Annotated in this window: 61 protein-coding genes, 1 tRNA gene, 1 pseudogene and 3 CRISPR repeat arrays (2 of these 66 running past the window's edge); of the genes and pseudogenes, 36 read left to right on the forward strand and 27 right to left on the reverse strand. The window is 68.8% G+C overall.

The window, feature by feature from the left end; all coding sequences use genetic code 11:
• Positions 1-488 carry the 3' portion of an NAD(P)H-binding protein gene (locus LX83_RS30545; protein WP_308204078.1) on the forward strand. Its footprint begins 319 nt before the window's first position, so 488 of the gene's 807 nt are visible here — the last part of the coding sequence; the start codon falls outside the window, past its left edge; its stop codon occupies positions 486-488.
• Between the two features lie 241 nt (positions 489-729).
• On the opposite strand, the gene LX83_RS30550 is transcribed toward LX83_RS30545, so the two are convergent.
• The 8 genes from LX83_RS30550 to LX83_RS30585 all read right to left on the reverse strand — a co-directional run bounded on the left by LX83_RS30550 (position 730) and on the right by LX83_RS30585 (position 10,760).
• Entirely contained in the window at positions 730-1,341 is a 612-nt protein-coding gene (locus LX83_RS30550) for a hypothetical protein (RefSeq protein WP_253777665.1), read from the reverse strand.
• Positions 1,342-1,355: 14 nt separating this feature from the next.
• The gene (locus LX83_RS30555; RefSeq protein WP_308204079.1) at positions 1,356-1,868 is read right to left on the reverse strand and encodes a very short patch repair endonuclease; all 513 of its coding nucleotides are present in this window, start codon (positions 1,866-1,868) and stop codon (positions 1,356-1,358) included.
• Between the two features lie 227 nt (positions 1,869-2,095).
• Entirely contained in the window at positions 2,096-3,376 is a 1,281-nt protein-coding gene (locus LX83_RS30560; protein WP_308204080.1) for a DNA cytosine methyltransferase, read from the reverse strand.
• Positions 3,377-3,492: 116 nt separating this feature from the next.
• Positions 3,493-6,351 (reverse strand): Z1 domain-containing protein, encoded by a 2,859-nt coding sequence (locus LX83_RS30565; RefSeq protein ID WP_253777667.1) that lies wholly within the window; start codon positions 6,349-6,351, stop codon positions 3,493-3,495.
• Positions 6,348-7,391, reverse strand: a complete 1,044-nt coding sequence (locus tag LX83_RS30570; RefSeq protein ID WP_253777669.1) for a PD-(D/E)XK motif protein — start codon at positions 7,389-7,391, stop codon at positions 6,348-6,350. Before LX83_RS30570 ends, LX83_RS30565 begins: the two co-directional genes overlap by 4 nt.
• Positions 7,346-8,851, reverse strand: a complete 1,506-nt coding sequence (locus LX83_RS30575) for an ATP-binding protein (protein WP_253777670.1) — start codon at positions 8,849-8,851, stop codon at positions 7,346-7,348. The genes LX83_RS30570 and LX83_RS30575 overlap by 46 nt, the downstream gene beginning before the upstream one ends.
• 714 nt (positions 8,852-9,565) lie before the next feature.
• Positions 9,566-9,913, reverse strand: a complete 348-nt coding sequence (locus LX83_RS30580) for a type 1 glutamine amidotransferase family protein (RefSeq protein ID WP_253777672.1) — start codon at positions 9,911-9,913, stop codon at positions 9,566-9,568.
• A 7-nt stretch (positions 9,914-9,920) separates the two neighbouring features.
• Positions 9,921-10,760: an SDR family NAD(P)-dependent oxidoreductase gene (locus tag LX83_RS30585; protein ID WP_253777674.1), complete on the reverse strand. Its 840-nt coding sequence runs from the start codon at positions 10,758-10,760 to the stop codon at positions 9,921-9,923.
• Between the two features lie 187 nt (positions 10,761-10,947).
• Between LX83_RS30585 and LX83_RS30590 the strand changes: the two genes are divergently transcribed.
• The 3 genes from LX83_RS30590 to LX83_RS30600 all read left to right on the forward strand — a co-directional run bounded on the left by LX83_RS30590 (position 10,948) and on the right by LX83_RS30600 (position 13,264).
• Positions 10,948-11,652 (forward strand): MmyB family transcriptional regulator, encoded by a 705-nt coding sequence (locus LX83_RS30590; protein ID WP_253777675.1) that lies wholly within the window; start codon positions 10,948-10,950, stop codon positions 11,650-11,652.
• A gap of 9 nt (positions 11,653-11,661) precedes the next feature.
• Positions 11,662-12,279, forward strand: a complete 618-nt coding sequence (locus tag LX83_RS30595; protein ID WP_253777676.1) for a TetR/AcrR family transcriptional regulator — start codon at positions 11,662-11,664, stop codon at positions 12,277-12,279.
• 502 nt (positions 12,280-12,781) lie between these two features.
• Entirely contained in the window at positions 12,782-13,264 is a 483-nt protein-coding gene (locus tag LX83_RS30600) for a methyltransferase family protein (protein WP_253777677.1), read from the forward strand.
• A gap of 76 nt (positions 13,265-13,340) precedes the next feature.
• Here LX83_RS30600 and LX83_RS30605 read toward each other — a convergent pair whose 3' ends face one another.
• A complete protein-coding gene (locus LX83_RS30605; RefSeq protein WP_253777678.1) occupies positions 13,341-13,919 on the reverse strand; it encodes a TetR/AcrR family transcriptional regulator in 579 nt (192 codons plus the stop codon).
• A gap of 83 nt (positions 13,920-14,002) precedes the next feature.
• Between LX83_RS30605 and LX83_RS30610 the strand changes: the two genes are divergently transcribed.
• The 4 genes from LX83_RS30610 to LX83_RS30625 all read left to right on the forward strand — a co-directional run bounded on the left by LX83_RS30610 (position 14,003) and on the right by LX83_RS30625 (position 17,451).
• Entirely contained in the window at positions 14,003-14,884 is an 882-nt protein-coding gene (locus tag LX83_RS30610; protein ID WP_253777679.1) for an SDR family oxidoreductase, read from the forward strand.
• Positions 14,885-14,987: 103 nt separating this feature from the next.
• Positions 14,988-15,500: an ArsR/SmtB family transcription factor gene (locus LX83_RS30615; RefSeq protein WP_253777680.1), complete on the forward strand. Its 513-nt coding sequence runs from the start codon at positions 14,988-14,990 to the stop codon at positions 15,498-15,500.
• A complete protein-coding gene (locus LX83_RS30620; protein WP_253777681.1) occupies positions 15,501-16,121 on the forward strand; it encodes a pyridoxamine 5'-phosphate oxidase family protein in 621 nt (206 codons plus the stop codon).
• 82 nt (positions 16,122-16,203) lie between these two features.
• The gene (locus tag LX83_RS30625) at positions 16,204-17,451 is read left to right on the forward strand and encodes an MFS transporter (protein WP_253777683.1); all 1,248 of its coding nucleotides are present in this window, start codon (positions 16,204-16,206) and stop codon (positions 17,449-17,451) included.
• Between the two features lie 225 nt (positions 17,452-17,676).
• Here LX83_RS30625 and LX83_RS30630 read toward each other — a convergent pair whose 3' ends face one another.
• Positions 17,677-18,852 carry an MFS transporter gene (locus tag LX83_RS30630; RefSeq protein ID WP_253777685.1) on the reverse strand — a complete coding sequence of 392 codons (1,176 nt, stop codon included), beginning with the start codon at positions 18,850-18,852 and terminating at the stop codon, positions 17,677-17,679.
• Between the two features lie 169 nt (positions 18,853-19,021).
• On the opposite strand from LX83_RS30630, the gene LX83_RS30635 reads away from it, so the two are divergent.
• The 4 genes from LX83_RS30635 to LX83_RS30650 all read left to right on the forward strand — a co-directional run bounded on the left by LX83_RS30635 (position 19,022) and on the right by LX83_RS30650 (position 24,707).
• On the forward strand, positions 19,022-19,474 hold the full coding sequence (locus LX83_RS30635; RefSeq protein WP_253777687.1) for a MarR family winged helix-turn-helix transcriptional regulator: 453 nt from the start codon (positions 19,022-19,024) through the stop codon (positions 19,472-19,474).
• Positions 19,475-19,955: 481 nt separating this feature from the next.
• Complete coding sequence (locus LX83_RS30640) at positions 19,956-21,920, forward strand: prenyltransferase/squalene oxidase repeat-containing protein (RefSeq protein WP_253777689.1); 1,965 nt, start codon at positions 19,956-19,958, stop codon at positions 21,918-21,920.
• A gap of 368 nt (positions 21,921-22,288) precedes the next feature.
• Positions 22,289-24,034 (forward strand): glycosyltransferase, encoded by a 1,746-nt coding sequence (locus LX83_RS30645; RefSeq protein ID WP_253777691.1) that lies wholly within the window; start codon positions 22,289-22,291, stop codon positions 24,032-24,034.
• A 427-nt stretch (positions 24,035-24,461) separates the two neighbouring features.
• The gene (locus LX83_RS30650) at positions 24,462-24,707 is read left to right on the forward strand and encodes a hypothetical protein (protein ID WP_253777693.1); all 246 of its coding nucleotides are present in this window, start codon (positions 24,462-24,464) and stop codon (positions 24,705-24,707) included.
• A 281-nt stretch (positions 24,708-24,988) separates the two neighbouring features.
• Here the strand turns inward: LX83_RS30650 and LX83_RS30655 are convergent.
• Positions 24,989-25,064 (reverse strand) — tRNA-Arg (locus tag LX83_RS30655).
• 402 nt (positions 25,065-25,466) lie between these two features.
• On the opposite strand from LX83_RS30655, the gene LX83_RS30660 reads away from it, so the two are divergent.
• The 4 genes from LX83_RS30660 to LX83_RS30675 all read left to right on the forward strand — a co-directional run bounded on the left by LX83_RS30660 (position 25,467) and on the right by LX83_RS30675 (position 29,809).
• The gene (locus LX83_RS30660) at positions 25,467-26,468 is read left to right on the forward strand and encodes a LysR family transcriptional regulator (protein WP_253777695.1); all 1,002 of its coding nucleotides are present in this window, start codon (positions 25,467-25,469) and stop codon (positions 26,466-26,468) included.
• Between the two features lie 87 nt (positions 26,469-26,555).
• Positions 26,556-27,872, forward strand: coding sequence for a peptidase C39 family protein (locus LX83_RS30665; protein ID WP_253777697.1), 1,317 nt, complete (start codon positions 26,556-26,558; stop codon positions 27,870-27,872).
• Positions 27,873-28,239: 367 nt separating this feature from the next.
• Entirely contained in the window at positions 28,240-28,935 is a 696-nt protein-coding gene (locus tag LX83_RS30670; protein ID WP_253777987.1) for a DUF4232 domain-containing protein, read from the forward strand.
• Positions 28,936-29,008: 73 nt separating this feature from the next.
• On the forward strand, positions 29,009-29,809 hold the full coding sequence (locus LX83_RS30675) for an alpha/beta fold hydrolase (protein WP_253777699.1): 801 nt from the start codon (positions 29,009-29,011) through the stop codon (positions 29,807-29,809).
• Between the two features lie 54 nt (positions 29,810-29,863).
• Here LX83_RS30675 and LX83_RS30680 read toward each other — a convergent pair whose 3' ends face one another.
• Positions 29,864-30,610, reverse strand: a complete 747-nt coding sequence (locus LX83_RS30680; RefSeq protein WP_253777702.1) for an SDR family NAD(P)-dependent oxidoreductase — start codon at positions 30,608-30,610, stop codon at positions 29,864-29,866.
• A 231-nt stretch (positions 30,611-30,841) separates the two neighbouring features.
• Here LX83_RS30680 and LX83_RS30685 point away from each other — a divergent pair, with 231 nt between their 5' ends.
• From LX83_RS30685 to LX83_RS30715, 7 genes are all read left to right on the forward strand, one after another.
• Positions 30,842-31,717 carry a hypothetical protein gene (locus LX83_RS30685; protein WP_253777704.1) on the forward strand — a complete coding sequence of 292 codons (876 nt, stop codon included), beginning with the start codon at positions 30,842-30,844 and terminating at the stop codon, positions 31,715-31,717.
• Between the two features lie 181 nt (positions 31,718-31,898).
• Positions 31,899-32,159 (forward strand): hypothetical protein, encoded by a 261-nt coding sequence (locus tag LX83_RS30690; protein ID WP_253777706.1) that lies wholly within the window; start codon positions 31,899-31,901, stop codon positions 32,157-32,159.
• A 1-nt stretch (position 32,160) separates the two neighbouring features.
• Positions 32,161-32,412 (forward strand): hypothetical protein, encoded by a 252-nt coding sequence (locus LX83_RS30695; RefSeq protein WP_253777708.1) that lies wholly within the window; start codon positions 32,161-32,163, stop codon positions 32,410-32,412.
• A 196-nt stretch (positions 32,413-32,608) separates the two neighbouring features.
• Entirely contained in the window at positions 32,609-35,398 is a 2,790-nt protein-coding gene (locus LX83_RS38560; RefSeq protein WP_253777710.1) for an FtsK/SpoIIIE domain-containing protein, read from the forward strand.
• 76 nt (positions 35,399-35,474) lie between these two features.
• Positions 35,475-35,936: a hypothetical protein gene (locus LX83_RS30705; RefSeq protein WP_253777712.1), complete on the forward strand. Its 462-nt coding sequence runs from the start codon at positions 35,475-35,477 to the stop codon at positions 35,934-35,936.
• 151 nt (positions 35,937-36,087) lie between these two features.
• A complete protein-coding gene (locus tag LX83_RS30710) occupies positions 36,088-37,098 on the forward strand; it encodes an NADP-dependent oxidoreductase (RefSeq protein WP_253777714.1) in 1,011 nt (336 codons plus the stop codon).
• A gap of 144 nt (positions 37,099-37,242) precedes the next feature.
• Positions 37,243-38,925, forward strand: a complete 1,683-nt coding sequence (locus LX83_RS30715) for a glycerol-3-phosphate dehydrogenase/oxidase (RefSeq protein ID WP_253777716.1) — start codon at positions 37,243-37,245, stop codon at positions 38,923-38,925.
• Between the two features lie 78 nt (positions 38,926-39,003).
• Here LX83_RS30715 and LX83_RS30720 read toward each other — a convergent pair whose 3' ends face one another.
• Positions 39,004-40,032 (reverse strand): NAD-dependent epimerase/dehydratase family protein, encoded by a 1,029-nt coding sequence (locus tag LX83_RS30720; protein WP_253777718.1) that lies wholly within the window; start codon positions 40,030-40,032, stop codon positions 39,004-39,006.
• Between the two features lie 56 nt (positions 40,033-40,088).
• Here LX83_RS30720 and LX83_RS30725 point away from each other — a divergent pair, with 56 nt between their 5' ends.
• A complete protein-coding gene (locus tag LX83_RS30725) occupies positions 40,089-40,565 on the forward strand; it encodes a MarR family winged helix-turn-helix transcriptional regulator (protein WP_253777720.1) in 477 nt (158 codons plus the stop codon).
• 74 nt (positions 40,566-40,639) lie between these two features.
• On the opposite strand, the gene LX83_RS30730 is transcribed toward LX83_RS30725, so the two are convergent.
• The 6 genes from LX83_RS30730 to LX83_RS30750 form a co-directional block, all read right to left on the reverse strand.
• A complete protein-coding gene (locus LX83_RS30730) occupies positions 40,640-40,840 on the reverse strand; it encodes a hypothetical protein (RefSeq protein ID WP_253777722.1) in 201 nt (66 codons plus the stop codon).
• A complete protein-coding gene (locus LX83_RS30735; protein ID WP_253777724.1) occupies positions 40,828-41,055 on the reverse strand; it encodes a hypothetical protein in 228 nt (75 codons plus the stop codon). The genes LX83_RS30730 and LX83_RS30735 overlap by 13 nt, the downstream gene beginning before the upstream one ends.
• Positions 41,052-41,324: a zinc finger protein gene (locus LX83_RS38805; RefSeq protein WP_407649698.1), complete on the reverse strand. Its 273-nt coding sequence runs from the start codon at positions 41,322-41,324 to the stop codon at positions 41,052-41,054. The genes LX83_RS30735 and LX83_RS38805 overlap by 4 nt, the downstream gene beginning before the upstream one ends.
• A gap of 212 nt (positions 41,325-41,536) precedes the next feature.
• Positions 41,537-41,986, reverse strand: a complete 450-nt coding sequence (locus tag LX83_RS30740) for a hypothetical protein (RefSeq protein WP_253777726.1) — start codon at positions 41,984-41,986, stop codon at positions 41,537-41,539.
• Positions 41,983-42,231, reverse strand: coding sequence for a hypothetical protein (locus LX83_RS30745; protein WP_253777728.1), 249 nt, complete (start codon positions 42,229-42,231; stop codon positions 41,983-41,985). The genes LX83_RS30740 and LX83_RS30745 overlap by 4 nt, the downstream gene beginning before the upstream one ends.
• Complete coding sequence (locus LX83_RS30750) at positions 42,228-42,572, reverse strand: hypothetical protein (protein ID WP_253777730.1); 345 nt, start codon at positions 42,570-42,572, stop codon at positions 42,228-42,230. Before LX83_RS30750 ends, LX83_RS30745 begins: the two co-directional genes overlap by 4 nt.
• A 265-nt stretch (positions 42,573-42,837) precedes the next feature.
• Between LX83_RS30750 and LX83_RS30755 the strand changes: the two genes are divergently transcribed.
• From LX83_RS30755 to LX83_RS30765, 3 genes are all read left to right on the forward strand, one after another.
• Positions 42,838-43,683 (forward strand): DUF5753 domain-containing protein, encoded by an 846-nt coding sequence (locus LX83_RS30755; RefSeq protein WP_253777732.1) that lies wholly within the window; start codon positions 42,838-42,840, stop codon positions 43,681-43,683.
• A gap of 4 nt (positions 43,684-43,687) precedes the next feature.
• Complete coding sequence (locus LX83_RS30760) at positions 43,688-43,891, forward strand: DUF397 domain-containing protein (RefSeq protein WP_407649699.1); 204 nt, start codon at positions 43,688-43,690, stop codon at positions 43,889-43,891.
• Between the two features lie 538 nt (positions 43,892-44,429).
• Positions 44,430-44,681, forward strand: coding sequence for a DUF397 domain-containing protein (locus LX83_RS30765; RefSeq protein ID WP_308204081.1), 252 nt, complete (start codon positions 44,430-44,432; stop codon positions 44,679-44,681).
• 132 nt (positions 44,682-44,813) lie between these two features.
• Here the strand turns inward: LX83_RS30765 and LX83_RS30770 are convergent, their stop codons facing one another.
• Together LX83_RS30770 and LX83_RS30775 are read right to left on the reverse strand one after the other, a co-directional pair.
• Positions 44,814-44,981: a hypothetical protein gene (locus tag LX83_RS30770; protein ID WP_253777734.1), complete on the reverse strand. Its 168-nt coding sequence runs from the start codon at positions 44,979-44,981 to the stop codon at positions 44,814-44,816.
• A gap of 27 nt (positions 44,982-45,008) precedes the next feature.
• Positions 45,009-45,338 (reverse strand): hypothetical protein, encoded by a 330-nt coding sequence (locus LX83_RS30775; RefSeq protein ID WP_253777737.1) that lies wholly within the window; start codon positions 45,336-45,338, stop codon positions 45,009-45,011.
• A gap of 354 nt (positions 45,339-45,692) precedes the next feature.
• On the opposite strand from LX83_RS30775, the gene LX83_RS30780 reads away from it, so the two are divergent.
• Complete coding sequence (locus LX83_RS30780) at positions 45,693-46,316, forward strand: hypothetical protein (protein WP_253777739.1); 624 nt, start codon at positions 45,693-45,695, stop codon at positions 46,314-46,316.
• Here LX83_RS30780 and LX83_RS30785 read toward each other — a convergent pair.
• Both LX83_RS30785 and LX83_RS30790 read right to left on the reverse strand, forming a co-directional pair.
• Positions 46,313-46,642 (reverse strand): hypothetical protein, encoded by a 330-nt coding sequence (locus tag LX83_RS30785; RefSeq protein ID WP_253777742.1) that lies wholly within the window; start codon positions 46,640-46,642, stop codon positions 46,313-46,315. The genes LX83_RS30780 and LX83_RS30785 overlap by 4 nt on opposite strands.
• Positions 46,639-46,965 (reverse strand): ADP-ribosyltransferase, encoded by a 327-nt coding sequence (locus LX83_RS30790; protein ID WP_308204083.1) that lies wholly within the window; start codon positions 46,963-46,965, stop codon positions 46,639-46,641. The genes LX83_RS30785 and LX83_RS30790 overlap by 4 nt, the downstream gene beginning before the upstream one ends.
• Between LX83_RS30790 and LX83_RS30795 the strand changes: the two genes are divergently transcribed.
• Together LX83_RS30795 and LX83_RS30800 are read left to right on the forward strand one after the other, a co-directional pair.
• Complete coding sequence (locus tag LX83_RS30795) at positions 46,949-47,287, forward strand: hypothetical protein (RefSeq protein WP_253777745.1); 339 nt, start codon at positions 46,949-46,951, stop codon at positions 47,285-47,287. The two genes, LX83_RS30790 and LX83_RS30795, sit on opposite strands and share 17 nt — an antisense overlap.
• 34 nt (positions 47,288-47,321) lie before the next feature.
• Complete coding sequence (locus LX83_RS30800) at positions 47,322-47,621, forward strand: hypothetical protein (protein WP_253777747.1); 300 nt, start codon at positions 47,322-47,324, stop codon at positions 47,619-47,621.
• 157 nt (positions 47,622-47,778) lie between these two features.
• On the opposite strand, the gene LX83_RS30805 is transcribed toward LX83_RS30800, so the two are convergent.
• Genes LX83_RS30805 through LX83_RS30820 form a run of 4 tightly spaced genes read right to left on the reverse strand, consistent with a single transcriptional unit; the run spans position 47,779 to position 49,397 of the window.
• On the reverse strand, positions 47,779-47,958 hold the full coding sequence (locus LX83_RS30805) for a hypothetical protein (protein WP_253777749.1): 180 nt from the start codon (positions 47,956-47,958) through the stop codon (positions 47,779-47,781).
• Between the two features lie 26 nt (positions 47,959-47,984).
• Positions 47,985-48,404, reverse strand: coding sequence for a hypothetical protein (locus LX83_RS30810; RefSeq protein WP_253777751.1), 420 nt, complete (start codon positions 48,402-48,404; stop codon positions 47,985-47,987).
• 11 nt (positions 48,405-48,415) lie between these two features.
• The gene (locus LX83_RS30815) at positions 48,416-49,069 is read right to left on the reverse strand and encodes a hypothetical protein (RefSeq protein WP_253777753.1); all 654 of its coding nucleotides are present in this window, start codon (positions 49,067-49,069) and stop codon (positions 48,416-48,418) included.
• 16 nt (positions 49,070-49,085) lie between these two features.
• Positions 49,086-49,397: a hypothetical protein gene (locus LX83_RS30820; RefSeq protein WP_253777756.1), complete on the reverse strand. Its 312-nt coding sequence runs from the start codon at positions 49,395-49,397 to the stop codon at positions 49,086-49,088.
• An 8-nt stretch (positions 49,398-49,405) separates the two neighbouring features.
• Positions 49,406-49,807: a CRISPR direct-repeat array (repeat unit 37 nt; unit sequence GTTGCGATCCCTTGCGGGCCGATGAGGTGATTGCCGC).
• 147 nt (positions 49,808-49,954) lie between these two features.
• Between LX83_RS30820 and LX83_RS38915 the strand changes: the two are divergent.
• The 6 genes and pseudogenes from LX83_RS38915 to LX83_RS30850 all read left to right on the forward strand — a co-directional run.
• Positions 49,955-50,212: pseudogene (locus LX83_RS38915) on the forward strand (DUF397 domain-containing protein); the annotation flags it as partial.
• Between the two features lie 137 nt (positions 50,213-50,349).
• Positions 50,350-50,677: direct repeats of the CRISPR family, unit length 37 nt.
• Positions 50,678-51,155: 478 nt separating this feature from the next.
• Positions 51,156-52,574, forward strand: coding sequence for an MFS transporter (locus tag LX83_RS30830; RefSeq protein WP_253777760.1), 1,419 nt, complete (start codon positions 51,156-51,158; stop codon positions 52,572-52,574).
• 61 nt (positions 52,575-52,635) lie between these two features.
• A CRISPR array of direct repeats spans positions 52,636-53,043; the repeat unit is 38 nt; unit sequence GTTGCGATCCCTTGCGGGGCGATGAGGTGGTGGCCGCC.
• Between the two features lie 260 nt (positions 53,044-53,303).
• A complete protein-coding gene (locus LX83_RS30835; protein WP_253777763.1) occupies positions 53,304-53,579 on the forward strand; it encodes a helix-turn-helix transcriptional regulator in 276 nt (91 codons plus the stop codon).
• Positions 53,576-54,172 (forward strand): hypothetical protein, encoded by a 597-nt coding sequence (locus LX83_RS30840; protein WP_253777765.1) that lies wholly within the window; start codon positions 53,576-53,578, stop codon positions 54,170-54,172. The genes LX83_RS30835 and LX83_RS30840 overlap by 4 nt, the downstream gene beginning before the upstream one ends.
• Positions 54,165-55,085, forward strand: coding sequence for an ABC transporter ATP-binding protein (locus LX83_RS30845; RefSeq protein ID WP_253777768.1), 921 nt, complete (start codon positions 54,165-54,167; stop codon positions 55,083-55,085). Before LX83_RS30840 ends, LX83_RS30845 begins: the two co-directional genes overlap by 8 nt.
• A protein-coding gene (locus tag LX83_RS30850; RefSeq protein ID WP_253777770.1) for an ABC transporter permease crosses the window boundary here: on the forward strand, positions 55,082-55,567 show its start. Its footprint extends 717 nt past the window's final position; only the first 486 of its 1,203 coding nucleotides appear in the window; its start codon is at positions 55,082-55,084; the stop codon falls past the right edge of the window. Before LX83_RS30845 ends, LX83_RS30850 begins: the two co-directional genes overlap by 4 nt.

Genomic DNA, 55,567 nt, shown 5'->3' on the forward strand with positions numbered 1-55,567 from the left:
CCGGTGTGGAGTGGACGATCATCCGCCCGAACAACTTCAGCCAGAACTTCGACGAGGACACGTGGCACGTCCCGCTGCGCGCCGGCCGGCTGGCCCTGCCGATGAACGCCGTGCCCGAGCCGTTCATCGACGCCCAGGACATCGCCGACGTGGCCGCGACCCTGCTGACCACCGACGGCCACCACGAACAGGTCTACACCCTGTCCGGGCCGCGCGCCCTCACCTTCGCCGACGCGGTCGCGGCGATCGCCAGCGCCTCGGGCCGGCCCATGCGCTACGAGGAGATCACCCCCGAGCAGTACCGGGCCGACCTCCTGGCCGAGGGCGTGCCCGAGGAGGCGGCCGACGAACTCAACTCCCTGTTCGCCGGCATGCGCGCCGGCTACTACACCGACCCCACCGACGACGTGCGGCGCGTGCTGGGCCGCGAGCCCCGCGACTTCACCGACTACGTCACCCGCGCCGCCGCCACCGGCGCCTGGTCGTAGCCAGCCCCACCCTGCCGGCCCGGTCTACTGGGCCGGCAGGGGTTGCCCAGCACCGCGCAGACCGCGGTGTCAACGAGCTTCCGGTCCACGGCACCGGCCTCCGGGTGGAACAGGCCGTACCGGGTCGGGTAGCGGTGGCCGCGCGCGTTCCCGTGGCGTCCGTGTCCAAACCTGATCCGCCTGATCGTCAGTCAGCCTCGTCGTCATGACAGAACAACCACGACCGCCCCCACTGAACCGACTAGGAACGCTCCTGCGGCAGGGTTTCCAACCGGCGACGCACATAAGCGAGGTCGAGCGAGCAGTGCTTCGCGATCAGCTCATGCTGACGCTTCTGCTTCTCCTCGACGACAGCCTCATCGGTCAGGTACACGACGATCAGCGGCTTGGACGGCGCGGTCACCGCGTTGTTGACGGCCGCCCACAGCAGGTCCCTAAAGGTGCGTGGCCGTCCCCAGCAGACGTAACGCTCCCGCGTCCCGTCGGTAACCACGCAGTGCATGGGCTTCTCCTGGATCGAGCCAGGCTTGATCCTCCACCTATCGCCGAGCAACTCGACGATGAACTCGTCGGCGGGCGACAGTCGCTTCGTGGCGTACATGGCGTATGAACCGAAGTTCTCCAAGGCCCGGGCGTACTCCTTCAGCGGACCGTCCTTGAGCCAGACGCGCATGCCTTCAGCCGTGTAGTAGTCCGCCAGCTCACCCCCGATCGCTTCGTCCTCCACCCAGCGCGTGTAGTAGGCGGTTCGTTCACGACTGGAAATCCCTTCCCAGTCCAACGACCCCACCTGGCGGTAGAGTTCACGGATTACAGATTCCCTGACTTCCTTCGGAATCGAGATCTCCGGCACGGATCCCCCTCACTTCAGCCCCGTTGTTCAGAACGCCCGAGCGCGGTGACGACGCGATCCGCCACAGCTTTCGGGTCCTCGTGTTCCCAGCACCGGATCACTGTCCACCCGCGCTCCACCAGCAACTGATTCGTCTCGATGTCACGCCGTTTGTTGTCAGCGATCTTCTTACTCCAGAACTCGGAGTTCGTGTTCGCTGGACGATGGTGTTCCTGGCAGCCGTGCCAGAAGCATCCGTCCACGAACACCGCCAGTCGGTCCTTGGGAAAGACAACATCGGCGGTTCGCCGCAACTCCCGCAGTGGCCGCACCGACACCCGATACCGCAGGCCACGCGCGTGGAGTTCCGCGCGCAACTGGAGTTCTGGACTGGTGTCCCGTCCCCGATTGCCTCTCATCGAAGCCCGTACCTCACGCGAGGACGCCCACGATTCAGCTGGCAGCATCTCGTCCCGTACGAGTCCCAACGCGCGGGCCTTCTCCCAGCCTTCGGAGAGGTTGGCCGATCGTGTGCGGTGTTCGACCACGCCCAGTGACCTGGAGACGGTGCGACCCCGGTCCTGCCACCTCAGGTACGCGCGAACGCACCCCGTCGCCAGCGACGCCTTGAGCACGACCGTTCCCCGAGCGGTCCGCCCTGCACCTAGATCCACCGCACGCCTGTGGGGGCCGCCCGCCGCCTTGTCCTGCTCAGCGTTGACCAGCGCTCTCGATCGGCCGGGCTTCGGTTTCCAAGCCCGGGGGGACACCTCGCTCACAGCCGCTTCTCGGCATCACCTAGCACTGTCGCCACCGCTTTCGCGAACACCTCACCCAACAGGACCGGAACGGCATTGCCGAGTTGCCGCATTTGCTCGCCTCGCGGACCGCACAGCACCCATTCGTCCGGGAAGGTCATCACCCGAGCCGTCTCACGAACCGTCATGTACCGGTGCCGATATTCGCGGGACTTTCCGGTTCCTTTGACGAGCGTATCGGTCAACATCACGGACTCACCGCCCGGCACGCCGTGAACCCCCGCTTTGACGGTCTTCGCGGGACGATCGAGAACGTTCGGCGTATGCCCTGGGTAGATACGCGCGTCCGGCCAGCCGATGTGTTCCTTGGGCATGTCGTCGTACTGCTTCCGGTCGAGTCTGTTCCAGGGTACGTCCGGAAGCGGATCGGCGCCATCGTCACCCGCCAGGGCGTCGCGCAGGGTACGCCAAGGCTTCAGCCCCTCGGCCGCCTCCTCGAACGGTAGAGCGGCCTGCACTTCGCCCATGACATGCCTGATCACGTGCGGTGGAACCTTGGCTCTGCCCACGACACTGTTATGACGGTCCCAGTACTCCCCAGAAGCCATCGAGCGGAGGAGTGCTTGCTTGGAATGGGTCGGTTTGGTGGCTGCTCTCAGCAGCTCCTCGTCGATGTCGAGATCACCGCGGAATCCGACGATGACGACACGGTTCCGGATTTGCGGGACACCGTAGTCGGCGGCGTTCACGGGGAATGTGAACACCCGGTACCGCTCGGCGGCCTTGGCGTCGCCACGTTCCTCCTTGCCTTTGAGTATGGCGTCGTGTTGGAGCCAAGTGGCCTCGGGGTCGCGCTCCTCAAACGGGAACATCAACTCTCTGATGATGTAGTCGAAGTACGGCTTGAAGGACGGCCGCAGAAGACCACGAACGTTCTCGCAGATGAAAGCCTTTGGCTTGATCTCTCGAATCGCGCGGAACATCTCCGGGAACATGTTCCGCTTGTCCTCGTCGCCCTTGGCGACACCACCAAGGCTGAACGGTTGGCACGGTGGTCCGCCCGCGAGGAGGTCGACCATGCCTTCCAGATAGCCCATCTTGAGTTGACGGACATCGCCGCGCGCCAAGGGCGTCCGCTCGCCAGGCTCCGGGATCCGCTCGTCATCGCCTCGAGGAACGGCTCCGTTGGCTTCCAACGTGTCGCAGGCGTACTTGACGAACTCGTTGAGCAGCAACGGCCGGAAACCTGAGCGGTGGACGGCCATCGCCAAGCCCCCACCGCCCGCGAACAGCTCCACCGACGTACGCTCCGGTGGATTGGGGACAGCCGACATGCGGGGGAGCTTACCGCGCCATATGACGGCCGTACCGCAAGGCAGACATGGTGTCCGCCTTGCGGCAGGCGGGGATGCGGTCACGCCTCGACGATCGCGTACAAGGGCTTCTCGGGAACGACCACCTGGTACACCAAGGGCCGGCGGTCGGCCGGGACCGCGCCATCTGGAAGCTGGAGCATGAGCGCCATCACCAGTCGGGTGGGGTAACCGTCTGTCACTAGCTCCCGGTCGAGTTCGTTCTTCTTCATTACGGGGTAGAGGATCGCGCAGCCCGAGGTGGGTGTCCTACCCGGAATATCTTTGATCGCCACACGGTGCGCGCTTTCGGAGTTACCTCGGATACTCTCGTCCCTGCCAACAGTCCGACCATGAACGGTGAACTCACCGATGCCGCGGATGTTGACCCGCCTACCGGTCTTCTGTTGCGGGAGCATGATGTCCCACCGGTCGATGACCTCCTCGCGCAGACTCGCGATCCACGCCAGGTCTGCGGTGAACGTGTCAGGCCGCGCCCACTTCAGTTCACTCAGGACGGACACCATCTCCTGGTGGGACACCTCACCGAGGAAGGCTTCGAAGGTCCGATTGCCGGCGGGAAGGGAGACCACCTTCTGAGCAGCCTTGAGCAAGGGGACGCAGGCGTCGATGTTGTGGTCGAGGGCGGCCTGGTCAGTGAGCAACGGGTAACCAGAACTCGGTTCCTTGGTCGGAGTCCGCCGCTCCACCAGCCTCGCGTTGTACATCTTGTTGGCAGCGGTGGGCCGAAGGCCGTGGCGAGTCACCAGCGGCGGGATGTCATATGGTGTGAACACCGGCCGCCCGTCCACCATGGTGGCGTATTGCCGCAGCTCATTCCGGAAGTGCTCTTCATCCCGGCAGGCCGCCTCGAACGCGTCTCGCACATCAGGGGTGATGAACAGTCGAACCAGGTCGCGGTACCCCTTCCGGAACCCGAACCACCGCCCCATCTGCATAAGCGCTTCGGCGTGCTTGACCTTCCGCGAGTAGTAGGTGATCGTGAGCCCTTCGATGGTGAACCCACGAGCGAGCTTGTTGCCTCCGACAAGCACACGCCACACGGACCTCTTGTCGAAGTCCAAGTCTTCCTGCTCGATGTCCTTGTCGCTGTTCACCACCAACACGGGATTACCATTGGGCGCGATCTTGCGGACGGCTTCGCCGAGAAACCTCGTCAGCTCGTCGAACCGGGACGGCATCGCATACCCCAGTGCGAGCGCCTCTGAAACCGGCGCGAAATCGTTCTCGAAGAGTGTCCGAAGCCTATCGTGGGCGCGTCCACTCAGGTAGCCCGCGCCTCTCCACAGGTACTGAATGGCCGCCGCGCGCTCCCGCTGGTCGGCTGTCCGCATCGTTTCGTGCACCAGCATCGTGTGATGTTTGAAGTGACCAGAGCCCTCAGCCTCGCGGTACAGCTTGATCGCGGCGGCCAGGACGAACGAGTCGAGGGCTGCTCGGAGCTTGCTGTCGTCCTCGTCGTCTCGATAGTCGTCCAACAGCCGGAGATGCGCCTTTTCCTTCGAGTTGCGGAAGTTCCGCTCGACGTCCGGATCGAGGTCGAGATCGTGGAAGTCCTCGGCGCCCATGTACCCAAGTGGGCGCTCCAGGGAGATGAGGTAGTCCTTGGGGAAGATGTCCTCGGCGTCCGTGGGGTCGACGAAGACGTTCGCGAAGGGGGTGGCGGTGTAGCCGATGTACTGCGCGCGGGGAAGCAACCTGAGCAGGGTGGACAGATGCTTGTTGATGGCAGTGCGTTCCTTCTTGTCCTCGTACCACTTCCTCGGGTCGGTCGTGTTGATGGACGCCTGGTCGGACTCGTCGTCGATGATCAGAGCCGGGATGTTCTCAAGCCGGTCCGCTGTGTTCTTCAGGTCTTTGACGAGGTTGTTGAGCACTGTGGTGTTCTTCTTCACGATGATCAAGCGAGCATCGCTAGTGAAGAGGTTCTCAGGGTGCCAGAGGGGCTTGGTGCGGTCTCGACGCTCGAACTCCAGCGCCGACCGACCCTGTTGCAGACGCCGGTAGTCGAAACGCCGGTTCGTCATCCGATGAATGTCCGGCCTGCCGATCTCCGACGGCCAAGCGCCGTGCCGGACGAAGCGGTCCGCGATCCAGTCCTCGTCGTCCAGGTAGTCGATGAACTGAGCCGCGTCCGGGTCGTTCTCGTCGGTGCCGCGCAGGATGTTCTCGCGGCCGACCAACTCCATGTCCAACCGTCGCTGTGTCTGTTCACGCAGGATGTTCGTGGTACCGGTCATCACGATGACGAGGCGGTACCCGGCATCGATCGCCTTCGCGATCACACCGGTGAAGTTGGCGGTCTTGCCGCTCTGCACGTATCCGACGACCAAGCCCTTGGTTTGCCCCGCCTTGGAGCGAGACGGGTCGATCAGACGCTCGACCACACGTGTGGTGGCCGTGTCGAGATTGGCGATCGCGTCGGCGTGCCACCCGCGTCGGGTGCGCAGATAGTCGACGTAGTGCCCCCAGTAAAAGTCGCGCGCCCGCTTGACTTCTTCCGTGTACCACGGATCCCACGGCCCCGCGATCACCGTCGTCCCGTCACCCTTGGCGAGCGGAAAGTGCCGGGCGATCTCAGCCGCGGTCTCGGGACCGAGCTGAAGTGCCTCGATCACTCGTGCCCGGCGTTCCTCCGTGTTCGGCTCGGTGCCGCCAGCCCACGAGTTGCCCTGCACCGGCGCGTTGTCCCACTTCGCGAGATTCAGGTGCAGGTCGAGGCGCAGCTTGTCGTCGGGACCGCTGGCCGCCAAATGGGCGCGCAACCGTGCTTCCGAAACGTCGAGGCCGGGATCGAGGTCGTCCGCTTCAACCTGGGCGCGCCGGACAAGGCCTCGTGGCGCGCCGTCCTCCATCGCACGCAACGCGCTGGTGTACGCCTGGACGAGTGCGCTGATCATGTCCATCCTTCGAAGGCACAGGCGATTCGGATGATTTCCGGTGTTTCGTATGGGTCCACGAAGCCGTCGAGATCGATCCGGTAGCGGATTGCTGTGACGCGGTCGATGACGACGCCCTTGTCTCGCAGGTCATCCGGGGTGAGGCGGGGGAAGGCTCCAGCCACGTGGTAACCACGGCTGGCTGATCGCAGGGTCCAGCGTGTCGTCAGGCGTTCCCGGTAGTCATCCCGCCACCCGGCACAGGACAGCGCGTTCTCGAAGACGTCGTGGTACCTACCAGGACCGATTCGCGTGGAGATGGCCTCGACGAGGCCCGGCAAGCTGTTACCGGCAACCGCACCCGCGGTTGTGAGCTGGTGTGAAACGAGCCAAAGCGGGCGCCCGACCTTGGGTACCAGCTGCGTCAACGACTCGACCCAGTGCGTACGCGACTCAGACGTTGTCGTTTTGACTTCAACGTCGAGGTCGGGAAGTGCGAAGTCGTGTTCCTCGGACTGGCTGCCGCGCCAAGCTTCGACCGCCTTCGCGGTGCCCAGTCGATCGATCAGTCCACCGAGGACCAGCAACTCGCCGAACAGACCGACCTCACGCTCTCTAGACAGGGATTCGGGCGCCCGCAGCAGGGATGACATCCGGTCGAGGGTCGCGTGCAACGCGCGGGCCGGTGACATGCCGCCGAGCTGAACCCGGTCCGCGATGGAGCAGAGGACCGGATAGGCGTCACGAAAGAGTTCCGGTGCTGTCACGACGACCTCGAAGAACCGCTTTCCCTCGCGGAGCGCGATCCGAGCGAAGATGTTGCGCAGCCCCGTATCAGGGGCGTCACCGTCGGTCGACATCTCGATCCGAAGGCCCACCTCCGGCACACGTGGCTCGATGAACACGAACGCCTCCGGCGTACCTGGGCTCGGGAGAACCACGGGTACTCCGCCGCCGAGCAGCCGGCCGAAGTTCTCGGCGGAGACGTGACGTTTGTCGATCGGTGTATCCGATGTCATTGGCGTTCGGCCCGTGCCGCGGCCGTCAGGATCGTCTGCCACAGTGCGATGTTGTCCTTGTCCTTCGGGCCGAGGTGATTGCCCTCGAACACGTTGGAGACAAGCAGGTACAGCAGCGACTTCAGCAGAGGCAGGTCGTTCAGGCCGCCATGCTTGCCGCCGAGCAGCATCTTGCGGTACCGCTTGTTGAGCCACAATGTACGTTGATCGCGGTCAACGCGAAATAGCAGTTCGTCGGCGAACGTGTCCCAGCGGATGTCGATGGGATCCTCACCGGGCTTCTCAGGGATCTCGCGCTTGATCGTGTCACGGACACGGGGTGGCAACCCTACACCTGGATGAACCATCGGTGTCCGCTTGGCCGAGCGCTTCCTCGACTCCGTGTACAGCGCCTCCGCAAGGTCGAAGTACTCGTTGAGGCTGAGCCCGCTGGCTGACCGAGCCGAAGCGGCCAGCCGCGCGAACTCTGGTCCCACGTGCACCCGCGACTTCTCCGGATTCATTCGGAACAGGCCTGCGACGTCGTTGTCGATGTCCACCTCGACACGCGCCAAGCGGAGCTTCGAATTAGGTGCGTGGACACCTTCCCAGCCACCTGCCTGCAAGAGACGGTCACGCCTGTAGAAGTAAAGACCCTGATGGTCGTCCGGGTTTCCCGTCAAATGGAACGAGGAGCTTCCTGAGCGCCCGGGCCACAGATGACAACGAAAAACCAACTTCAAGCCGTTTTCTTCAGCCGTCAGAGTCTGCGGGAAATCAGATCGACCAGAGCGTGGATACCCAAATGGATTCAGTGGCCCAACAGGGATTGGCGGCCCCACAAATCCAGTGGTGACCTCATACACATCGAATTCGACACTCAGCCGCTCTTGCTCAAGGAATCGATGGAATACCATTCCGATATGCTGGCAGGCACTAGTGACCGTGTGATCGATGTACTCATCGACACGACGCGGATCGCTGGTCGCGGGAAAAGCGAGCACATCGTCCCAGCGGATCACGGTCCCGCTGTCGCCCACCTGGATCCGCCAGTCCCGCTCCAACTCGGAACTAACGAACGCGGCGGGAACCACATCGCAGGCGAAACCGCGCTGGCCACTGGCCTCCAGACGCCAACGCCGCCCGACCGCTTCGCGTCCCGCCGCCCGCGACATCACCGTCAGGCTTCTGGCCTGACTGAACGACGCCGCCTTGAGCCCCAGCCCGAAGTGACCGAGATCACCATCGGCGTACTCGCGCCGCCCGCCTACGGTCATCGCGGAGTCGATCGCCTCCGGAGCGATCCCGCGACCGTTGTCGACAACGTAAAGCGAGGTCAGGCGTTCGTCGACCTTAACGAGACGGATAAGGACCCGCGTCGCGCCCGCGTCGATCGAGTTGTCGACCAGGTCAGCGAGGGCTGTCGGCAACGAGTGGTTACGACCGAGGCCGTCCATCGCCCGAGGATCGGGCGGCAGTTCGATACTGCCCTCGGTCGGTACGGTCCGGCTCCACTCGACCACGAGTCCCCCTTGCTCCCATCGGTGCGACGGCCTGCTGGATTGTGGGCACCGTTGTATCCGATATACCCAACGATGGTCTACCTGTTACCGGGCGTTACCAAGACGCTATGAGCGCCGCCGACGAAAGTTCGGTGTCGAAATATCCCACACTACAATACACAGTCACTCGAACACGATCTCCAGATCACCGCCAAACCGCCCAACCTTCCGTCATAGGCTTGTCAGGCCGCAGCGGAGGTCAGCCCAACGAGGAAGCTGACCAGCCAGGCCGCCGCAGCACTGATCAGGCCTCCACTTTGCACGCGTTCTCCCTCAGCTAATACCCGGCAGCTCGATCGGCGGAGGACACATGACTCCGCAGGTAGCTGATCACATCTGCCTTGCGTCGGCTGTACCGGCCGACGCAAGGCGAGGAACGACAGGCCACCAGCAGGTGAACCGACTCGGGACAGGGGCACGCCTGGCGGCACCTGGAACCATCGAAGTGCGAAAAAAATTATCACGTATTATTTGGGTCGCTCTGGATGTGATGCCACGAGACCAGCTCAACCTATTTCATACTGCGTGAGCGGACATGCTCTGCCGCAACGTCGATCCGCGCGAACAACAGCGGCGAGAAGTCGCGGGCGTACCCCGGTAGTCGCCCATCCCACCCATTCCCGACGAAGTTTTTGCCTTGCTCAACACACGACAACAACGATGGTCTACTTAGGACTAGGCACAGTCACCTGGCCGTGCGGATATCCCGGCGAGGGTGAGGGGGCGATAGCGATGAGCTTCCCGGCCGTGTCCCGCGGCGGCGAGCAGTCGACCCAGGTCAAGGTCCTGATACAGCTCGCTCACTGGGCCGGGCCCGCTCGGCAGCACCATCGCGACGTAGTCGTCGATGTCGACCTCGTCGAGCGCGTGGCGCACGGATCCAGCGATCTCGGGGACAGCGTGTGCCTGTCGAGCGGGCTGAGGCACGCCGCCAGGGGACGCGAGGTCAACGGTGTGACCGGCCTTGGCGTGTTTTTCGTGCGGCGCCGCTACTTCCTCGGTCCAGTAACCGCTCGGGTACATCGAGCCGTCAGTGTGCTGCCAGGTGTCGGCGGCGAACGTTCGCGCGCAGGGCGTCGACCTTGGCGGTGGCGTAGGAGTGCGCGTCCGAGCCGAGCAGCTGACGCAGTGGCCCGCCACCGCTGACGACCTGGCTGATGATCGCCTCGGCGCCCCTGACCGGGTCGCCGAGCTGGCTGCCCTGCAGGTTCAGGTGGTCGGTGGTCATCTCGCGGATGGCCGGGTAGGCGTCCGTCGTGGTGGCGGGCAGCGCGATCGACTCGGTGGTGAGGAAGTCGGTGCGGAAGTAGCCGGGTTCGACGATGGTGACCTCGATGCCGAAGTCGGCGACCTCGGCGGCGAGGGCCTCGCTGAGGCCTTCCAGGGCGAACTTGCCGGCGCAGTAGAGCGCCCAGCCCGGGAACGCGGTCAGGCCGAGGATCGACGACACGTTCACGATGTGGCCGCCGCGCTGCTCCCGCAGGATCGGCAGGGCGGCGCGCAGCACGTTCCACACGCCGACGACCTGGACGTCGAGCAGGGCGCGGACGTGGCGGTCGCTGGTCTCCTCCACCGCGGCCAGGAAGCCGTAGCCGGCGTTGTTGACGACGACGTCGAGGCCACCGAAGCGGTCGCCGGTCCGGTGGACGGCCCGGGTGACCGCCTCGGCGTCGCGCAGGTCGACGGCGAGCGGCAGCAGGCGGGACGTGTCGACGCGGTCACCGAGCGCGGCGCTCAGCCGCTCGGTCGAGCGCGTCGTCGCGGCCACGTTGTCGCCGCGCCCGAGCAGCTGCCTGACCAGTTCGAGGCCGAGGCCTCGGGAAGTTCCGGTCACGAACCAGGTCGCGGGTCGGTCGGTGGGAAAGCTCATCGTGGTCCCTTGCTCGAAGTGCCACCGGAGATCCGATCCGGGCGGCGCCCGGTTCCGGCGTGGTTCCAGCGTGGTCCGCGAGAAGCCACTGTGGACGCTCATGTCGCGCCCTGTGCGGACGAGGACGCGGCAACCTAGGACTCTCCGGTCCAGTCACGACCGGTCGATGTCGGCCACAATCGGCGGTATGGCCGGACCCAACCGCGAACTCGCTGACTTCCTGCGGCGGGCACGTGGCCAGCTCGACCCGTCCCGGGCGGGTCTGCCGCCCGACGGGCTCCGGCCCGGGCTCTACCAGCTGCTCGACTCGCTCGACGGTGAGCCCGCGCTCGTGCTCGGCCGCCGCACCGAGATCCTGGCCGCCAACCGGATGGCCAGGGCGCTGTTCGCCGACTTCGACCGGATGCCGCCGAAGCACCGCAGCTACGCCCGCTGGATGTTCCTCGACGAGGATGCCCGGGCACTGTTCGTGGACTGGCCGGACATGGCCCGGGCCGTGGTCGAGAGCCCCCGGTTCGAGGTCGGCCGCGACCCCGACGACAGCGCCACCACCGCCCTCGTCACCGAACTGCGCGAGCAGAGCCGCGAGTTCGACCAGTGGTGGGCGCAGCACCGGGTCCACCAGCGCACGCACGGCTCGAAGCGGCTGCGGCACCCGCTCGTCGGGAAGCTGACCGTCGAGTACGAGACCCTCGCCCTGCCCGGTGACCCCGACACCACCCGGTACGTCTACACCGCCGAGCCGAACTCACCCTCCCGCCGGGCCCTCGACCCGCACGACCCGGTCGGGCTGGGCCGCGAGCCGAACCGGGCGCCGGTCGAATCACCCGGAGACGGTGACGGCGGAGGTTCCACCGGCGGTGTCGCGCTTCGACAACGCGTGTTGGCATAGGGTCAGCGGGTGCCTTTCACGAACCGTTCCCTGGCTGCCCGGGAGGCGATCCTCAGCGCGGCCCGCGCGCGTTTCACCGAGCAGGGCTACGACCGCACCACCATCCGCCAGGTGGCCACGGACGCCAACACCGATCCGTCCATGGTGATGCGTTACTACGGCAGCAAGGACAAGCTGTTCGCGGCGGCCGTGGCCGTCGACCTCAGGCTGCCCGACCTGACCGACGTCCCCGATGACGAAGTGGCCGGGTTGCTCGCGAACCACTTCGTGACGATGTGGCGCGACGATGACGACGGCCCGCTCACCATCCTGCTGCGCTCGGCCGTGACGCACGAGGACGCGGCCGAACGGCTCCGCGCCGTGTTCGCCAACCAGGTGACGGTCATGGTCCGCCAGCTGCTGGGCCACGGCGCCGAGACCGACCTGCGCGCCGGCCTGCTGAGCACGCACCTGCTCGGTGTCGCGCTGTCCCGGCACATCCTCCGGCTGCCACCGGTGGCCAGGCTGAGCGACAAGGATCTGGTCGCGATCACGACCCAGATCGTGGACCACATCCTCACCGGCCCGCTCCCGGTGAAGCGCGCGGCGAAGACCGGCGGGCGGGAGCGGCGGACCCGCCGGTCGTGAACCGGGGTTCGGAAACGAACCCGCGCACCAGGCGACCGGTGAGCCCGTTCGCCCTCCGGACGGCTCGCCGCCGCCGACACCGGTGCCGCGGCGCGCGTCCAGCCGCGGCCCGGATCCTCGCGCCCGTCCCGCCACGCGGCTGACCGCCGGCCCGCTCTCTCCGTTCGACCTTCCCGCGCTCCCACCGCCTGTCCCGGCTTCCCGCGCCACTCCCCCGGTCCTCTCCGCACACCGCGCGGTCGTCACCCCGTTTGCCAACACGTGTTGGCCATCAGGTGTTAGCATTCGGCGGCAACCGAGGAGTCGCCAGCCCACCGCGGTGACGACTACGGGCTTCACCGGGAAGCCCGGGTGTGACCGCGTGATCGGCTGGCGATGCGTTCTCCCGCGCGGTTCACCCGGAACCGTTTTCCGCTTCAGCTGAACTCACTGTGGATGGACGAAGTCGTCCGGTATTGGAGTGGTGTCGATGTGGTGGTGGCGGCAGTTCAAGGCGATCGCGATGTTCCCTGGCGTGATGGCCGTGCTGATCCCGGCGATGCTCCTGGTGACCGTCGGACGCGGGGACGGGCTGAGCCTGGCACCCGGCGCGCGGGCGGTGGCCATCACCGCCGGGGCGCTGCTCACGGCGTTCGGCCTGGCGCTGTTCTGCTGGACGGTGGTGCTCTTCGCCAAGCGGGGCAAGGGCACGCTGTCCCCGCTCGACGCGCCGAAGAGGCTGGTGGTGACCGGCCCCTACCGGCACGTCCGCAACCCGATGTACACCGCCGTCTTCTCGGTGCAACTCGGGGAGGCGGTCATGCTGTGGTCCTGGACCCTCCTGCTGTGGTTCGGGTGCTTCGCGGCCTTTGTCATGACCTTCGTGCCGCTGCGCGAGGAACGCTGGCTGGCCACCCAGTTCGGCGCCGACTACGCCGAGTACCGCGCCCACGTCCCGCGCTGGCTCCCCAGGCCAACCCCGTGGTACCCGGGCAACCGGGTCTGACCGACGACGCGGTGCGCTCCCAGCGGTGACGGCCTGCGGCGGCGCGCGCGAAGTACCTGGTCGACCGCCGGACTGGTCAACCCAGCGACGCTGTTGCCTCGCGCAGCTCCCGCAACGCGGCCACCGCGTGGTGCGCGAGCCCTCGTGGATCATCACGGTCGCCTTCGGACCACTGCGCGTAGCCCCGCTTGAAGGCGAGAACTCCCAGCTCGGCCGCGACGTGCGCGGTCGGGTCGGGGACGCCGCGGGCGATGAGCGCGCCGGTCATGGCGGCAGCGAGACCGACGCTCTTGAGGGCGTCCCGTTCCTGAAGCTCGGTGCTGGCCGCCACGGCCGCCCTCAGCCGGGGGCCGAGTTCACGGTTCGTCGGCCCCATGGCGCTGGACGCGCGTTCGAGACCGGCCGCGACCGCGTCGAGCGGACTGGCGTCGTCGGGCGCTTCGGCGATCCCCTCCGCGAGCAACCGGCTCAGGGTCTCCTGGCCGGCGACCAGCAGTTCCCGCTTGTCGGCGAAGTGCCGGAAGAACGTGCTCTTGGTGACGCCGGCCCGCTCGGCGATCTGCGCCACCGTGGTGGCGTCGTACCCCTGCTCGGTGAACAGGTCGACGGCCGCGACGACGAGTCGCTCGGTCGTCTCCGGTTGCCATCGGCCCATGAGCCCATCATAAGTGATGGGACAAAGGTCCCATCACTGTGTACAGTGACGGGACAAAAGTCCCATCACTTCGGGAGAGTTCCATGCACGTCTTCGTCACCGGCGGAACCGGCACCATCGGCTCCGCCGTCGTCGCCGAACTGCTCGCCAACGGCCACACGGTTCTCGCGCTGGCCCGCTCGGACAAGTCGGCGCAGGCCCTGACGGACGCCGGTGCCCAGGTGCTGCGCGGGCAGTTGGCCGATCTCGACGTCCTGCGGGCTGGTGCCGCGCGATGCGACGGCGTGATCAGCCTGGCGTTCGGCAGCGACTACAGCACCGAGGCGGCCCTGGCCCAGTCGATCGCCGAGGAGAGCGCCGCCATGGCCGCACTGGGGGAAGAACTCGTCGGCAGTGACCGTCCGATCGTCACCGTCTCCGGAACACCGTGGGTGCCGGGCCGCGCCGCCACCGAGGCCGACCCGCTGCCGACCGACGGACCGGTCGGTGGCCGCGGCCGTTCGGTCAACGCGCTGCTGGCGCTGGCCGCACGCGGGGTTCGCGCCACGGCCGTGCGCATGCCACGCACGGTCCACAACGAGGGCAAGGGCGGGTTCGCCGGCCTGCTGACCGACCAGGCACGCCGCACCGGCGTGTCCGGCTATCCCGGCGACGGAACGCAGCGCTGGCCCGCCGTGCACGCGCTCGACGCGGCGGTCCTGTTCCGACTGGCCCTCGAATCAGCACCCGCCGGGACCGCCTGGCACGCCGTAGCCGATGAGGGCGACGCGGTGCGGGACATCGCCACCGTCATCGGCCGGCGACTGGGCCTGCCGGTCGAGGCGGTACCGCAGGAGAACTTCGGCCCGTTCGGCCCGATCTTCGCCATGGACCAGCCAGCCACCAGCACCCACACCCGCGAGGTTCTCGGCTGGCAGCCCACGCACCCCAGCCTGATCGCGGACCTGGAGAACATCCAGCCCTGAGACCCCCGCACCTGCCACGGGGACGGGCACAGGCAGTCGCCGCGTCCCATGACGTGTTCCACCGCCACGGCCACCACTAGTTCGATGTGTATCGTCAGATTCGTTGATCACCGAACTAGTGGGGGTGCGGATGGGCGCGTCGGAAGGCGTTCGGCTGCCGCAGCCGGACCTGGCCCGCGTGGACGTCGGCACCGTGCTCCACGCCCTGGCCGACCCGGTGCGCAGGGCGATCGTGCGGATCCTGACCCAGGTCGGCGAGGCGCCCTGCGGCGCACTCGACCTCCCGGTCGCGCGGTCCACGGTCACCCACCACCTGCGCACGCTGCGGGAGAGCGGCGTGATCGAGACGGAACTGCGCGGCAACTCCCGGGTCAGCAAGGTGCGCCGGCAGGAACTCGACGAGCGCTTCCCCGGTCTGCTCGCCGCCATCCTCGACGCCGAACCGGCGACCGCGGACGACCAGGCGAGCACGGACGACCCGGCGGACACGGACGACCCGGCGGACACGGACGACCCGGCGGACACGGACGACCCGGCGGGCACGGACAGATCGGCGGACACGGACGGGCCGGCGGACACGGACGACCCCGCGGACACCGAGGAGGCAGGACGGTAGATGAGCCGCTACGCACACCTGGCGTACACCGAGAGCGTGCGCCGTGAACAGGAGCAGAACGGCAGCGCCTCGGTGGGCGCCCGCGCCCTCGCGGGAGGCGACGCTCCGGATCCGCTCGGCCCGGACGAGGCGGCGTTCATCGCCGCCAGGGACGGGTTCTACCTGGCCAGCGTCAGCGAGACCGGCTGGCCGTACGTGCAGTACCGCGGCGGTCCGGCGGGCTTCGTGCACGTGCTGGACGAGCAGACGCTGGCGTTCGCCGAGGTGCGGGGCAATCGGCAGTACATCACCACCGGCAACGTCCGCGCCGACGGTCGGGTGGCCCTCTTCTTCATGGACTACCCGCACCAGGCGCGCCTGAAGATCTTCGGGCACGCGCGGATCGCCACCCTCGACGACGATCCGGAGCTGACGCGGAAGCTGACGGAGCGGCGCACGGACGGGCGGGTGGAACGGCTGATGCTCATCCGCGTCGAGGGCTTCAACTGGAACTGCCACCAGCACATCACCCCGCGCTACTCCGAGGCCGAACTCGCCGAGGCGCTCGCGCCCGTTCGGGCGCGCATCACCGAACTGGAGGAACAGAACAGGGCCCTGCGCGCGCTGCTCGCGGAGCGGTAGCGGACACGGCCACCCTTGACCCAAGACGGAACCGATCGGTACCGTTCGCCAGAATGGAACCGATCGGTACCGAGGAGGGTTCATGACTCGTCCGTCCACCCAGGACAGTGGCGGCAGCACATCGGCCGCCACACCGGGACAGGGCTCGGACACGTCGCACTGGCGGAGCGTCCTGATGCTCGGCTTCGGCACCTTCGCGATCGGTACCGACGAGTTCGTCCTCGCCGGCGTGCTGCCCGAGTTCAGCAAGTCACTGGGCGTCTCCATCGCCACGGCGGGGCAGGTCGTCACCGTCTTCGCGCTGACCTGCGCCGTGATGTCCCCGATCCTGGCCACCCTCACCGCTGTCTGGCCGCGCCACCGGGTGCTGAAGCTGTCCGTCCTGCTCTACCTGCTCGGCGTCGTCGGGACGGGGCTCGCCCCGAGCTTCCCGTGGGTGCTGATCGCCCAGGTCGTCGCCGCCTCCGGCGCCGGCCTGTACATCCCGGCGGCCAGCGTCACCGCCTCCGCACTGGTGGGCGCCGAGCGCCGCGGCCGGGCCATCGCCGCCGTCACCACCGGACTGACCGCCGCGACCGCGCTGGGCGCGCCGATCGGCACCGTGGTGGGCAGCGCGCTCGGCTGGCGGGCGACGATGTGGTTCATCACCGTGCTCACCGTGCTGAGCCTGATCGGCGTCCTCGCCCTCGTCCCCCGGGTGTCCGTGCCGGCCCCGGGCGGACTGCGCCAGCGCCTCGCACCACTGGGCGACCGCCGCGTGGTCGTCGTCCTGGCCACCACTCTGGTCGCGTTCACCGCCGCGTACGTCGTCTACACCTACATGGCCGAGGTGTTCGCCCCCGCCACCGGCGGCGACGGCACGCGGCTGGCCGTGCTCATGTTCGCCTTCGGCCTGACCGGCACGGCCGGCAACTACTACGCGGGCACGCTGGCCGACCGGTTCGGCGCGCGCCTGGTGGTCGGCGGCGCCGTCGCGCTGCTCGCGGTCAGCCTCGTCGTCCTCCCGTTCGCGACCGGCTCGTTCGCCGCCGCCCTCGTCATCACCGTGGTCTACGGCATCGCGGCGTGGGGCATCACCGCGCCCCAGCAGTCCCGGCTCATCGCGCTGAACCCCGCCTCGGCCCCCCTGCTCATCTCGCTCAACGCGGCGTTCCTCTACCTCGCCATCGCCTTCTCCGGCGTCATCGGGGCGGTGGGCATCGGCGCCATCGGCGCCCGGTGGATCAGCCTGATCGGTGCCGTGGTGGCCGTGCTCGCCCTGGCCCTGTCCGAACTGGGACACCGCCTGGCGACCGCCCGGTCCGCACCGGCCCCCGACCCCACCGCCTGACCCGCCCGACCGACCGGAACCCGCCCCACGCCTCGAAAACCGGGTCGAACCCGGCGACGCCGGCTCGACCGGAATACCCCAGCCGCCACCCGACGTCGAGTTCGGCGACGCCAGCCAGGTCGACTGCACCAGTGGCGGAGTTGTCCACAGTGGACCACTCAGGGCCGCCGGCGCCCGGTGCGCTGGCTCGACGCGCACCGGGCGCTGACGTGCCGCGCGGCGCGGTCACGCGGAGGTCGGTGCCGGCGCGGCCGCCGTCTCGCGCTTCTGCAGTGCCCCGGACACCAGGGTCACCACGAGCGCGGCCACGGCCATCGCCGCGCCGACCAGGTTGGGCGAGGTGTAGCCGCCACCCGCGTCGATGGCGAGGCCGCTGAGGTAGGCGCCCACGGAGATGCCCAGGTTGGCGGCTGACGCGGCGGCGGACGAGGCCAGCGTTGGCGCGCCAGCGGCCTTGTCGATGGCCCGGGTCATGAAGCCCGGCACGGTGGCGAAGCCGGCCGCGCCCAGCAGCACCAGCGTGATCACCGCGAGGACCTTGTTGGCCGAGGTCACCACGAAGGCCAGCAGCACCGCGGCGAGCAGCGCCTGCGCCACGTACAGGGTGGGCAACTGGGCGCGGTCGGCGAACCGGCCGCCGATCAGGTTGCCCGCCACCAGGCCGATGCCGAACAGCACCAGCAGCGGGGTGATGGTGCCGGTGGAGAAGCCGGTGACCTCGGTCAGCAGCGGGGCGATGTAGCTGAACGAGGCGAACAGCGCGCCGATGGACAGCGCCGCGGTACCCAGCGCGAGCCACACCTGCGGGCGCTTGAACACGGCCAGTTCGCGGCCGAGGTGGGCGTCGGTCGGCTTGGGCGTCGCGGGCACCATCGCGATCACGCCGACCAGGCTGACCAGGCCGATAACGGTGATCATCCAGAACGTGGCGCGCCAGCCGAGGGACTGGCCGATCCAGTTGCCCAGCGGCGCGCCGACCACGTTGGCGACGGTGAGCCCGGTGAACACCAGCGAGATGGCGCGGGAGCGCTTGTCCGGTGCCACCAGGTCGGCCGCGACCACCGAGGCGATGCCGAAGAACGCGCCGTGGCAGACCGCGGCCAGCACCCGGCCGGCCATCAGCAGGGCGTAGCCGGGAGCGAGCGCGGACAACAGGTTGCCGACGATGAACAGCACCATCAGCAGCACGAGCATGGTCTTGCGGGACTGCTTGGTGCCCAGCGCCGTGACCACCGGACCGCCGATGACGACGCCCAGCGCGTAGCCGGAGACGAGCAGACCCGCGGTGGTGATGCCGACCGACAGGTCCTGCGCGATCTCCGGCAGCAGGCCCATGATCACGAACTCCGTTGTGCCGATGCCGAAACTGCTGATCATCAGCGCGACGAGTGCGAGTGGCATCGCACCGGCCCCTTTCGTGGATACGGCCGTCACGACTGAACGACCGGTGAGAGTATGTACGTGCATAGTTTGTTTTCGACCTAGTATGAGTGTCAAGACTATGCACGTACATCTGTTGTTCAGGGCAGTGCTGCTGGTGCAAACTTGGTCCAGCGAAGGAGGTGCCCCCATGCCGCAGGCCGCGGGTCCCCAGCCCCGGATCGAACTGCCGACCGAGACCGAGCGCCGGTGGCACCGCCTCCGGTTGGCGGTGGGCCGGATCAACGAGCGGCTCGAACGCGCCCTGAGCCCGTACGGGCTGTCGCTGTCCGAGTACACCGCCCTCGCCGCGCTCCAGTTCTCCGACGACGGCGGCCACCTCCGCCAACAGGTGCTCGCCGACGCCGTGCCGCTCAACCAGAGTTCGCTGAGCCGCCTGGTGGCCCGTCTGGAACGGGAGGGGCTGACCGAGCGCTACCACTGCTACAACGACCGCCGGGGCGTCTACACGCAGATCACCGAGAAAGGCCGGCGCAAGGTGCACGAAGCCCGCACGGCCTACCTCGACACCCTGCGGGAAGCACTGGCCGACGAGGAAGCCGACGACCTGCTCACCGCGCTGTTCGCGGTCGGCGCGGAGTAGCGGTACGGCCGGGTGACGTTCCCCGTGTCGCGGCGACCGACGGGGCGCGACACCTCGGCTCCGCGCGGCCGGTCGGACCACGAACGGCGCTGACCGTCCGCCTCGGCACACCCAGACCGCCACGCGCCCCCTGCTGCTGCCCGGAGCGGCAAAGATCCGTGGCCGCGCGGCCCGGCGGCGGCTGCACCGGTGCGAGCTGCCCGGCCACCGGAATACGATGCGGCGACACCCTCACTCCCGACGTGGGAGAAGCCGGCTGTCGCGGCACCAACAGTGTGGCGGCGGCACACCTCGGCCCGGTCGGAAGCGCGCTCGGACCAGTGATGGGAAAGCCGGCGCGGCACCGGTACCACCCGATGCGTGGCTCGTTCCGGCCGATCGGCTGCCCGCGCCGACCGCCGGGCCCGGAGCAACCAGGTACATCCCCAGGACACCAGCACGGTCAGTTCGGTTGATGTCGCCGAACTGCGGAGAGGACCGCATGACCGCCCTTCAGACGTCGAGCCCGCTCGACGACCTCTGCGCTCTCCAGCACGACGACGGGCGTTGGGAAGCGGAGATGGTGTGGAGTGCCGGCCTGCTCGCCCACTACGTCATCGCGCGCCGCGTCGCCGGTCCGTGGCCGATGGACGCCGACGACGTCCGGGGAACCCTGCGCCAGTTCGAGGTCACGCGGCTGCCCGACGGGGCCTGGCCAGTGCACCTCGAAGGCGAGGGCAGCACGTCGGGCACGGTGCTGGCGTACGTGGCACTGCGGGTGCTCGGCGTCCCACCGGACGATGAACTCGTCGCGCGAGCGCGACGCTGGCTGCACGCACGTCCCAACGCCGTCCTGCACATGCCGTCAATGGCACGTGTCTGGCTCGCCGTGCTGGGCCTGTACGAATACGAGGGCATCGCGCCCATAACGCCGGAACTCCTGCTGGCGCCGACGTGGTTTCCCCTGCATCCCCACCGGTTCTCGTGTCACGTGCGGCAGGCCTACGCGGGAATGTCGCAGCTGTACGGCGCGAAGGTGCGGTTCGACCTCGGTGAGCTGACCGAACCGCTGCGCGCGGAGCTGTACGACCGTCCCTACCGGTCGATCGACTTCCGGGCGGCGAGGTTCCGGCTCGACGCACCGGAAGTGTGCGCGCCCCCTTCTGCCGCGGTCAGCTTTGCCTACCGCCTGCTCTCGTTGTACGAGCGGCGTCCGATCCCCGCGCTGCGGCGCGCCGCGCTGCGCAGGTCGGTCGCGCTCACCGAGGCCGACCGCATGGCGAGCGGCGGGCAGGGGCTCACCGTGTTGCACGGGCTGCTCGGACACCTCGGCCACGCCTCGTCCGCTCCACCGACCGCCGAACTCCACCGGCGGATCCTCGCGTTCGACGTCTGGCGGTGGCACGACGACCAGGAGGGACTGCGGTTCACCGGAGCCCGCTCCAGCAGTTGGGACACGGCGTTCGCGCTCCGCGCGTGTGCCGCCGCGCCGTCGACGCCCGCCGCCCGGGCAGCGGTGGCCAAGGCACATCGCTGGCTCCTCCGTCAGCAGGTGACCGAGGAACTCCCGAGTTCGGAGAACACCGGTCGTGACCCGGTGCTGGGTGGTTGGTGCTTCTCCGACGCAGCACACCGCTGGCCCGTGGCGGACTGCACCGCCGAAGCGCTGTCCGCTCTGCTCGTCGTCCGCGAGCGCGCCGACCTGCGCGCGGTCACCGAGCCCGTGCCGGTGCGCGCGCTCGTTGCCGGGGTGAAGTTCATCTTGAGCAGGCAGAACCGTGACGGAGGCTTCGCAACCTACGAACGAGCGCGGATGCCGAGGGTGTTCGAGCGGTTGAACATGACGGAGACCTACGTCGACTGCATGAGTGATCACTCCTATGTGGAGTGCACCGGCTCGTGCATCGCGGCCCTTGCCCGATTCCGCAGGGCTTGTCCTTCCGTGCACGCGCGCGTCATCGACGCGGCCATTCGGCGCGGCGTCGCCTACCTGAAGTCCCAGCAACGTCCCGACGGGAGCTACCGGGGGGAATGGGGCATCACGTTCACCTACGGCACCTTCTTCGCCCTGGAAGGGCTCGTCACCGCGGGAGTCAGCCGGTCAGATCCGGCCATCGCCAGGGCGGTCAGCTGGTTGCTGGCGACACAGCGTCGCGATGGCGGTTGGTCGGAGCACCATTCGAGCATGCTCTCGGGTGTCCACACCGAACTGCCCGAGGCCCACGCCGCCATGACCGCGTGGGCGGTGCTGGCCCTGCTGGCCGGCGGACTGCCCGACGATCACCCGGCTGTGCAACGGGGGAGGGACCGGCTCCTGGCGCTGCGCGCGGACCACGACGGGCGTGGGTGGCCGAAGCAGGCGGCCAACGGGGCGTTCTACGGTAGCGGCGTCCTCGACTACCGCCTCTACAAGGACGTCTTCCCCACCTGGGCGCTCGGCGCGCACAGCGCCGAGGCACGTGCGTGACAGGCGCTGCCGCGTGGCCACTCGTGGTCGCCGGTGGCCGCGCACCGACCCAGGTGTGCCCTTTTTGCTCGAACGTGCTGCCTGTTTGATTCCGCTGATTGACGAGGTGTTCGTGCGGCCCGTACCTTGACGTCATCAACAGCGGTGTGCCGCACGACTGCACCAGGGATGAGCGAAATATCTGTTTCGGCGCATGTCGCGGACGCTGATCGCTAAATCATAATCTCCTGGGGCTGGAGTAATTGAACGCTGTAATCAGCACGGTGACGGTATTCTGCGTCGCCCAGCTGGCTAGTGTGATTCTGTTGACGTGCAATCCGCACCGACGGAAACAATCGCACCGATCCGCACTGCACCACAACGTACTGGTGGTCAACGTACTCTGCTTCGCGCTGGGCTTGCTCGCCGCCGTGGCAGCCGGGGGAAGTTTCCTCCACTGCCTCGTCGTGGCGACGGTCGGGGCAATGGCCGGTGGAGTGGCCGGCCATCTCCTGGTCAACTTCTGGCCGGCCGGCACGACCTACATCGTGACCAAACTGGCGATGTGCGTGCTGTCGTTCGTCTGGTCCGTGTCGTTCGTGACCTTCATCGCCGATTACGGGATCAGCGTGCTGACCATCGCGCTGACCGTGGTCGGCCTGCTGCTTTCCATCGTGTTCCTCCCGTCTGATCTGCTCGTGGACCTTGAGACGTGGCAGGTGCTGTTCCGGTTCAGGTGGCGCAGGCAGGGTGGCACGGTGCGCACTCGTCCGCCGGAGTACGCGCCGATGGTTTCCGTGCAGGTGCCGATACACGCGGAGCCACCGGAGATCGTCATCCGGACTCTCGACGCGCTGAGTCGCCTCAACTACCCCAACTACGAAGTGATGGTGATCGACAACAACACGGCGGACGAGGCGTTGTGGCGGCCGGTGGCGGAGCACTGCGCGCGGCTGGGACCACGATTCCGGTTTCTGCACGTGGAGGGAATCGCCGGCGCCAAGGCAGGGGCGTTGAACTGGGCCCGGCCCTACATCGCGGCCGGCACCGAACTGGTGGGGGTGGTCGACGCCGACTACGTCGCGCACCCGGACTGGCTCGCCCACACCGTCGGGTACTTCCAGGACCCCGCCATGGGTTTCGTCCAGTGTCCGCACGCCTACCGCGACTACGAGTCGTCGGCCTTCGGCCGGATCGCCAACGCGGAGTACACCCCCTTCTTCCGCACGGCCATGATCGGCCTCGACGAAAACGGCGCGGGGATCACGGTGGGCACCATGTCGGTCATCCGGCTGGCCGCTCTGGACGGTGCCGGCGGATGGGCGGAGTGGTGCATGACCGAGGATTCCGAACTAGCCATCCGGATCCACGCCCAGGGATACACGTCGACCTACGTCGAACGCCCCTACGGTTGGGGGCTGATACCGGATACCTGGGCCGGGTACAAGAAGCAGCGATACCGGTGGACCTACGGGCCGGTCCAGGAGTGGCTCGCCCATCGTCGTCTTTTTTATCCCGGAAACAGCAGGATTCCGTCGCAACTCAATCTGGTGCAGCGGCTGTACCACGCGAACCACGGGCTGCGGAACTACATCTTGGGCATTCGGTTCGTCGGCCTCGCCTTCGGTCCGGTCGTCCTGCTTTCCATGATCGCGAACGGCGACATGTGGCCCGTGCCAGTCGGCTGGTTGGTCCCGTTCGCGGCCTTGTTCGTCACCAAGCAGGTCCTGCGCGTGGCGGAGTGCCGGCAGGTCCTGCGCTACACCGCTCGCGAGTTCCTTCGACTGACGATCGCCGCTCGGGCTCTCTTCTACGTGATCAGCGTGGCGTCGTTCGCCGCCGTTCTGGGGCGGAAGACGATGTGGCAACGGACCGACAAGTTCCGCCGGCGGCAACGGAGTTTCCCCGCACTGCAGGGCGCCGTCGTGGAGACCGTGCTCGCGGTGCTGTTCCTGGTTTTTGCCGTGTTGTCGGTCGCGGCACTGCCGATCGGGATCGTCTCGGTGGTGATGGCGGGCGGTTTCCTGTCGCAGTCGCTCACCTTCGCCGCCGCGCCGGCATTGGCGTACCTGTCAGCTCGCGACCTGGAACGGAGCGCGCTGCCGACTGAGACGATTCCACTCGTGAGCAGGTGAACCGGGTCCGCTGGGGTACCGCGGCGGCGAATGGTCGGCGTGTCCCGTGCTGGGACGCCGAACGCACGGCCCCGTCGAGGCCCGTGACCGCCGCGCCCCAGCACACTGTTCGCCGTGGACCCGCAGCGCCCTGGTCATCGCCGGACCGCACCCGAACGAACCGATCGGCTTGCTGACCGGGCCATACCTGGCCGGGCCGGTCGCCGAGGACGACCTCGGCTTCACGTGGCACCTCATCGGTCGCGTCGATCCGGCCGGCGATCTCGTGATTCCCCGGTAGAGGTCCAGCCCACCCCGCTAGCCTGGGTCGGTGCCCATGTCATCGGCCATCCGCGCTCAGGTGCGAACCTTTCTGGAGCCGGGGGACACGATTCGCTACATGTTTCCCGCCCAACTCGTACAGAGTGTGACTCCGTACGTCGTGATCGTGGTCAGTGATTCCGCGGTGACGGTGCTGTCCACCGGGTTGTTGGGGCGGAGCAAACCGAAATCCGTGCTGGCCAGGTATCCGCGAAGCACCAGCATCGGACCGGTCGACCCCACGCCGATCCCGACCTTCACGCTGTCCGGGATCCGATATGAGGTGGACGACGAGTACGTGCCCGTGATCAACGCCGCGGACGCGGAGAATTCCGCCGACTTCCTGCCGCCCGACCCACTGCCCGATCTCTGACCAGTCCGGTTCCGCCGGTCCTGGTGGCGATCCTGCGCGATCAGCTCGATCGGTTGGGCACGGCGACGGTCGGGCTGCTCTTCTGCTCCCCAGTGGCGGCGTGGTGTCCCCGCCCACCTACTTCCGGGTGTGGAGGGGCACGGGCCCACCCGCTCGCCCCGGGCCGGGTGGCCTCTCCCCCGGCCGGTCCCACGACCCGCGGCCATCGCGACTGCCCGGGAAAAAGATCAGCCCCTGACCGCGTTTCCGCTGGTCAGGGGCTGATTTCACCCGGTGAAAGGTGGTGCCCCCGGCAGGATTCGAACCTGCGACACACGGTTTAGGAAACCGATGCTCTATCCCCTGAGCTACGAGGGCTGGTCGTGCTCGTCGGCGTCTAGCTTAACCGGCCGGGGCGGGGTGGCTGCGAGCGGGTTGGGTCGTCCCGGCGTGCCGGCTGGCGGCGGATGGGCGTCCACGGCCGGGGTCGAGGGTGGCCGTCAACCCACGGGTGCTGCTGGGCCTGAGTGGACAGTCTGTTTGGGACGCGCCGGGAACAGGTGCGACGCGCAATTCCGACTTGCGGCGCTGGCGGTTAGCGCAGGTGGTGGCGGCACGCCATACCACCAAAGAGGTAAACGGCGGAGAATCGGCGGAACGATTCCAGGTGGGATGGACGCGGAGGCACAACTGGTAAAAGTCCGGGAAAACGCCAGGCGATTCGATTTATGACCCGAACGCTGGCTGGTGCGGCCTCCCCATGAGGGATAGAAGGTCGTTATGCCCGAACTTGAACTACGGCACCTGAGGGCGGTCTGCGCGATCGCCGAGGAGGGCAGCGTCACCAAGGCAGCGGCCCGTCTCGGGCTCACCCAGCCCGCGCTGAGCGCGCAACTCCGGTCGATGGAGCGACTGGTGGGCGGGAAGCTGTTCGAGCGCACCACCTCGGGCAGCGTCCCCACCGACCTGGGGCGCTATGTGGTCGGCTCGGCCAGGGAGGTGCTGGACGACTTCAGCCAGCTGCTGGTCACGGCACGTCAGCGGGCCGCCGGCCCGGCGGTGGGGCGGCTGGTCGCGGCGGCCATGCCACTGCTGTTCGTCGGGCAGCTGGTGGCCGAGCTGCGGGCGCGCATCGCGTGTTCGGAGGTGCGCACCGAGATCGAGTCGTCCGGGCCGGTGCTGTTGGACATGCTGGTCTCCGGGCGGGTGAACCTGGCCGTGTTCGAGCGGTTCGAGGGGATGGAACGCCGACAGCTGCGCGGTGTGCGGGTGCGCACCCTGCTGGTGGAGCCGCAGTTCGTGGCGGTGGCGGAAACGCATCCGCTGGCCGCGGACAAGGTGATCGACCTGGTCGATCTGGCCAACTGCGAGTGGGTGGTGCCGCCGCCGGACCACAACAGTCTGCGAATGCAGTTGCACGCGGCCTGTCTGGCCGCTGGATTCACCCCGAAAATCACCCATTACACCTCGGAGAGCAGCACGGCCCGCGCATTGGTGTCCGCTGGCGCGGTTTCCCTGGCCGCCCCGGCCTCGCGCAGTGGCGACGGAATCGTCATCCGGCCGTTGCGGGGGGATCCGCTCTCCGTTCCGGTGATCGTGGCGACCAGGCTGGACGGCCCGCTGGAGGGCAAGGCGGACGAGGTGTTCACCTGCGCGGCCCGGGCCTACCGGGCGATGGTCGAGCGCAATCCGGCCTTTGCCCGGTGGTGGGCGGACCACCCGCAGGCGCACCAGGAGCTGGACGCCGCGCTCCGGGCCGATCGGCCGAACCGGTTGACTTGACCCGCCGCCAACGTCAGGCGTTTACATTGCATGCCCAAACCACGAAAATCCCTGGCTATACCCGTTTGCCGAGGTGAGGTGGTCAGGATGCGCCCGGTTCGGACAACCGCCGCCGCCCTGCTCAGCAGTGCGCTGGTCGCGTCGGCCGCGGTGACGGCGACCGCGGCGGAGGCCGCCGACGCCCCCGCCCAGGATGCCGCCCCCGTGGACTACCACGAGTGGCGCTCGCCGGACGACTGGCGGCAGGGCACGGCCAACGGCACCGCGGTCACGCCCGCCGGGCTGACCATCGGACGACCGGCCGGCACCACCACGCACACCGAGCCCGGCCTGGGCACCCGGACCTACGAGTACGCCTCCTGGACCTCGCCCCGCCACGCCCCGGGCTTTCCGGCCACGCAGTTGGTCGCCTCGTGGAACGCCGACACCCCGGAGGGGACCTGGCTGGAGGTGGCGATGCGCGGGCACACCGCGGCCGGCACCGACACCGCGTGGTACGTGCTGGGCCGCTGGGCGGCGAAGGACACCGACATCAAGCGCACCAGCGTGACCGGACAGTCCGATGTGGACGGGATGGTCGACGTGGACACCTACCAGACCGCGGCGGGCACGCGGCTGGTCGGCTACGACCTGCGCGTCACCCTGTACCGGCGGGTCGGGCTGGCCGCCTCGCCCACGCTGTCCATGGTCGGCGCCATGACCTCGGCCATCCCGGACCGGTTCACCGTGCCGACCAGCCCGTCGGGTGGTGCCTGGGGCATCGAGCTGCCGGTCCCCCGCTACTCGCAGAACACCCACGCCGGCCGCTACCCGCAGTACGGCGGTGGCGGGGAGAACTGGTGCAGCCCCACCTCCACCGAGATGGTGGTGGAGTACTGGGGTCGCGGCCCCAGCCGGCACGACCTGTCCTGGGTGGACCCCGGCTACAGCGACCCGAGCGTGGACCACGCCGCGCGGTTCACCTACGACCACGCCTACGAGGGCACCGGGAACTGGCCGTTCAACACCGCCTACGCGGCCACCTACGGGCTGTGGGGGCACATCACCCGACTGGGCTCGCTCACCGAGCTGGAGCAGTACACCAAGCGCGGCATCCCGGTGATCACCTCGCAGTCGTTCCTGGCCAGCGAGTTGGACGGGGCCGGATACGGCACGGCCGGGCACATCATGGTCGTCATCGGGTTCACCCCCACCGGGGACGTGATCGTCAACGACCCGGCCTCGCCGAACAACACCGCCGTGCGGCACGTGTACAAGCGGGCCCAGTTCGAGACCGTGTGGCAGCGGACCAAGCGCATCCTGGCCAACGGCGCCACCGGCAGCGGTCCGGGTGGCGTTGCCTACATCATCACCCCGCCGGGCACCCGGCTGCCGGCCGCTCCCGCGCGCGACACCGCCGAGTGAAGTCCAGCCCCACCACGCACTTCCCCGCGGCCAACAGGTCCACAGTGGACTTGTTGGCCGCGGCGTGCACGCCTGGGGTTATCACCGGGTGCGAGCGGGTACACCGACGGTAGTGACCCGAGCGGGTGCTCCCCGACCACGGGGACCGAGCGGGTTCGAAGGGGGTGTGCGACGACAACCAACGGGGTGGCGCAACCGGACGACCTGCGACGACGAGCGCGACTTCGAAAAAAACCGGCATTTCGTACGGCCGATCCGGTGAATTTTGGACGAGCGCACTCAACCGAACCACCCCGCCGTACGTCCTCTTCACATAGGGCCAGGACGCACTACACCCGCCAGAGCGCGGGCCCAGGAGGTGGACACTATGGTCCTCGCCGGAAATCGGATCGCGTGCGGAGTCCTCGCCGTGGTGGCTGGTGCCGCGCTGGCGGCCTGCGGAGCGAGACCGGACACGGCGGCGCAGGGGCTGACCACGTCGGCGGGCTCAGCCAGCAGCGGCACCGTGACCGCGCAGAGTCCGACCACGGGCGAGACCACGCCGGCCGGCTCCGACGCGGTCACCCAGCAGGTGCCGGTCCAGCCGACGATCGTCCTGTCGGCGACGCAGCAGCAGCGGCCGCAGCAGCAGGACTCCGGTGGCACGCCCCGGTGTTCGGCCAGCACGCTCACGGCCAAGGTGACCAACGAGGACGCCGCCGCGGGCAACCGCTACGCGCGCCTGGAGGTCACCAACGTCAGCAAGACCGGGTGCACCCTGTACGGCTACGGCGGCATGCAGCTGCTCACGTCGGACAACCAGCCGGTGCCCACCAACATGCAGCGGGTCGCCAACCCCGGCCCGTCGCTGGTCGCCCTGGAGCCGGGCGCCACGGCAGTGGCCAACCTGCACTGGACGGCCGTGCCCTCCGGTGACGAACCGGACACCGCCGCCTGCGAGCCCGAGGCGACCAAGGCGATCGCCATCCCGCCGGACGAGACCGAGCCGATGACCTTCACCTGGAACCTCGGCCCGGTCTGCGACCACGGCCGCATCGAGGGCAGCGCCTACCACCGGCCGTGAGCGGTGGTTGAACCGCCGATGCTCGGTGGCCCCGCCAGCAACCGCGGGGCCGCCGTGTGCTGGGGTGGGTGGCGTGGTTGAACCAGTCGAGTCGAACCTGCCCGGACACGGCGGCAGCCTCGCCGTCCACACCTGGCCCAACCCCGACGCGCGCTGGCGGGCCGTGCTGGTGCACGGCTACGGCGAGCACCTCGGCCGGTACCAGCACGTGGCCGACGCGCTGGTCGCCGCCGGTGCCGTGGTGGTCGGGCCGGACCACGTCGGCCACGGCCGCTCCGCGGGCGAGCGCGTGCTGATCCGCGACGTCGAGGCCGTGGTCGACGACGTGCACGCGGCAGCGGCGACCGTGGCCGGCGACCTGCCCACCGTGGTGATCGGGCACTCCATGGGCGGGCTGATCGCGGCCCGCTACGCCCAGCGCCACCGCGACGAACTGGCCGCGCTGGTGCTGTCCGGCCCGGTGCTGGGCACCTGGCACGTGCTGGACCTGTTGGAGCACGAGCAGATCCCGGACACCCCGATCGATCCGGCGACGCTGTCCCGCGATCCCGCGGTCGGCGCCGCCTACCAGGCCGACCCGCTGGTGTGGCACGGCCCGTTCCGCCGGGAGACGCTGGCGGCGCTGGAGGCCGCCGTCGACGCGGTGAACTTCGGCGGCCCGCTGGAGGGCCTGCCCGTGCTGTGGGTGCACGGGGAGGACGACGAACTGGTGCCGCTGGAGGAGACCAGGACCGGCACCGACCGCATCCGCGGCCTGGAGTTCGTCGAGCGCATCTACCCGGGCGCGCGGCACGAGGTGTTCAACGAGACCAACAAGGACGAGGTGCTGGGCGAGGTGACCGCGTTCGTCCGGCAGACCCTCGCCCTGGACTGAGACCACACCGGGTGGGGCGGCCACCAGAGCGCGGCCACCCCACCCGGCCCGGTGTCACCAGCCCTGGTCGGTGGGCCGCACCAGGATCTCGTTGACCGAGACGTGCGCGGGCTGGGTCACCGCCCACACCACGGCGTTGGCGATGTCCTCCGGCTGCAACTGGCGGATGCTCTCCGCGCTCCGGACGATCGACGCCTTGGCGTCGGCGTCGGTGATGTGCTCGCGCAGCTCGGTCGCGACGATGCCCGGCTCGACCACGACCACGCGCACGCCGTCCTGGTAGACCTCCTGGCGCAGCGACTCGCTGAACGCGTTCACCCCCCACTTGGTGGCGTTGTACACGCCGGTGCCGGCGCGCACGGTCCGCCCGGCCGTGGACGACATCTGCACCACCGCGCCCTTGCGCTCGACCAGGTGCGGCAGGGCCGCGTGGGTCATGAACATCAGCCCGAGCACGTTGGTGTTGACCATGCGCGTCCAGTCCGTGGTGTCCGCGCCGTTGATCCTGCCGAGCAGCATCACGCCCGCGTTGTTCACCAGCACGTCCAGCCCGCCGAACTCGCTGACCGTGGCGGCAACGGCCGCGCGGCAGGACGCCTCGTCGGTGACGTCCAGGTCCAGGGTGAGCACGCGCGCGCCCGCGTCGGTCAGCCGTTGGGCCAGCCCGGCCAGCCGGTCCGCCCGCCGCGCGCCGATCGCCACCGCGGCCCCGGCCTCGGCCAGCGCCACCGCGGTGGCCTCCCCGATGCCCGACGACGCCCCGGTGACCAGCGCGACCTTGCCCTGCAGTTGCTGCGACATGGCGTTCCTTCCCTCGACTTGCTGCGCTGGATTTGCTCGGCGCCGCGCTCGCTCCGCTCCTCGCTCGCTGACGCTCGCTGCGATGCTCACTCGCTGTCGCCTTGCTGGTCCAGCCAACACCCTGGAGCCCACTCCAGGTCAAACCCGCTCCCCGGCCCGCGCAAGTCGGAAGTCCCAGGCGGTGGCCCGAGCTGTCGGGGGTGCGGTGACCTCGTGGACAATCGCCTGTCGATGACGGACCAAGACCTCGAACTGCTGATCACCGTGGTGGTGGCGGCCGATGACGACCGGCAGGCGCGGGACGCCTGTCGGGAGCTGGTCGCGCACACCGGGGGCCGGATCGTGGCAAGCGGGGACTGCTCGGACGAGGAGCCCGGCTGCTGGGCGGTGACGGTCAGCGTGGTCAGTGCCGAGCGGGCCGACTACCACACGGCTGCCGCGCTGGCCAGGGCTGTTCGGCAGTTCGTGCGGTCGCTGCGGCCGGAGTTCCCGGTGCCGCCGGTGTCCTGCGAGCCGCCGACCGCGTGGACCGTGCTGGACGACCCGGAGCTGATCGACGAGTGGGTGCCCGGGGCGGAGCGGCTGCTGGTGGAGGCGTGGGCGGGCGGCGATCCCCACGAGCGCGGCGCGCCCCCGGCCGAACCCGAGCCCGAGCCGGAACCGGCCGCGCAACCGACGCCGACGCCGGCCAACGCCACCGGACCGGACGGCGAGCCGGTGCGGTTGTGGCTGCGGGTGGACGTTGTCGCCGATCACACGGCCGGGGCGGAATGGCAGGCACGGGCGGTAGCCAGCCGGATCGTCCAATCGGGCGCAATCCAGGGCGTCACCGCGCGGGACGGGGTACTCAGCGTGCAGGTTGACCTGGGCACGAGCCGGCAGGGCGGGGAACGGGCCCTGCGGACGGCGGTGTCCTCGCTGGGCCGCACGGGGTGGTCGCCGATCCGGTCGGACAACGGGGTCAGCAGCATTGGCTGGACCGCGGAAACCAGGCCCTCATCAGGCATTACCGCACTGGAACTGCGGGCGGTGCCCGAGCAGGGCGCGGGCGCGCCGGCGGCTCCGGGCAGCGGGGTTCCGCCCGGTCCGGCCCCGGCGCGGGGGTGAGCGGGCCACGGCTGACCGGCCCAGGGCAGCGGCGCGGGTTGTCGGTTGCCACTAGTACGACCGGGTGGACCGCGCAACACTCCGTTCGGCCGATTCTTCTTGTGTCCCATCAGAAATCAGGTACTACTTTTCACAGGGGCGGCCGTCCGGTCGCCGGTAGGCAATGGGAGACGCAGGCCAGATGGCAACCATCGAAGAGGTGCGGTCAGCCGTTGTCCGAGCCGCGGACATGGCCAACGAGTGCATCCAGTTCATGCAGGAGGTGACCAAGCGGGCCGAGGAGATCCAGAACCTGCTGTCCACCACCATGCAGGGCACCTCGCAGAACGACGTCGACCAGGTCAAGGGCCAGTTCGCCAAGCTGCTCAGCGACAGCAACGAGCTGTTGCAGGGCTTTGACGCCGGCCGCTCCGACATCGACGACGTCGCCAACAGGCTGTGAGATGACGTCGATCCAGGAGGTCCAGGCGGTTCTCGACACGATCCGCGACCTGTTGGCCGAGATGTACCGCGGCGCCAGCTCGGCCAGGGACCGGCTCGACGAGGCCATCGAGCTGTTGACCGAGACCAGCCGCACCCATCACGAATCACTGGTGCCCGCCGGATTCGCCGTGGTCAGCGAGCGCATGCCGGACTTCCTCGGGCAGATCTCGGCCAGCATGCAGTCCGTGGAGACGCTGGCGGCGCGGTTGTAGCCCGGTCGCGTCCGGTGTGGTCCCGGTGGTCCGATTCGACCGGAACAGCGGTGGTGACCCGACCGGAACGCTGGGATACCGGAGAGCGCACTGGGCCTCGGCCAGCTCGATGGCGAGCGACGGGCCGTCGTGGCTGGTAATTTTGATTTGATCTTGGGTTCTCGCCCGGTCGTGAACCGATGCCGTGAGGTGGGCTGTGAGCAGGCGAGACGAGCGTCGCACACGAATCAAGCAGGCCTTCGCCGAGTTCCGCGTGGCCGTGGCGGCGGCGCTGGGCTCGGCGGCCAGACAGCACCACCGGGTGGCCGTGGCGCGGGCCAAGGACATGTTCGAGCTGATGCTCCGGCGGGCCGGCATCGACGCGGCGCTGCGCGATCCCGCCCTGGCCAAGGCACTGCACAACCCGGTGCTGACCGACCGGCTCGGCAAGGCGCTCGACGACCGCGAGGAGATCTTCGCCGAGTGGACCTCGGCCGGCCCCGACCAGCTGATCAGCCTGGTTGACCAGGCCGCCCCCGGCACGGCCAGCGCGCCGTGGGAGTCCTGGCTGGGCCAGCCGGGCACGGCCGACGGCAGCGCGGCCATCCCGGAGCTGTGGCGGATCGGCACCGCGGTGGTGGACAGCGCGCCCAAGCACCAGCCGTTCCCGGTCGCGGTGCCCCTGCTCGACCAGGCGCACCTGCACGTGTCCTCGACGGTGGACAGCCGCGCGCTGGCCGAGACGCTGGTGGAGAACCTGCTGCTGCGGGTGCTCAGCTACTTCCAGCCGGGCCTGGTGCACGTGCACGTGTGGGACACCGGCCAGCTCACCGGGTCACTGCCCGGCCTGTACCCGCTGACCAGGGCCGGCCTGCTCACCGTGCACGACCCGGCGCGGCTGCACGAGCTGCTCGACGAGCTGTCCGAGCACATCCGGCGCATCCACACCAACATGCTGGTGGAGGGGCACACCTCGCTGCGGGCGGCGGCCGGCGCGGGCACCAGGCGCACCGAGCCGTGGCGGATCGCCGTGCTGTTCGGCAACCGCTCCGCGCTCAAGGAGGAGTTGCAGCAGAAGCTCCAGCGGGTCGCCCGCAACGGCCTGGCCTGCGGTATCCAGCTGGTCATCGTGGACATCCCGGTCACCGTGAACAGCCCGGGGGAAACCGTGCTGCTCGCCGACGACCAGACCGCGCGGTGCACGATGACCGGCCGGCACGCCACCGTGACGCTGGACCCGGCGCTGCCCCGCACCCGGGTGCCCCGGGCGTGCGCGGCGATCGCCGAGGCGCTGGAGGAGCGGCGGTCCCGGCTGGGCACGTTCGCCGACCTGCTGCCCGGCCAGCTGTGGACGGAGACCTCGGCGGCCGGGGTGAGCACACCGGTCGGTTACCGGGACGGCGAGCCGGTGCTGCTGCACCTGGGCGACGCGTCACCGCACGCGCTGGTGGGCGGGCCGAGCGGGTCGGGCAAGACGAACTTCCTCTACGCCATGCTGGCCGGGCTCACCGCCCGCTACGGGCCGGACGAGCTGGAGCTGTACCTGCTCGACTTCAAGGAGGGCGTGTCCTTCGCCCAGTTCACCCCGGGCCGCAAGGACCCGAGCTGGCTGCCGCACGCGCGGCTGGTCGGGGTGAACGTGAACACCGACCGCGAGTTCGGCGTGGCCCTGCTGCGGTTCCTGGCCGAGGAGATGCGCCGCCGGGCGGACGCGGCCAAGCGCCACGAGGTGACCAAGCTGGAGGAACTGCGGGCCGAGGACCCGGACGGCCGGTGGCCGCGGATCGTGGCGGTGATCGACGAGTTCCAGTTCCTGTTCGCCGAGCGGGACGCGGTGACCAGCCAGGCGACCGCGCTGCTGGAGGACGTGGCGCGGCGCGGCCGGTCCCAGGGCATCCACCTGGTGCTGGCCAGCCAGGACGTGGCCAGCATCGAGTCGTTCTGGCTGCGGCCGGCCATCTTCGAGCAGTTCATCGTGCGGGTGGCGCTGCCCAAGTCGCGCAAGGTGCTGGTCGAGGTGCACAACGACGCCGCGATCAACCTGCCCCGCTGGCACGCGGTGGTCAACCACGAGTCCGGGGTGCGCCAGGGCAACGAGATCGCCCGCATCCCGGACGCCACCAGCCGGGGCACCTTCGACGAGTTGCAGCACCGGCTGTGGCGGCAGCGGCCGGCCGAGCTGACCAGCCCCCGGCTGTTCGACGGCAGCATCACCCCGGCGCTGGACGACATGGCCGACTTCCGGGCGCTGCGGCCCGGCCCGGCCGTGCCGGTGGCGCTGCTCGGCCAGGTCATCGACGTGGCGTCCAGCGCGGTGCGGGTGCGGATGGAGCGCGCGCCCGGCCGCAACATCGCGGCCATCGGGTCGGTGGTGGCCGAGGCCGCGGCCACCATCGGCGGTGCGGTGCTGTCGCTGGCCGCGCAGCACGAGCCGGGCGAGGCGCGGTTCACCCTGGCCTGTCTGGTGGACGCGGCCCACCCGTGGGTGGACCAGGTGGCCAAGCGGCTGCGCTCGGCCGGCCACGAGCCCCAGCTGGTGCGGCTGGAGGACGTCAAGGCGCTGCTGGCCGACCTGGCCGGCGAGCTGACCGGACGGCTGACCGGGGAGCGGGTGTCCCAGCCGCAGCCGCACTACCTGGCGTTGTACGGGGTGGACGCGGCGCACGCCATCCTGGAGGAGAAGGACCCGAAGACCCGACGCTCGGGTCTGGACGACCTGCGCACGGTGCTGCGGCACGGCCCGGAGAACCGAACACACGTGCTCGGCTGGTGGCGCGGGGTGAACCGGTTGAAGGCGAGCATGCCGATCGGCTCGACCGACGATCTCGGGCCGTGGGTGGCCTTTGACGTGCAGGGGTCCGAGTTGGGCTCGCTGGTGCCCGGCGCGCCGGTGAACTGGTCGCCGCGCCCGCACCGGGGGCTGTTCTTCGACCGGTTCGAGCACGCCCGGCCGCAGGTGGTGATCCCTTTCGACTTCGGTGACGAGGTCGGCGGGGACGGCGGGTGAGCAGGCCCGGCGAACAGGGCGGGTGAGCACGGGGCGTGCGGACGCGGTTCGTGGCGGCGGCGGAGACGGAGGGTCGATGAGCACCGACAGCACCGGCAGCGCTGGTAGCGGTGACAGCGCTGGTAGCGGCGGCAGCGGCGAGGTCGTCGCGGACGCGGGCGAGTGGCCGAGGCAGCAGCCGGTGTCCGCGGTGGAGCGGTACAAGGAGATCACCGGGCTGGCCACCGAGGCGGTGGAGCGGATGCGCCAGCAGGACCGGGAGCGCGCCGCCGAACTGGAGCGCGAGCTGGTGGAGTCGCAGGGCTGGATGGCCCAGATCGCCGAGCAGGAGCGGGTGGTGCAGCTGGGGGCGCGGCTGCACTGGGAGGCCGCGGTCAAGGCGCTGTGGAACGAGCGGTGGCTGGAGATGACCCCGATGCCGACGCCGAACCGGTCCGTGCCCGAGCACGACCAGCTGCACTTCGACGCCGAGGTCGAGCGCACGTTCCAGAACCTGGAGGCGGCGTTGCAGCGGCGGGGCCTGCTGCGCCGCAAGTAGGCAGACGGTCACAGCTCGTGGCGCATCCCTGACGCTCAGTCGCCGACCAGCGGGAACAAGGGGTCCGGTGCACGCTGTTGTACGAGCCAGGTGCCAGAATACGGCACGTTGTAGTCTCGTATATCAGCCCGGAGCATTGGAGGACACCCCGATGAGTTCCCCGTCCACCGGCCTCGAAATCCGGCTCGCCTCCCGGCCCAAGGGGTGGCCGACCGAGGACAACTTCGAGTTCGCCGAGGTGCCCGTGCCCGAGCCGGCCCAGGGCCAGGTGCTGGTGCGGAACCTGTACATGAGCGTGGACCCGGCCATGCGCGGCCGGATGAACGACGTCAAGTCCTACGTGCTCCCCTTCCAGCTCGGCCACGCGCTGGAGGGCGGCGCCGTCGGCGAGGTGGTCAAGTCCACTGTGGACTGGCTGCGCCCCGGGGACACCGTGCTGCACTCGCTGGGCTGGCGCGAGTACGCCGTGGTGGACGGCAGGCACGCGGCCAAGGTGGACGGTCAGGCTGCCCCGCTGAGCACCTACCTCGGCGTGCTGGGCATGCCCGGGCTGACCGCCTACGCCGGCCTGATCGAGGTCGCCGAGTTCAAGGAGGGCGACGCGGTCTTCGTGTCCGGCGCGGCCGGCGCGGTCGGCTCGATGGTCGGCCAGATCGCCAAGCTGCGCGGCGCCTCCCTGGTGGTGGGCAGCGCCGGCTCGGCCGAGAAGGTCCGCTACGTCACCGAGGAACTCGGCTTCGACGCGGCGTTCAACTACAAGGACGGGCCCGTCTACGAGCAGCTCAAGAAGCTCACGCCGAACGGCATCGACGTGTACTTCGACAACGTCGGCGGTGAGCACCTGGAGGCCGCCATCAGCCGGCTCAACCTGCACGGCCGGATCACCGTGTGCGGGATGATCTCCCAGTACAACGAGGCCGAGCCGCCGCCGGGACCGCGCAACCTGGCCAACTTCATCAAGAACCGGCTGACCATGCGCGGCATGCTGGTGCTGGACCACGCCCACCTCAAGGACCAGTTCTTCCAGGAGGTCGGCGGCTGGATCAGGGAGGGCAAGCTGAAGTACCACGAGACCGTGGTGGAGGGCCTGCGCAACGCGCCGGACGCGTTCCTGGGCATGCTGCGCGGCGAGAACATCGGCAAGATGCTGGTCAAGCTGTAGGCATCGCCACAGCTCGTGGTGTGGTCGGTGGGCGGCACCGGATGCGGCCCTAGGCTCGTGACCATGTCCGGGTACCGCCACACCGACTCGACCAGCCGAGGTCGGCGACCGTGGCTCCCGTCCCATGCCGCCGAGGAGAGCCCCATGACCACTCCGCTGCCCGCCGGTTCGCTGCGCGCCACCTCGTTGAACGCGGCGCGCCGGAGGACGGAGTTGGCCGCGGTCGCCGACGGTGCCGTGCTGGACGTGCTGGTGGTGGGCGGCGGCGTGGTCGGGGCCGGGGTGGCGCTGGACGCCGCGTCCCGTGGCCTGTCCGTGTGCCTGGTCGAGGCCAGGGACATCGGGTTCGGCACCTCGCGGTGGTCCGGCAACGTGGTGCACGGCGGGTTGCGGCACCTGATCAACGGTGATTTCGCGCTGGCCCGGCTCAACGCGGTGGAGCGCAACGTGCTGATGACCAGGACCGCGCCGCACCTGGTGCACGCGCTGCCCACGCTCTACCCGCAGTACCAGGTCAAACTCGGCCGCAGCGGCCCGACCCCGGCCGAGGTGGCGGTCGCGGCCGGGCTGCGCGCCGAGGACGCGCTGCGTCGGCTGGCCCGCACACCCGCGGCGGTGCTGCCCCCGCCACGGCACGTGCCCACGGCCGAGGCGCTGGCGCTGGTGCCCGGCCTGCGCGCCACCGAGTTGCGCGGCGGCACCCTCTCCTTCGCCGGCCAGCTCGTCGACGACGCCCGGCTGGTGTGCGCGCTGGCCAGGACCGCGGCCGGGTTCGGCGCGCGGGTGCTCACCCGGGTGCGCGCCACCCGCCTGCACGGCGACGGCGCCGACGTGGTGGACGAGCTGACCGGCAGCGCGTTCTCGGTGCGGGCGCACGCGGTGGTCAACGCCACCGGCGTGTGGGCCAACGAGTTGCAGGAGTCGGTGCGGCTGCGCCACTGGCTGGGCACCTACCTGGTGCTGGACGCCGAGGTGGTCGGCCTGGCCGGCACCGCGCTGGCCACCACGGCGGTCGTGGCCAAGCGGCCCAAGCTGGTGTCGCTGACCCCGCAGCAGGACGGCCTGGTGTACCTGGGCATGGCCGACCAGTCCGTGGACTACCGCGACCGCCCGGTGCCCGAGACCCCGGAGCCACCACAGTCCGATGTGGACTTCCTGCTGGACGTGGGTTCGTCCATGTTGGACCGTCGACTGCGGCGCGAGCACGTGCTCCGCGCGTTCGCCGGGATCGGCGCCCGGCTGGACACCCCCACCAGGGCCCCGGACGGCGGCTGGCCGGGCCGGCAGGCGGCCAGCCGCGCGGCCGAGTGGTTCGGCACCCAGGTGGGCGGCCGGGTGAGCAGCCGCGCGGGCGGCCGCGGCCACCGCGTGGTGACCGGGCCGGACGGGGTGGTCACCGTGCTCGGCGGCGAGCTGACCACCTACCGGCGGATGGCCGAGGACGCGGTGGACACCGCCATCGAGGCGCGCCAGCTGGCCGCCGGTCCGTCGCGCACCACGGACATCCCGCTGGTGGGCGCCGGCCACCAGAGCCAACTGTCCACTGTGGATGCTCCGGCGCGCCTGGTGGCCCGCTACGGCATGGAGGCCGGCCGGATCGCCGCACTGGCCGAACTGGACCCGGACATGGCCGACCCGGTCGGCGGGCGCGGCGGGATCACCGCGGCCGAGGTGGTCTGGGCGGTGCGCCACGAGGGCGCGCTCAGCGCCGAGGACGTGCTGGACCGGCGCACCCGGATCGGCCTGGTGGCCGCCGACCGCGCCGAGGCCGAACCCGAGGTGGCCGAACTGGTGGCCAAGTCGCTGGACGGCCTGCTGGCCACCTGAGCCCGGACCCGGGTCCGGTTGGTCCGGTGTGCTGCCTGGGTGCTGTCCTCGGTCGACACCGGAGCGCGGCGTCGACGGCTACCGGCTGAGTGCGTTGTTGGCGATGAGCGCGGTGGCGGTGTCGATGATGGTCTGCTCGGTGGGGCGCGGAAGCCAGCCGAGCTGGGTGCGGGCCTTGCCGCTGTCGACGAGTCTTGTCCGGCCCAACTCGGCGCGCAGCATCGCCATCCGCGGGTTCAGGCGGGCGAGGAGCTTGACGATGAGGTCGGGCATGGTGCGCGTGGGCACCCTGGCGGCTTCGTCCGGGAGCTTCTCGCGCAGGACCCGGGCGATGTCTCGGTACCACCAGAAGTCGCCCGACCCGAGGAAGCGCTGACCTGCGGCGGCTGGGCTGGTCATGGCGAGTATGTGCAGTTCGGCGATGTCACGGACGTCGACGATGTTCCACCCGACGTTCGGCACGGCGGGGATCTCCCGGGTGAGCAGGCGGCGGATGACCTCGATCGTTCCCGGTCTGATCGACGCGCCGAGCATGGGGCCCTGCATGAACGTCGGCAGGACGGCGGTCAGTTCGAGCCCGGTCGCGGCGGCGAGATCCCACGCGTCGCGCTCGGCGAGGATCTTGGAGTCGGGGTACGCGCGATGCGGGGTGCCGGCGGGCGCGGTCCACACCGCTTCAGTCGCGGCCGTGGCCGAGTCGCCGGTGTCGGCCGTGACGCCCGAGGAGGTCAACACGGCGCGCTTCACCCCGGCGCGGGCGGCGGCGCCCAGGACGCGACGGGTGCCCTCGCGGGCGGTGGTGATGAGGTCCCCGTCGGAGCTGAAGGGCGTCGGCGACGCGGTGTGCAGCACGTAGTCGACACCCGTGACCGCCTGGTCCCAGCCGTCGTCGCGAAGGAGGTCAACGGCCGCGAACTCGACGGCCCCGGCCGCCGGCCCACCTGCCTGCTCGCCCACGGCGGCGCGCACCTGCTCCGCCTTGTCGAGGCCGCGCACGGTGGTGCGCACCCGGTAGCCGCGCTGGAGCAGGCCCGAGATCACCCAACCGGCCAGGTAACCCGTTCCACCCGTGACGAGCACTGTCTCGCCGGCATGTTCGTCGCTCATTTACTCCACCACATTCATTGAGTTTCTCATTGATATGAGGAGCGTATCATCGCTTCGTGACCGTTGACCGTGACGTGGACGCCCTGGCGACGCACCGCGCGGACGTCGAGCGGAAGGCCGAGATCGTCCGTGTTCTCGTGGAGGTGGGAAACGCGGCGGACGCGGTCGTGGCCCAAGTCCTCGGCGAGTTCGGCGTGCCGGCCTCCGTGGCCGGCGCGCTGTGGGCACTCGCTCCGGGAACCGAGCCGCCGACGATGCGGGAGGTGGCGGCCCGGCTGCGCTGCGACCCCTCCACGGTCAGCCTCGTCGCCGACAAACTCCAGGCCACCGGACTCGTCGCCCGCCAGCCCCACCCCGCCGACGGCCGCAAGCGCACCCTGGCCCTGACCGAACGCGGACACGAACTCTGGGCTGCGCTCCGAACCCGCCTGCACGCCTCCGGCCTCTTCACCGGCCTCGACGCGGAGGAACAGGGCACCCTGCTCACACTGCTCAGGAAAATGCGACCGCCGCAGAGCCCGTACTCAGGATGAACCCACCGCGTTCTCGTGGTGGGTGACGGATCGGCTGCGCCGCCACCACCACCGCGGGTGGCGCAGGCGCTTCCTCAGCACGTGGCGCCCCGCAGGGGCAGGACGATGGTGGCGCACTCGTCGTAGTCCTCGTCCGCGACCTCCGCCGGCCAGTCCAGCCGCAGCCGACGCCCCTCGGCCCGCATGCGCGCGAGCAGGCGGGACACGGTCACCCCGGCGGCGCCGAGCGAGTCGCACCGGTGCCGCCCGCCGTCCACCCCGTTCACAGCCGCCACTGCGCGTCCTCCGCCTGCGTGGCGACGAAAACCCAGCAACTGGTGCAGGGCAGGCCACGAAGCGCGACCTCGACGGAGTCGTCGACGCCGAGGGTGGCACCGCACACCGCCCCGATCAGCCCGTGCCCGTCCCCGGCGGCGTGCTCGGGAGCCACCGCGTGCAGCAGGCTGTCCACGTCCCACCGCCGCCACAGGTAGTCCGCGGTCCGCGTCATCGCTGGACCTGCTGCCGCGACTCGGTCTGCCGCTGGCCGGGCACCCGGTACTGGTGCTCCACACAGGACACATGCGTGTAGTCGCGTGCCCGCTCGTAGCAAACCGAACACGTTGCCCACAGCCATTCCTGTTTGGACGGTTCACCGTGAGACCGGGTCACCGGGTGGCAGCACAACGTTTCCCCGCTCTCACCAGGCTGGAGTTCCCCGGGAATCGCGTGCCGACCACCGTCCACCGGCCACCAACGAAACGTGCGCCGCACGGTCATGGCCGCCCCCAGGTCATCGGCAACAACCGGACAGGTGCGGTGCTGGTGGGGCCGGGCGGCGCCGGCTGCTGCCGGTGCAACGCCCGATCCCCAGGACCCGTGCCCGCGCACGCGGCGGCGACCACGAGAACCAACGCCAACACCAGGGCCACGCGAAGCAGCAGATCACTGGGCACGGCGGCCACCCCCGAACCCGTCACCCTCACCTGGGTTCACCGCCAGGCCCCCATGTCCGGCACCAGCCCCCGCTCCGCGGCCTCCGTCAGGCACCGCCCGCACAACGGCCGGATCGGGAACGGCGTGATTCGGTTGGCCAGCACCGTGTAGTCACAGCCCAACGCCTGATACGTGGTGCGGGTGTGGTCGTTGACCACGGCGGCGGCGAACGCGTGACTGAAGTCGTTGCGGTGCCCGGTGGCCGGCCCGCTCCACCACACCACCCGCCCCTCCGCCACCAGCGGTCGAGGCGGTGGACCCGCCACCACCACGCACCGCGGACACACCTCCGCCGGCCGGTCAACACACACCTGATCGGTCAACCCCGTGCCGCACGCGGTCGAATACACCACGTTCGGCGCGACCGTGTCGGTGGGGATGGCGTGGGCGTAGCGGTCGATCAGCGAGGCCCGCCACGTCCACGGCATGCTCGGTGGCTCGGTCATCGCCCACGCCCCCACACCAGCGGGGCCGGCGGCCGGGACACGATGTGCCAGTGCTGGTCCTGGCCGCCGTGGCCGGCGCTGTGGCCGAGCGGGCAGATCACCACGGTCAACCCGCGTCCGCGCAGGGCGGCCCAGCGTCGCCACCACCGCCCCCGACGTGTGGCCAACAGCCGGTCCAACGCGCACACCGCCCGCGCGTAGTCGGGATAGCTGGGACGCCCGCACCTGCCACGACCCGGTTTCATGCCGCCTCCTGTCCGAAGTGGACGCTGACTGCGCGGTGGTGGCGGTGGGGCAGACCGACCACCACCTCCCGGCCAGGACCCGGGGCGGTGACCCCGACCAGGGTTCGACGCCGCGCCGCGCGAGGCAGGGCAAGGCCCACCGGGCGCGGCTGCTCGCGTGTGGGGTGGTCGTCCAACGGAAACGCCGTGATCAGGTGCAGCCACAAACCACCCAGCGACAGCAGCCCGGCCAGACCCAACACGAGAAACACGACCAGTTCCGTTGGCACATCCACCACCACTTCTGTCGGTAGCGGCAGCGAGACGGGAGCACGCTGCGACCGCCAGCCGCGCTCGACCACCCCACTGCCCGCCCGGCCCATCTGGGACCGAGAGAGCTTGGGGAACGGCGGGCCAGCGACTTCACCGGACCTGACCCGCCACTCCTGTCGTCGGTGGCGGTGGCCGCCGGAGCCTTCGCACGACGGATGTTCCGGGTGCTGTGGCCTCCATCACCGACAGGCCAGAAGTTACACCAGAATTTCTGGTGGAAGTTCCGTCCGATCGAGTGATTCAGCCGAATGGAGGGTGGGTGCATGCGCCGGGCTGCTGGTGCAGACTGCCCGCATGACAGACGACAAGGACCCTGGTCCCGCCGTCCAGCGGGTGATCCTCGGGGCACTGATCCGGGACGCGCGAGAGCTGGCCGGTCTGTCTCCCACCGTCGCCACCAAGGCGCTGAAGTGGTACTCGGGCAAGCTCTCCAAGGTGGAAGCTGGCGACGTTCGGCTTCAGGACAAGGATCTTGCTACAGCCATCCGCGTCTTCAAGATTCCGGATGATCAAGCCGAGAGCCTCTACCGCTTGGCTGCTGAAGCGCGTCGAACGCTACCGCCGTCACGCGTGCCTGAATGGGCGGCGAAATACGTAGCCTTGGAGAGGTCTGCCTCCAGCGTGGCGATGTACTACGGAGACTTCTTCCCTGGCACGGTGCAGACTCGCGACTACGCGCAAGCCTTTCTGGCCGCATCGATAACAGTGTCCGCGGCTGAAGTTGACCGCATGGCGGATCAACGCGCCAGCAGGTCAGCGCAGGTTAAGGAACTGCCTGATCGGCACGTGCGGCTCGTTGTTGGCGAGGAAGCCCTGTACCGAGAAATCGGTGGACGCGATGTGCTGCGCGAGCAATTGGAGCTGATATACGAGCTGGCCTCACTGCCTCATGTCACGATCCAAGTAATCCCGTTCAGCGCAGGGGCACACGCGTCGCACGGTGTGTCATTCACAATCCTCAACTTCACCGAGCACCGACTTGGCATCGTCTACAACGAGGGCTTGACGGGTTCCGACTACCTCAGCCGCGAGCACACGCGGATCTACTCACTGGCGTTCAACTCCCTCTGCTCGGCTGCCGCGACACCAGAGACCACAATGGAGCTGGTAGCACGACGGATAGCTGACCTAGGAGCGTGACTCAGTGATCACCGATGGCCCCGCAGCCGCACGATGGCGGAAGTCATCGCGCAGCGCGGGTGCTCAAAACTGTGTTGAGATCGCCATCCTGGGCGATCGGGCTGCGGTGCGTGACAGCAAGAAGCCGGACCACGGGGCACTAGTGCTGGGTGCCGAATGCTGGGCTGGCTTCCTGACCGCAGTCAAGGCCGGTCGGCTCGACGGCTGACCACTGCAAGCAGATGCCCCGCCCAGGACCATCTGGGCGGGGCATCGTCGTCTCCGGCGGACTACTCGGCCAACTTACTGGACCGCCTGATCCCTTGCGGGCCGACGAGATGGTGGCTGCTCCGGAACTCCGGCGGTTGGCGGCTTTGCGTATCGAGTTGCGATCCCTTGCGGGCCGATGAGGTGGTTGCCGCACCGGCTCACGGCCCGGTCGCCGTTGGACGACACGTTGCGATCCCTTTCGGGCCGATGAGGTGGTTGCCGCTCCCCCATCGTCTCGCCGGTCAGCTACTCACAGTGTTGCGATCCCTTTCGGGCCGATGAGGTGGTTGCCGCCGGGCCCGGTCCCGGCGCGCGATCTCCGTCTGGAGCCGTTGCGATCCCTTTCGGGCCGATGAGGTGGTTGCCGCCCTGGATGATCAGCGGAAACAACCTGATCGCCCTGCCACCGATGGGCAATGTTCTCAGAAGCTGGGACGACACGCCACACCCTGCTTCGGAACCTCCCGGTGTGTCGCCCGACGCTTGGGGTTCCGAGGTTGACGACGCTGGACCAAGTGGCCAACGAACGGACACAAACAACCAACGGGAGGTACGGGATGAACCCGGACCTGAACCACGAACTCAGGTGGAAGAACGCTTCCAACCACAACGGAAGCTGCGTCGAGCTGGCGCACACGATGACGGCCGTCCGCGACTCGAAGAACCCCGACGGCCCAGTCCTGACCTTCGGACACGCCGAGCTGACCCGGTTCCTGGCTGCGGTGAAGGCCGGCCACCTCGACGGCTGACCACTAACAAGTAGATGCCCCGCCCAGGACCATCTGGGCGGGGCATCGTCGCCTTAAGCGGACTACTCGGCCAACTGCCTCGACTGTCTGATCCCTTGTGGACCGACGAGGTGGTGGCCGCGGGCAACGGGATCACCAGGTGGAGAGTTCCCACCGATGGTCGCGATCCCTTGCGGGCCGATGAGGTGATTGCCGCGGGCGGACACCGTGGCGGCTCAACGGCGCCTGATCGAGTTGCGATCCCTTGCGGGCCGATGAGGTGATTGCCGCCAGCTTGGCGTCGGCGAGGGTGATTGCCACGGTGGGAACTCCTTACGTCAGTGGTGGTCAGGTGCCGTAGCTGGCCCGCACCGCGTCAGCGAGCGACTTGGGCCGGCCGGACGGCGGGGGACCGTTGGTGATGTGTGCGCCGGATCGGGCCGGGGTGGTACCGGCGCGGTAGCGCGGGTTGTCCTCGACGGCCTTCTTGATCGCCTCGCCAAGCTTGCTGGTGAAGTCGGAGGCGGCCGGGTCGAGCGCCTGCACGCGGGCACGGAACGACGTGCTGTCGAGCAGGGCGTCGGGGTCGGCCTGGTGCTTGGCGGCGGCTCGGTAGACGGCCAGGTCGAGCATGGCGTCGCGGGCGCGCTGCTGCTCGGTGGCGAGCTGCTGCGCCAACTGGTCAGACTCCGGGGCGGCTTCCGGGGCGGCCTCGTTGAGGCTGGTCGTCTGCCGCGTGCCTTGAGCACGCAGCAGGTCAAGCAGCTGCTGCGCCCACGGCGGTGGTTCTACGTCATCGCTGGCGCTGGTCGTTTGCCTGTCTTGCTGGGTACGCGGTGGTACGCCAGTGCCACTGGTGGTCGGCTGGTTGCTGGCGTTCACCCCGCTGATAGGGGCGTTGTCCTGCTCTTGGTCTTGGGAGCTGTCGGCGGATGGGGATGGGTTCAACATGGAGTCCTCCTGGATCTCCGGGATAGCCCGCTCTTGGTGTAAGTCAAGTAACGATTTTTGCTCTGATTGCGAAGAACGAGTGTGGGAGCAGAAGTGTGGTCCGCGATCATTGCTGGCGTCGCCCTGGTCGTCGCTATTTTCTCTGTTTTCTTTGCGGCGGCGCAGAGCAGGGCAGCAAAAGAACAGGCTCAAGCCGCCCGGGGGCAATTAGAGCTAGCGGATAAGGCCAGGCGTGAGTCCCTGGAGCCCTATGTCGTTGTTGACTTTGAGGTGCCGAAGGAAAATCCTTGGATCATCCATATGATCATTGAAAATATTGGGAGCACGCCGGCTCGTGACGTGAAAATCGACTTCGAGCCAACTCCTTACACAACGATGGATAGTGAAACGTGGCGGTTTTCTGACATCAAAATCCTCAAGGAGGGTATAAAATTCTTCCCCCCTGGGCGGAGAATCGAAATTCTCTTTGATAATGGACGCGAGGCGATCGAGCGAAAATTGGAACATCGCTATCGGGTGACGGTAAACCTAAATGGCCCATTTGGAAAGGTTGAGCCGCAGGTCTATGATTTGGATGCTCGCCTGCTCGACGATGTGCTTTTTGTCTCGTCGAGGCGGACAGTTCATCATGTGGCTGAAGCTCTTCAAAGTATCGATAAGAACTTTAAGTCATTTCTACGTCGACAGCGCCAGATCGACACTTAGACGTCGACCGGGGCGCCGAGGTGGTACAGGGGCGCGTACAGCGCCGGATCGAGCACCCGGCTCGATGGGTCGCCGCGGTGGTAGGCCGCGGCTAGCACCCGCCACACGTACGCGCCGGCCCGCGCACCTGCCGGGGTGGCGGCGTCCGGTAACCAGCCGGCGGCCCGGCCGCCGTCGGCCCATACCCACCCCAGCCGCTCACCGGCCCGGGTGGACAGTGGTGCGCGGCGGGCCGGGCCGCCGGCTGGTGCCGGGTCATACGTTGCGGCCGTGGCCACCAGGCGTGGCGCGAGGTTGTCGGTGAACCGCTTGGTGTTGCTGGTCACTGGTAGCCCTCCCATGCGTCCCCGTAGGGGTCTGGTGTCCAGTCTGGCCCCGGGGACCAACTGTCGGGCACGATCTCGGCCTCGATGAACCACCGGTCACCCTGGCCGGGCACCGCGTGTTGGTAGACGGCGTGCACCACATACCGCGAGTTTCGGCGGATCAGGAACTCGCGCTCGGACGTGCCGTACTGCGAGATGTGCATGGCGTTCATGGCCTGGTACCCCTCGGGCACCCGGAACATGAGGTAAATCTGTCCCTGAAACGCCGCCTTCTTGCCGACGGACGTGGACAGGTACCCGGGCTCGGTGACTATTGTTACCAGATTCCAAGATCAGAATGGCGAGTACGTTCCACTGCGCGTTGGGCAGCATGATTATCCGCAATACCCGAATGATCACGATGATGGCTTCGGGGTTCGTCACATTCAAGATGGGCACAACGAGGTGGATACGGACAGTATCGCTTCGACAATGATATTAGGCGAGTGTATTTACCAGTCCGGTAACGATACCCACTACTGTGCTTATCCCAGTATCAATAATCCGCTCTACGCAGTGGTCTATACGCTGCGGGAGGACTGGCACTCTGGGGATGGCGAGCCGGTTGGTATTATCACTGCATATCCTGTCTCCACGCTGTTGTAGCCACGACTGGTAGCGGTAGGGGTATCCTGATTGCGTGCAGCAGAACGAATACGCGCAACGGGTAGCTGATGTGGCACTATCGGGACTACGGGAATCGTTTGATTTGCTTAAGTTGGGGAAGATGGTGTCCCATGTCTTGAGCGAGGACGAAAACGGCTGGTGGTTGACTGTTACTTTCGAAAGCAGTCGCCATCAGGGTGAGTTGGTGAAATATCGCGGCAGTCTTTGCGGGGTTGATCATCCGCAAATGGAAGCGAATACCAAAGGTGTAGTGTACGCAAGTTCGCTCATTGAACGGTTGCGCACAGGGCGACTCACGCCGAACAGCAAGTAATCTGGCTCTTTTTAGGTTACCTGCGTTAGGGTTTGAGCCTTTGACCTCGCTGCTTGACGGCTGCTTTGAAGACGCCAGGATCCCCCGGACCGTATCGGTTCGGGGGATCCTGGGCATACGGGATCGGCCGGAAGCGTTTCACAGGTGGCGATCTTCGTCAAGTCGTGCGGCGTTTGGCCAGGTAGCGGGCGATCTCGACCAGGTCGTAGCCGGGGCCGGGGCTGAGGTGGCCACGGAAGCGCCACAGCCGCAACGCGGCCGGCGTCACGGCGTGGCCGGACTGCTTCAGCGCCGTGACCGCGTCACTGGCCGACACCCTGCCGACGGGCAAGGGCATGTGTCCTCCGTGGTCTTGCGCTGTGGTCACAGCGACTCGGCGACGCCCTGCGCCCACGCCCGCGCCAGGCCGCGTACCTGCGCTGGGCCCTCCGCGTACGCGGTCGCATACCGCACCCGGCGGCCGGTGACCTGCTGCTCCAGAGTGCTGGCCTCGTGGTCCACACGCACCCCGACCTGTACAGGCTCTGGCTCCCCGGGTACCCACACCTGGGCCGCGCCGTCCAGCCTGTACGGCTCGCCAACGTTCGGCTGGCCGGGCCGTACCACCACGTCGCAAGCCCACGTGGTCAGCACGCGGTGCCCGCTGCCCGGGGCCAGCATCCGCACCGGCTGCACGTCGTGCCCCGGGCCCAGCTCGGTCGCGACGCGCTCAGCCTCGGCGCGGTGATTCTCGGCGAACACCGCCACCGGCTCATCCGGCACATCGCCGGGGTTGCGCCTCATCACGATCCACATCACGCGTTCACGTCCTCTCGTTCGCTGATCAGCGCCAGTTCCAGCCAGTTGTACGTCCGGTCGCAGACGTTGCACCGCCCGCCCGGAACCCGTTGCCCTGCCTCGGCTCCTGGGATCGAGCCGGGGATCACCAGGCCGTCACAGCCCGGGGCGAGGCAGGCACCGGCGACCGGGGGCGGCTGGTCACCGGCCAGCCGCCGGCACTGGGCGTGCAGCGCGCGGATGTCCTCGGCGACGTAGACCACCCACCGATGCATCCGGCATGCCTCGATCTTGGCCAGCAGGTAGCCGGCCTCCGCCGTCACGTCGGGCCGGCTGACGCGAACCTCGCCGAACTGCTGGGCGACGTAGCGGGCGATGCCGGCGAGCGTGCCGGGCACCGACCAGGGGGCGTCTTCGTCGTCGTCCGGCCCCAGGACATCGGTCACCGACCGGCGGTCGAGGGCGGCGACGACGTCCAGGCGGACGGGTGGGGTCGAGGTGTGGCCGGGGGAGCGGCGGCCGACGTCGCGGCGCATCGGGCCGGGGGCGGCGGCCATGACGGCGGCGTAGACCTCGATGCCGCGCAACTGGTGGCGCATACGGCCGGCGCACGGGCCGCACGCGTAGCGGTGGCCGGCGTCGTGGCGCTCGCAGACGATGCAGGTGGTCACGGGGGGGGGCTCCGGTTCAGCGGGTTTCGACGGTCAGCCACAGCCGGCGTTCGCCGGGTCCACTGTGGATGATCGGGGCGAGCTTGGTCATGTGGTCGGGGGTGTCGTCGGGGACCAGGTCGAGGCCGACCCAGTCCCGGCGGGGGCCGCGGGCGAGTGCGTCGGCCGCGGCCTTGAGGGTGGGCCAGAGGTTGTCGGCGTCGCGGCGGCGGTTGTCGCCGGGCGCGTAGTGCAGGCACACGGTCAGGTGCCGGCAACGGGGGATGCCTGCACGTTGGGCGGCGAGCGTGACGTCGCGGCGGATCAGCGCGACGCGGTCGGCCCGCACGCGCCAGTGTTGCGATCCCTTGCGGGCCGATGAGGTGATTGCCGCCGCGCGCCATCAGTGAGGTGGCGCGGGACGCGGCCGTTGCGATCCCTTGCGGGCCGATGAGGTGATTGCCGCGTTGCGGTCGGTGGCCCGCGCCACCAGCCAGCTCAGGTTGCGATCCCTTGCGGGCCGATGAGGTGATTGCCGCTGTGCTGGCGCACGTCCAGCAACCGATGACGCGCGCCGTTGCGATCCCTTGCGGGCCGATGAGGTGATTGCCGCAACTCGCCCGTGTTCGACATGCCGGCCTCGTCGACCACGTTGCGATCCCTTGCGGGCCGATGAGGTGATTGCCGCGAGCGAGTGGGACAAGTCCGGGCCCGCCCGCCGGTTGCGATCCCTTGCGGGCCGATGAGGTGATTGCCGCCCTGGATGATCAGCGGAAACGGTCCGATCACCCTGGTACCGAGGGGCCATGTTCCCAGAAGCTGGGACGACACGCCATACCCAGCTTCGGAACCTCCCGGCGTGTCGCCCGACGCTTGGGGTTCCGAACCAAAGCACGCACCCTCGCAATGAGGCCACCCGCCTGTCTCCCTCCCCGACAAGGCAGCTCCCACCAGAGACCACAGTGGATTTGGCAGCACGACGAACAACCAATCCAGGAGCGTGACCCAGTGATCATCGATGACCCCACGACCACACGATGGCGGAAGTCATCGCGCAGCGCGGGCGCTAACAACTGCGTCGAGATCGCCATACTGGGCGATCAGGCTGCGGTGCGTGACAGCAAGAAGCCGGACCACGGGGCACTAGTGCTGGGTGCCGAATGCTGGGCTGGCTGGATGCAACAACCGCAGTCAAGGCCGGCCGGCTCGACGGCTGACCACCGACAAGCAGAAGCCCCGCCCAGGACCCTCTGGGCGGGGCATCGTCGTCTCCGGCGGACTACCCAGCCAACTGCCTGGCCTACCTGATCCCTTGCGGGCCGATGAGGTGGTGGCCGCCGGTGACCTCATGGACTTTCCGCAGCCGTCCCGATGGTTGCGATCCCTTGCGGGCCGATGAGGTGGTGGCCGCCTACGCCCGGATCAAGTCCAGGGGCATCAGCACCAAGTTGCGATCCCTTGCGGGCCGATGAGGTGGTGGCCGCCGCGACGCAGCCGAGGTCACCAGCAGACAACTGCGCGTTGCGATCCCTTGCGGGCCGATGAGGTGGTGGCCGCTCGTTTATCTCCCGGGCGCAGGCGGCTTCGAACTCGTTGCGATCCCTTGCGGGCCGATGAGGTGGTGGCCGCCCTGGGTGGTCAGGGGAAACAGGCTGATCACCCTCGCGGCGATGAGCCATGTTCTCAGAAGCTGGGACGACACGCCATACCCAGCTTCGGAACCTCCCGGCGTGTCGCCCGACGCTCGGGGTTCCGAACCTCGGCACGCATCCTGGGCAGTGAGGCTCGACCGTGTGATGCTGACTTGGCCGTTCCACCAGCGACACAGCCCCATGCCTCGCGAACCAGCCAGCGGGCAAGCGAGCGCGAGGCACCTGAGCTTGTGCACGAACAAAGGCGTTGCCTCGGTCGTTTGCCGCTCAGTACTGTCCCGGCCGGTGGCGACCGTGGAGGCTCCCAAATGGACGGTTCGACGTGCGGGCACGGGCGACGTGGCTGGACTTGCGCAGCTTGTGCGACGAGCTGTGTCCGTTGTTGATGAACCCGATGTGACCAAACGACCCCACGGGTGAAAAGCGCATCCATGTCCACGATCCCCGCAGCCCGCATGAGTGGACGAGCCTGGGCCCTGCTGCTCGTCCTGTGCGGGACGATCTTCCTTGAGGGCAGCGACGTCGCCATGTTGGCCGTTGCCGTCCCCACCATCCGTGCCGATCTTGGCCTGACCACCAGCGCTGCGGCGTGGGTGATGAGTGGCTACGTGCTCGGCTACGCCGGTTTCACCCTGCTCGGTGGCCGTGCCGCCGATCTGCTGGGCCGGCGACGGATGTTCCTCACCTGGCTGGGCGTCTTCCTGGTCTTCTCCACGCTGGGCGGCTTCGCGATCGACGGCTGGATGCTGGTCGTGGCCCGGTTCGTCACGGGCGTGGCGGCGGCCTTCATGACCCCCGCCGCCATGTCGATCATCACGACCTCGTATCCGGAGGGGCCGCAGCGCAACAAGGCTCTGCTGGTCTTCGCCGGCGTTGGTGCCGGCGGCTTCTCGCTGGGCCTCGTCATCGGCGGGCTGCTGACCGAACTCGGCTGGCGCTGGGTGTTCTTCGCCCCGGCGTTCTTCGCCGGTGCCATCCTGTTCGCCGCACTCAGGCTGCTGCCGACCGAGGCCCGCCCCGCGCCCGCCCAACGCGGCTACGACCTGGCCGGCGCGGCCAGCGCCGCCGGGGCGATGTTGCTGTTCGCCTACGGCATCGTCCGGCTTGAGCACGGTGGCGAAGGGCTCGGGCTGACCCTCGGCGCGTTCGCCGCCGGACTGGCGCTGGTGGCGGCGTTCGTGGTGATCGAACGGCGTGCCAAAGCGCCGCTCATCCGGCTGGGGATCTTCCGCAAGGCCACGATGGTGCGGGCCGATATCAGCGCGCTGCTCTTCCTGGGCGCGTTCTTCGGCTTCCAGTTCATCGTCACGCTCTACCTGCAGGAGTTGCGCGGCTGGTCGTCCCTGCAGACCGCGATCGCGCTGATCGTCATGGGCTGTGACGCCGTGCTGGCACCCACCCTCACCCCGCGCCTGGTGAACCGCTACGGCAACCGGCGGGTGATCTTCGGCGGCTTCCTGCTGGCGATCGCGGCCTACGGGCTCTTCCTGCCGGTCACGATGGACTGGTCGTACGCGGCGATGTTCCCGAGCCTGATCATCTCGGGCACCGCCTTCGCCCTCTCCTACGGCCCGCTCACCATCGCCGCGACCGACAGCGTGGCCGAGGATGAGCAGGGCTTGGCCAGCGGACTGCTGTACACGTTCACCCAGTTCGGTTCGGCGGTCGGGATCTCCGCGGTGACCGCCGTGTACGGAATCGCCGCGTCCGGCACCGATGGCTCACCAGGTGCGGTGCTGGACGCCTACCGCACCGCGCTGGTCGTCCCGGTGGTCATGGTGCTGTTGGGAGCGGCCGTCTCCGCCTTCGGCCTGCGCCAACTGCCCCGCTCCGGCTGCCCCGGCGGAAAGCCAAGCGGCCCACCCAAGCTGTGACAACCGGCCCCAGTCCTGGGTCTGCCCAGCGGTCGGCCCTCGCCAAGGTGTGTGGCGGCGAGTTGCGATCCCATGCGGGGCGATGAGGTGGCGGCCGCGCCTGCGCCTGAGCGCAACGCCGGCGAGCACACCATGTTGTTGCGATCCCTTGCGGGCCGATGAGGTGGTGGCCGCCATCCAACCCTGGATGCCCATCTCTGACACCACGCCGTTGCGATCCCTTGCGGGGCGATGAGGTGGTGGCCGCGGCGTCACCGTGACGACCAAACATCGAGACATCAACCGTTGCGATCCCTTGCGGGGCGATGAGGTGGTGGCCGCCACCGAGGACCGGACGCTGGTCCCGCACATCCCGGCGTTGCGATCCCTTGCGGGGCGATGAGGTGGTGGCCGCCGAGACGTGGACGATGGCAGCGTCCACAATGGGCGCGGTTGCGATCCCTTGCGGGGCGATGAGGTGGTGGCCGCCCTGACTGGTCAGGGGAAACGCTCTGACCATCCGCCACCGAGGGGCAATGTTCTCAGAAGCTGGGACGACACGCCACACCCGACTTCGGAACCTCCCGGCGTGTCGCCCGACGCTCGGGGTTCCGAACCCGCGCTCGCCGTTCCGCCGACCGGGGACCGGACGTCGGCGGGACGGGCCGGCAGGCGGTGACGCGGCCAACTCAACCAACAGCGTGCAGTGTTTGCTTGCCATGCCGTTGGGTTTTTGCAACACTTCGTGCCATGAGTCCAGTACGGCGCGGGAAGGACCTGCCGATCTACAACCGGCTTCAGGTCCTGCGTGTCGAGCGGGGCCTGACCAGAGCGGCACTGGCCGAGGCGGTCGAGGTCAATCCCCAGACCATTGGGGCGCTGGAGCGTGGTGACCACTACCCCAGCCTTGACCTGGCCTTTCGCCTCTGTGAGGTGTTTGGGCTGCCGGTGGAGGCGGTGTTCAGCCGCCACCCGTTCACGCCGTTGTCCACTCAGGTCTACGGCCAGCAGGGAGAAGGGAAGTGACCGGCATGAAGGCGGGCCGGATCAACACCGCCTACGAGTGGTGGCTGCGCGTGTGCGCCGAACGGCGTGCCCGCAACGAACGGCTGTGGCCGAGCTGGCGCAACCAGCGCCGCCGACGGCTGCTGGTGCGCGCCTGGGCCGCATGCGTCCTGATCGCGCTCGCCTTCGTGTACGTCGGCCTGTCCTCGGTCGTCGCGGTGTTCGCCTGGCTCGCCGTCGAACTCGTGGTGCTCTTCCTGTACAGCGCGTTGAAGGTGCTCACCCGGCAGGTCACCGACGTGCCGAGGCGGCTGGCCGACGAGCGCGAGCTGGCCCTGCGCAACCGCTACGCCTACACCGGCTACCTCACCGGCTCGTGGTGCCTGGTGGTGATGATGGCCGCGCTGCTGCCCGGCGTGGCCAGCGACGGCGCGCACGGGCTGGACGCGAACCAGCTCTACTGCCTGGCGCTGGGCCTGCTGCTGCTCACCACCGGGGTGCCCACCGCGCAGCTGGCCTGGACGATGCCCGACGACGACCCCGAGGACCTGGCTGACCCCGAGGACCTGAAGGTCCTGACGCAAGCAGATCAAGGAGGACAACCCCGTGGCTGAGGGGGTGTTGGAGATCGACCGGATCTCCAAGCGCTACGGCAGCACCGTCGCGTTACAGGACATGGCGTTCACCGTGCGGGCCGGCGAGCTGTTCGGCTTCGTCGGCAGCAACGGCGCCGGCAAGACAACGACCATGCGCATCGTGCTCGGTGTGCTGGCCGCCGACTCCGGCGAGGTGCGCTGGGGCGGCCAGCCGGTCGGCTTCGAGACCCGCCGCCGGATCGGCTACATGCCCGAGGAGCGCGGCCTCTACCCGAAGATGAAGGTCCTCGATCAGCTGGTCTACCTGGCCGAACTGCACGGCATGCCGGCCAACCAGGCACTGCGCAGCGCCGAGACCTGGGTGGCCCGGCTGGGCCTGCGCGACCGGCGCGACGACGAGGTGCAGAAGCTCAGCCTGGGCAACCAGCAGCGGGTCCAGCTGGCCGCCGCCCTGGTGCACGAGCCCGAGGTGCTGGTGCTGGACGAGCCGTTCTCCGGGCTGGACCCGGTGGCCGTGGACGTGATGAGCGAGGTGCTGCGCGAGCAGGCCGCCGCCGGCGTTCCCGTGGTGTTCTCCAGCCACCAGTTGGATCTCGTGGAGCGGCTGTGCCACCGGATCGGTATTGTCCGAAATGGACAAATGGTTGCCTGCGGCACAGTGGACGATCTGCGCACCGGCGGTGGGACCCGCCTGGTCGTCGACGTCCCCAACGCGAGGCCCGGCTGGACCGACGGCCTGCCCGGGGTGACGGTGGTGTCCGTCGACGGCACGCGCAGCGTCCTGGAGTTGGCCGCCGGCGGGGACGACCAGGCCGTGCTCAACGCCGCCCTGGCCACCGGCCCGGTGCGTGAGTTCAGCCGGCACCAGCCCTCGCTCACCGAACTGTTCCGCAACGTGGTGACCCAAGAGAGCGGAGACAAGGCCGTATGAGCACCACCACCCCCCCTGGCCTGAACCCCTACCGCGCCGTGCTGCTGGTCGGCCGCCGCGAGTTCGTCTCCCGGGTGCGCACCAGATCCTTTGTCATCGGCACCATCGTGATCATCGCGATGATCGCCGGCTACGTGCTGTTGCAGACCTTCCTGTTCAGCCAGAACAACAAGGACCGGGTCGGCTTCACCGGCCAGGCCACCGTGCTCGGCCAGCCGCTCAAGCAGACCGCCGAGACCCTGGGCAAGCAGGTCGAGATCCAGGACGTGACCAGCCTGGACCAGGGCGAGACCCTGGTGCGCGACGGCGAGCTGGACGCGCTGGTGTCCGGCGCGCCCGACGCGCTGCGGGTCACCGTCAAGGACGACCTCGACGAGCCGTTGCGCGCCGCGCTCAACGCGATCGTGCAGCAGCAGGTGCTGGACGCGCAGCTGGCCGAGGCCGGGCTGGACCCCAGGCAGGTCCGGCAGAACATGGCCGAC

This window comes from Goodfellowiella coeruleoviolacea, from assembly GCF_024171785.1.
In the GTDB taxonomy this organism is placed as follows: domain Bacteria; phylum Actinomycetota; class Actinomycetes; order Mycobacteriales; family Pseudonocardiaceae; genus Goodfellowiella; species Goodfellowiella coeruleoviolacea.

Bases quoted from the DNA above. Each gene is read 5' to 3' on its own strand.
- LX83_RS30805 (WP_253777749.1), bottom strand. From the start codon at position 47,958: ATGCCCTTGCCCGTCGGCAGGGTGTCGGCCAGTGACGCGGTCACGGCG.
- LX83_RS30580 (WP_253777672.1), bottom strand. From the start codon at position 9,913: ATGTACCCGAGCGGTTACTGGACCGAGGAAGTAGCGGCGCCGCACGAA.
- LX83_RS30670 (WP_253777987.1), top strand. From the start codon at position 28,240: ATGGTCCTCGCCGGAAATCGGATCGCGTGCGGAGTCCTCGCCGTGGTG.
- LX83_RS30630 (WP_253777685.1), bottom strand. From the start codon at position 18,852: ATGCCACTCGCACTCGTCGCGCTGATGATCAGCAGTTTCGGCATCGGC.
- LX83_RS30690 (WP_253777706.1), top strand. From the start codon at position 31,899: ATGGCAACCATCGAAGAGGTGCGGTCAGCCGTTGTCCGAGCCGCGGAC.
- LX83_RS30720 (WP_253777718.1), bottom strand. From the start codon at position 40,032: ATGAGCGACGAACATGCCGGCGAGACAGTGCTCGTCACGGGTGGAACG.
- LX83_RS30665 (WP_253777697.1), top strand. From the start codon at position 26,556: ATGCGCCCGGTTCGGACAACCGCCGCCGCCCTGCTCAGCAGTGCGCTG.
- LX83_RS30830 (WP_253777760.1), top strand. From the start codon at position 51,156: ATGAGTGGACGAGCCTGGGCCCTGCTGCTCGTCCTGTGCGGGACGATC.
- LX83_RS30600 (WP_253777677.1), top strand. From the start codon at position 12,782: ATGTTCCCTGGCGTGATGGCCGTGCTGATCCCGGCGATGCTCCTGGTG.
- LX83_RS30605 (WP_253777678.1), bottom strand. From the start codon at position 13,919: ATGGGCCGATGGCAACCGGAGACGACCGAGCGACTCGTCGTCGCGGCC.
- LX83_RS30680 (WP_253777702.1), bottom strand. From the start codon at position 30,610: ATGTCGCAGCAACTGCAGGGCAAGGTCGCGCTGGTCACCGGGGCGTCG.
- LX83_RS30715 (WP_253777716.1), top strand. From the start codon at position 37,243: ATGACCACTCCGCTGCCCGCCGGTTCGCTGCGCGCCACCTCGTTGAAC.
- LX83_RS30640 (WP_253777689.1), top strand. From the start codon at position 19,956: ATGACCGCCCTTCAGACGTCGAGCCCGCTCGACGACCTCTGCGCTCTC.
- LX83_RS38805 (WP_407649698.1), bottom strand. From the start codon at position 41,324: ATGACCGTGCGGCGCACGTTTCGTTGGTGGCCGGTGGACGGTGGTCGG.
- LX83_RS30745 (WP_253777728.1), bottom strand. From the start codon at position 42,231: ATGAAACCGGGTCGTGGCAGGTGCGGGCGTCCCAGCTATCCCGACTAC.
- LX83_RS30610 (WP_253777679.1), top strand. From the start codon at position 14,003: ATGCACGTCTTCGTCACCGGCGGAACCGGCACCATCGGCTCCGCCGTC.
- LX83_RS30635 (WP_253777687.1), top strand. From the start codon at position 19,022: ATGCCGCAGGCCGCGGGTCCCCAGCCCCGGATCGAACTGCCGACCGAG.
- LX83_RS30620 (WP_253777681.1), top strand. From the start codon at position 15,501: ATGAGCCGCTACGCACACCTGGCGTACACCGAGAGCGTGCGCCGTGAA.
- LX83_RS30740 (WP_253777726.1), bottom strand. From the start codon at position 41,986: ATGACCGAGCCACCGAGCATGCCGTGGACGTGGCGGGCCTCGCTGATC.
- LX83_RS30810 (WP_253777751.1), bottom strand. From the start codon at position 48,404: ATGAGGCGCAACCCCGGCGATGTGCCGGATGAGCCGGTGGCGGTGTTC.
- LX83_RS30695 (WP_253777708.1), top strand. From the start codon at position 32,161: ATGACGTCGATCCAGGAGGTCCAGGCGGTTCTCGACACGATCCGCGAC.
- LX83_RS30710 (WP_253777714.1), top strand. From the start codon at position 36,088: ATGAGTTCCCCGTCCACCGGCCTCGAAATCCGGCTCGCCTCCCGGCCC.
- LX83_RS30590 (WP_253777675.1), top strand. From the start codon at position 10,948: ATGGCCGGACCCAACCGCGAACTCGCTGACTTCCTGCGGCGGGCACGT.
- LX83_RS30585 (WP_253777674.1), bottom strand. From the start codon at position 10,760: ATGAGCTTTCCCACCGACCGACCCGCGACCTGGTTCGTGACCGGAACT.
- LX83_RS30625 (WP_253777683.1), top strand. From the start codon at position 16,204: ATGACTCGTCCGTCCACCCAGGACAGTGGCGGCAGCACATCGGCCGCC.
- LX83_RS30565 (WP_253777667.1), bottom strand. From the start codon at position 6,351: ATGATCAGCGCACTCGTCCAGGCGTACACCAGCGCGTTGCGTGCGATG.
- LX83_RS30835 (WP_253777763.1), top strand. From the start codon at position 53,304: ATGAGTCCAGTACGGCGCGGGAAGGACCTGCCGATCTACAACCGGCTT.
- LX83_RS30755 (WP_253777732.1), top strand. From the start codon at position 42,838: ATGACAGACGACAAGGACCCTGGTCCCGCCGTCCAGCGGGTGATCCTC.
- LX83_RS30705 (WP_253777712.1), top strand. From the start codon at position 35,475: ATGAGCACCGACAGCACCGGCAGCGCTGGTAGCGGTGACAGCGCTGGT.
- LX83_RS30735 (WP_253777724.1), bottom strand. From the start codon at position 41,055: ATGACGCGGACCGCGGACTACCTGTGGCGGCGGTGGGACGTGGACAGC.
- LX83_RS30660 (WP_253777695.1), top strand. From the start codon at position 25,467: ATGCCCGAACTTGAACTACGGCACCTGAGGGCGGTCTGCGCGATCGCC.
- LX83_RS30685 (WP_253777704.1), top strand. From the start codon at position 30,842: ATGACGGACCAAGACCTCGAACTGCTGATCACCGTGGTGGTGGCGGCC.